The sequence below is a fragment of the Occallatibacter sp. genome (assembly GCF_035317045.1).
Lineage (GTDB): Bacteria > Acidobacteriota > Terriglobia > Terriglobales > Acidobacteriaceae > Telmatobacter.
In genome coordinates, this window is record NZ_DATHHT010000024.1 from 57,672 (window position 1) to 115,342 (window position 57,671).

At 58.9% G+C, this 57,671-nt stretch carries 53 protein-coding genes (2 of these 53 cut by a window edge); 17 read left to right on the forward strand and 36 right to left on the reverse strand.

All coding sequences use genetic code 11. The features are described from left to right. Window positions 1-420 carry the final stretch of a serine hydrolase domain-containing protein gene (locus VK574_RS11110; protein ID WP_472799920.1) on the forward strand. The gene continues 720 nt to the left of window position 1, outside the view, so 420 of the gene's 1,140 nt are visible here — the last part of the coding sequence; its start codon lies beyond the left edge, outside the window; the stop codon is at window positions 418-420. A 6-nt stretch (window positions 421-426) separates the two neighbouring features. Here VK574_RS11110 and VK574_RS11115 read toward each other — a convergent pair whose 3' ends face one another. Then, window positions 427-1,089 carry a KdsC family phosphatase gene (locus VK574_RS11115; RefSeq protein WP_472799921.1) on the reverse strand — a complete coding sequence of 221 codons (663 nt, stop codon included), beginning with the start codon at window positions 1,087-1,089 and terminating at the stop codon, window positions 427-429. A gap of 78 nt (window positions 1,090-1,167) precedes the next feature. Between VK574_RS11115 and VK574_RS11120 the strand changes: the two genes are divergently transcribed. After that, the gene (locus VK574_RS11120; RefSeq protein ID WP_472799922.1) at window positions 1,168-1,356 is read left to right on the forward strand and encodes a DUF5522 domain-containing protein; all 189 of its coding nucleotides are present in this window, start codon (window positions 1,168-1,170) and stop codon (window positions 1,354-1,356) included. Window positions 1,357-1,362: 6 nt separating this feature from the next. On the opposite strand, the gene VK574_RS11125 is transcribed toward VK574_RS11120, so the two are convergent. From VK574_RS11125 to VK574_RS11135, 3 genes are read right to left on the reverse strand one after another with little or no spacing between them, the layout of a single operon-like run. Continuing rightward, on the reverse strand, window positions 1,363-2,244 hold the full coding sequence (locus VK574_RS11125; protein WP_472799923.1) for an SDR family oxidoreductase: 882 nt from the start codon (window positions 2,242-2,244) through the stop codon (window positions 1,363-1,365). Window positions 2,245-2,267: 23 nt separating this feature from the next. After that, a complete protein-coding gene (locus tag VK574_RS11130; protein WP_472799924.1) occupies window positions 2,268-4,427 on the reverse strand; it encodes a VWA domain-containing protein in 2,160 nt (719 codons plus the stop codon). Next, window positions 4,427-7,903 (reverse strand): outer membrane beta-barrel protein, encoded by a 3,477-nt coding sequence (locus VK574_RS11135; protein WP_472799925.1) that lies wholly within the window; start codon window positions 7,901-7,903, stop codon window positions 4,427-4,429. The genes VK574_RS11130 and VK574_RS11135 overlap by 1 nt, the downstream gene beginning before the upstream one ends. Window positions 7,904-8,269: 366 nt before the next feature. Between VK574_RS11135 and VK574_RS11140 the strand changes: the two genes are divergently transcribed. Further along, window positions 8,270-8,614 (forward strand): helix-turn-helix domain-containing protein, encoded by a 345-nt coding sequence (locus tag VK574_RS11140; RefSeq protein ID WP_472799926.1) that lies wholly within the window; start codon window positions 8,270-8,272, stop codon window positions 8,612-8,614. 79 nt (window positions 8,615-8,693) lie between these two features. On the opposite strand, the gene VK574_RS11145 is transcribed toward VK574_RS11140, so the two are convergent. Then, window positions 8,694-9,584: a rhomboid family intramembrane serine protease gene (locus VK574_RS11145; RefSeq protein ID WP_472799927.1), complete on the reverse strand. Its 891-nt coding sequence runs from the start codon at window positions 9,582-9,584 to the stop codon at window positions 8,694-8,696. A 178-nt stretch (window positions 9,585-9,762) separates the two neighbouring features. On the opposite strand from VK574_RS11145, the gene purH reads away from it, so the two are divergent. Both purH and VK574_RS11155 read left to right on the forward strand, forming a co-directional pair. Further along, a complete protein-coding gene (purH, locus tag VK574_RS11150; RefSeq protein WP_472799928.1) occupies window positions 9,763-11,376 on the forward strand; it encodes a bifunctional phosphoribosylaminoimidazolecarboxamide formyltransferase/IMP cyclohydrolase in 1,614 nt (537 codons plus the stop codon). Window positions 11,377-11,657: 281 nt separating this feature from the next. After that, complete coding sequence (locus tag VK574_RS11155) at window positions 11,658-13,841, forward strand: tetratricopeptide repeat protein (RefSeq protein WP_472799929.1); 2,184 nt, start codon at window positions 11,658-11,660, stop codon at window positions 13,839-13,841. Between the two features lie 95 nt (window positions 13,842-13,936). On the opposite strand, the gene VK574_RS11160 is transcribed toward VK574_RS11155, so the two are convergent. The 3 genes from VK574_RS11160 to VK574_RS11170 all read right to left on the reverse strand — a co-directional run bounded on the left by VK574_RS11160 (window position 13,937) and on the right by VK574_RS11170 (window position 16,199). Continuing rightward, window positions 13,937-14,392 (reverse strand): hypothetical protein, encoded by a 456-nt coding sequence (locus tag VK574_RS11160; RefSeq protein ID WP_472799930.1) that lies wholly within the window; start codon window positions 14,390-14,392, stop codon window positions 13,937-13,939. 142 nt (window positions 14,393-14,534) lie between these two features. After that, window positions 14,535-14,876 carry a hypothetical protein gene (locus VK574_RS11165; protein ID WP_472799931.1) on the reverse strand — a complete coding sequence of 114 codons (342 nt, stop codon included), beginning with the start codon at window positions 14,874-14,876 and terminating at the stop codon, window positions 14,535-14,537. A 336-nt stretch (window positions 14,877-15,212) separates the two neighbouring features. Beyond that, the gene (locus VK574_RS11170; protein WP_472799932.1) at window positions 15,213-16,199 is read right to left on the reverse strand and encodes a substrate-binding domain-containing protein; all 987 of its coding nucleotides are present in this window, start codon (window positions 16,197-16,199) and stop codon (window positions 15,213-15,215) included. Between the two features lie 283 nt (window positions 16,200-16,482). Here VK574_RS11170 and VK574_RS11175 point away from each other — a divergent pair, with 283 nt between their 5' ends. Further along, a complete protein-coding gene (locus VK574_RS11175; RefSeq protein WP_472799933.1) occupies window positions 16,483-17,640 on the forward strand; it encodes a deoxyguanosinetriphosphate triphosphohydrolase family protein in 1,158 nt (385 codons plus the stop codon). A gap of 173 nt (window positions 17,641-17,813) precedes the next feature. Here VK574_RS11175 and VK574_RS11180 read toward each other — a convergent pair whose 3' ends face one another. The 6 genes from VK574_RS11180 to tsaB all read right to left on the reverse strand — a co-directional run bounded on the left by VK574_RS11180 (window position 17,814) and on the right by tsaB (window position 22,274). Further along, window positions 17,814-18,839 (reverse strand): Asd/ArgC dimerization domain-containing protein, encoded by a 1,026-nt coding sequence (locus VK574_RS11180; RefSeq protein ID WP_472799934.1) that lies wholly within the window; start codon window positions 18,837-18,839, stop codon window positions 17,814-17,816. 24 nt (window positions 18,840-18,863) lie between these two features. Further along, window positions 18,864-19,793: a CDP-alcohol phosphatidyltransferase family protein gene (locus VK574_RS11185; protein WP_472799935.1), complete on the reverse strand. Its 930-nt coding sequence runs from the start codon at window positions 19,791-19,793 to the stop codon at window positions 18,864-18,866. Further along, window positions 19,790-20,491, reverse strand: coding sequence for a phosphatidylserine decarboxylase family protein (locus tag VK574_RS11190; RefSeq protein WP_472799936.1), 702 nt, complete (start codon window positions 20,489-20,491; stop codon window positions 19,790-19,792). Before VK574_RS11190 ends, VK574_RS11185 begins: the two co-directional genes overlap by 4 nt. A gap of 139 nt (window positions 20,492-20,630) precedes the next feature. Continuing rightward, window positions 20,631-20,840: a DUF465 domain-containing protein gene (locus VK574_RS11195; RefSeq protein ID WP_472799937.1), complete on the reverse strand. Its 210-nt coding sequence runs from the start codon at window positions 20,838-20,840 to the stop codon at window positions 20,631-20,633. A gap of 187 nt (window positions 20,841-21,027) precedes the next feature. Then, entirely contained in the window at window positions 21,028-21,495 is a 468-nt protein-coding gene (rimI, locus tag VK574_RS11200) for a ribosomal protein S18-alanine N-acetyltransferase (protein WP_472799938.1), read from the reverse strand. Beyond that, the gene (gene tsaB / locus VK574_RS11205) at window positions 21,492-22,274 is read right to left on the reverse strand and encodes a tRNA (adenosine(37)-N6)-threonylcarbamoyltransferase complex dimerization subunit type 1 TsaB (protein WP_472799939.1); all 783 of its coding nucleotides are present in this window, start codon (window positions 22,272-22,274) and stop codon (window positions 21,492-21,494) included. Before tsaB ends, rimI begins: the two co-directional genes overlap by 4 nt. Before the next feature lie 137 nt (window positions 22,275-22,411). Here tsaB and VK574_RS11210 point away from each other — a divergent pair, with 137 nt between their 5' ends. Further along, complete coding sequence (locus VK574_RS11210; RefSeq protein ID WP_472799940.1) at window positions 22,412-24,001, forward strand: DHA2 family efflux MFS transporter permease subunit; 1,590 nt, start codon at window positions 22,412-22,414, stop codon at window positions 23,999-24,001. Window positions 24,002-24,178: 177 nt separating this feature from the next. On the opposite strand, the gene VK574_RS11215 is transcribed toward VK574_RS11210, so the two are convergent. Both VK574_RS11215 and VK574_RS11220 read right to left on the reverse strand, forming a co-directional pair. Next, window positions 24,179-24,802, reverse strand: a complete 624-nt coding sequence (locus VK574_RS11215; protein WP_472799941.1) for an ankyrin repeat domain-containing protein — start codon at window positions 24,800-24,802, stop codon at window positions 24,179-24,181. A gap of 410 nt (window positions 24,803-25,212) precedes the next feature. Then, on the reverse strand, window positions 25,213-25,461 hold the full coding sequence (locus tag VK574_RS11220; RefSeq protein WP_472799942.1) for a hypothetical protein: 249 nt from the start codon (window positions 25,459-25,461) through the stop codon (window positions 25,213-25,215). Window positions 25,462-25,800: 339 nt separating this feature from the next. On the opposite strand from VK574_RS11220, the gene VK574_RS11225 reads away from it, so the two are divergent. Continuing rightward, window positions 25,801-26,265 (forward strand): hypothetical protein, encoded by a 465-nt coding sequence (locus tag VK574_RS11225; protein WP_472799943.1) that lies wholly within the window; start codon window positions 25,801-25,803, stop codon window positions 26,263-26,265. A 582-nt stretch (window positions 26,266-26,847) separates the two neighbouring features. Here the strand turns inward: VK574_RS11225 and VK574_RS11230 are convergent. The 5 genes from VK574_RS11230 to VK574_RS11250 form a co-directional block, all read right to left on the reverse strand. After that, window positions 26,848-27,324: a hypothetical protein gene (locus VK574_RS11230; protein ID WP_472799944.1), complete on the reverse strand. Its 477-nt coding sequence runs from the start codon at window positions 27,322-27,324 to the stop codon at window positions 26,848-26,850. A 584-nt stretch (window positions 27,325-27,908) separates the two neighbouring features. Then, on the reverse strand, window positions 27,909-29,057 hold the full coding sequence (locus tag VK574_RS11235; RefSeq protein WP_472799945.1) for a trans-sulfuration enzyme family protein: 1,149 nt from the start codon (window positions 29,055-29,057) through the stop codon (window positions 27,909-27,911). Window positions 29,058-29,143: 86 nt separating this feature from the next. Continuing rightward, window positions 29,144-30,097, reverse strand: a complete 954-nt coding sequence (gene cysK / locus VK574_RS11240) for a cysteine synthase A (protein WP_472799946.1) — start codon at window positions 30,095-30,097, stop codon at window positions 29,144-29,146. Window positions 30,098-30,126: 29 nt separating this feature from the next. Continuing rightward, entirely contained in the window at window positions 30,127-31,203 is a 1,077-nt protein-coding gene (locus tag VK574_RS11245; RefSeq protein ID WP_472799947.1) for a VWA domain-containing protein, read from the reverse strand. After that, the gene (locus VK574_RS11250; RefSeq protein ID WP_472799948.1) at window positions 31,187-32,254 is read right to left on the reverse strand and encodes a VWA domain-containing protein; all 1,068 of its coding nucleotides are present in this window, start codon (window positions 32,252-32,254) and stop codon (window positions 31,187-31,189) included. Before VK574_RS11250 ends, VK574_RS11245 begins: the two co-directional genes overlap by 17 nt. A 234-nt stretch (window positions 32,255-32,488) precedes the next feature. Between VK574_RS11250 and VK574_RS11255 the strand changes: the two genes are divergently transcribed. The 6 genes from VK574_RS11255 (at window position 32,489) to VK574_RS11280 (ending at window position 37,822) form a co-directional block, all read left to right on the forward strand. Next, window positions 32,489-33,811: a DUF1015 domain-containing protein gene (locus tag VK574_RS11255; protein WP_472799949.1), complete on the forward strand. Its 1,323-nt coding sequence runs from the start codon at window positions 32,489-32,491 to the stop codon at window positions 33,809-33,811. Beyond that, window positions 33,798-34,544 carry an N-acetylmuramoyl-L-alanine amidase family protein gene (locus VK574_RS11260; RefSeq protein WP_472799950.1) on the forward strand — a complete coding sequence of 249 codons (747 nt, stop codon included), beginning with the start codon at window positions 33,798-33,800 and terminating at the stop codon, window positions 34,542-34,544. Before VK574_RS11255 ends, VK574_RS11260 begins: the two co-directional genes overlap by 14 nt. Continuing rightward, window positions 34,541-35,164, forward strand: a complete 624-nt coding sequence (locus tag VK574_RS11265; RefSeq protein WP_472799951.1) for a GerMN domain-containing protein — start codon at window positions 34,541-34,543, stop codon at window positions 35,162-35,164. The genes VK574_RS11260 and VK574_RS11265 overlap by 4 nt, the downstream gene beginning before the upstream one ends. Next, the gene (locus VK574_RS11270) at window positions 35,161-36,057 is read left to right on the forward strand and encodes a glutamate racemase (RefSeq protein WP_472799952.1); all 897 of its coding nucleotides are present in this window, start codon (window positions 35,161-35,163) and stop codon (window positions 36,055-36,057) included. Before VK574_RS11265 ends, VK574_RS11270 begins: the two co-directional genes overlap by 4 nt. 199 nt (window positions 36,058-36,256) lie before the next feature. Beyond that, window positions 36,257-37,024, forward strand: coding sequence for an enoyl-ACP reductase FabI (locus VK574_RS11275; RefSeq protein WP_472799953.1), 768 nt, complete (start codon window positions 36,257-36,259; stop codon window positions 37,022-37,024). 327 nt (window positions 37,025-37,351) lie between these two features. Then, a complete protein-coding gene (locus VK574_RS11280) occupies window positions 37,352-37,822 on the forward strand; it encodes a hypothetical protein (protein ID WP_472799954.1) in 471 nt (156 codons plus the stop codon). A gap of 93 nt (window positions 37,823-37,915) precedes the next feature. Here the strand turns inward: VK574_RS11280 and VK574_RS11285 are convergent, their stop codons facing one another. From VK574_RS11285 to VK574_RS11325, 9 genes are all read right to left on the reverse strand, one after another. Beyond that, window positions 37,916-38,563, reverse strand: a complete 648-nt coding sequence (locus tag VK574_RS11285; protein ID WP_472799955.1) for a hypothetical protein — start codon at window positions 38,561-38,563, stop codon at window positions 37,916-37,918. A 109-nt stretch (window positions 38,564-38,672) separates the two neighbouring features. Next, window positions 38,673-39,767 carry a 3-dehydro-L-gulonate 2-dehydrogenase gene (gene yiaK / locus VK574_RS11290; RefSeq protein ID WP_472799956.1) on the reverse strand — a complete coding sequence of 365 codons (1,095 nt, stop codon included), beginning with the start codon at window positions 39,765-39,767 and terminating at the stop codon, window positions 38,673-38,675. A 53-nt stretch (window positions 39,768-39,820) separates the two neighbouring features. Continuing rightward, complete coding sequence (locus VK574_RS11295; protein ID WP_472799957.1) at window positions 39,821-43,216, reverse strand: S41 family peptidase; 3,396 nt, start codon at window positions 43,214-43,216, stop codon at window positions 39,821-39,823. A gap of 88 nt (window positions 43,217-43,304) precedes the next feature. After that, window positions 43,305-43,931, reverse strand: a complete 627-nt coding sequence (locus tag VK574_RS11300; protein ID WP_472799958.1) for a cation transporter — start codon at window positions 43,929-43,931, stop codon at window positions 43,305-43,307. Between the two features lie 16 nt (window positions 43,932-43,947). Next, window positions 43,948-44,580, reverse strand: coding sequence for a hypothetical protein (locus tag VK574_RS11305; protein WP_472799959.1), 633 nt, complete (start codon window positions 44,578-44,580; stop codon window positions 43,948-43,950). Window positions 44,581-44,616: 36 nt separating this feature from the next. Beyond that, window positions 44,617-45,090 carry a tRNA (adenosine(37)-N6)-threonylcarbamoyltransferase complex ATPase subunit type 1 TsaE gene (tsaE, locus tag VK574_RS11310; protein ID WP_472799960.1) on the reverse strand — a complete coding sequence of 158 codons (474 nt, stop codon included), beginning with the start codon at window positions 45,088-45,090 and terminating at the stop codon, window positions 44,617-44,619. Beyond that, complete coding sequence (locus tag VK574_RS11315) at window positions 45,087-46,754, reverse strand: NAD(P)H-hydrate dehydratase (RefSeq protein ID WP_472799961.1); 1,668 nt, start codon at window positions 46,752-46,754, stop codon at window positions 45,087-45,089. Before VK574_RS11315 ends, tsaE begins: the two co-directional genes overlap by 4 nt. Before the next feature lie 219 nt (window positions 46,755-46,973). Then, entirely contained in the window at window positions 46,974-47,924 is a 951-nt protein-coding gene (locus VK574_RS11320; protein WP_472799962.1) for an OmpA family protein, read from the reverse strand. 255 nt (window positions 47,925-48,179) lie between these two features. Next, a complete protein-coding gene (locus VK574_RS11325) occupies window positions 48,180-48,701 on the reverse strand; it encodes a DUF2393 family protein (RefSeq protein ID WP_472799963.1) in 522 nt (173 codons plus the stop codon). 117 nt (window positions 48,702-48,818) lie between these two features. Here VK574_RS11325 and VK574_RS11330 point away from each other — a divergent pair, with 117 nt between their 5' ends. Then, a complete protein-coding gene (locus tag VK574_RS11330) occupies window positions 48,819-49,094 on the forward strand; it encodes a DUF4242 domain-containing protein (RefSeq protein WP_472799964.1) in 276 nt (91 codons plus the stop codon). Between the two features lie 371 nt (window positions 49,095-49,465). Here the strand turns inward: VK574_RS11330 and VK574_RS11335 are convergent, their stop codons facing one another. The 3 genes from VK574_RS11335 to VK574_RS11345 all read right to left on the reverse strand — a co-directional run bounded on the left by VK574_RS11335 (window position 49,466) and on the right by VK574_RS11345 (window position 52,234). After that, window positions 49,466-49,987, reverse strand: coding sequence for a DUF1648 domain-containing protein (locus VK574_RS11335; RefSeq protein WP_472799965.1), 522 nt, complete (start codon window positions 49,985-49,987; stop codon window positions 49,466-49,468). A 157-nt stretch (window positions 49,988-50,144) separates the two neighbouring features. Beyond that, the gene (locus VK574_RS11340; RefSeq protein WP_472799966.1) at window positions 50,145-51,503 is read right to left on the reverse strand and encodes an Nramp family divalent metal transporter; all 1,359 of its coding nucleotides are present in this window, start codon (window positions 51,501-51,503) and stop codon (window positions 50,145-50,147) included. 62 nt (window positions 51,504-51,565) lie between these two features. After that, window positions 51,566-52,234, reverse strand: coding sequence for a metal-dependent transcriptional regulator (locus VK574_RS11345; RefSeq protein ID WP_472799967.1), 669 nt, complete (start codon window positions 52,232-52,234; stop codon window positions 51,566-51,568). A gap of 232 nt (window positions 52,235-52,466) precedes the next feature. Between VK574_RS11345 and VK574_RS11350 the strand changes: the two genes are divergently transcribed. Further along, window positions 52,467-53,351, forward strand: a complete 885-nt coding sequence (locus VK574_RS11350) for a hypothetical protein (RefSeq protein ID WP_472799968.1) — start codon at window positions 52,467-52,469, stop codon at window positions 53,349-53,351. Between the two features lie 87 nt (window positions 53,352-53,438). Here VK574_RS11350 and VK574_RS11355 read toward each other — a convergent pair whose 3' ends face one another. The 3 genes from VK574_RS11355 to VK574_RS11365 all read right to left on the reverse strand — a co-directional run bounded on the left by VK574_RS11355 (window position 53,439) and on the right by VK574_RS11365 (window position 57,083). Next, window positions 53,439-54,671: an HlyD family secretion protein gene (locus VK574_RS11355; RefSeq protein WP_472799969.1), complete on the reverse strand. Its 1,233-nt coding sequence runs from the start codon at window positions 54,669-54,671 to the stop codon at window positions 53,439-53,441. 1 nt (window position 54,672) lies between these two features. After that, window positions 54,673-56,055 (reverse strand): TolC family protein, encoded by a 1,383-nt coding sequence (locus tag VK574_RS11360; protein WP_472800102.1) that lies wholly within the window; start codon window positions 56,053-56,055, stop codon window positions 54,673-54,675. A gap of 350 nt (window positions 56,056-56,405) precedes the next feature. After that, a complete protein-coding gene (locus VK574_RS11365) occupies window positions 56,406-57,083 on the reverse strand; it encodes a hypothetical protein (protein WP_472799970.1) in 678 nt (225 codons plus the stop codon). 248 nt (window positions 57,084-57,331) lie between these two features. Between VK574_RS11365 and ppk1 the strand changes: the two genes are divergently transcribed. Continuing rightward, a protein-coding gene (ppk1, locus tag VK574_RS11370) for a polyphosphate kinase 1 (RefSeq protein WP_472799971.1) crosses the window boundary here: on the forward strand, window positions 57,332-57,671 show its 5' portion. It continues 1,820 nt past the right edge of the window; only the first 340 of its 2,160 coding nucleotides appear in the window; it begins with the start codon at window positions 57,332-57,334; the stop codon falls past the right edge of the window.

The following is a 57,671-nucleotide window of genomic DNA, read 5'->3' on the forward strand; positions in this document are numbered from 1 at the left end:
CGCTTCCTCGTCGGAGATCCCGGCAATCCGCTCTACGAAATTGTGCTGAAACGCGGTTCACTTGAAGAGGCATGGACCGGAGTACTGCCCGCGATCGAACCCGGACAGGCCGCAACCGCATACACCGCGGGCCCGCACGGCAGCCAGCCAAAAATGGGACTTGGTTTCTTTGTTGTCGAAGTCAGCGGACACCGCTACATCTATCACGATGGCGACCAGGGCGGCTTTTCATCGGAGTTGCTGATCGACCCGGCCGATCACTGCGCGAGCATTCTCGCCGTCAACACCACGGACACAGGTGCGCCTCCACCAACGCCCGAGCTGCACCCGCAATCCAACACCGAGCCGGATGCCAAAACCGACCTGCGCCAGACCTTGCGCGCCATCCTGATCGAACAGATCTTCCAAACGAAGGACTAGGCGCGCCTAATCTAGGCCCTTCCCGATATCCATCGAAGGCGAGATAGGATTCCGCTCGTCGATATACTCGTCAATGCACTTTTGCAGAATGCCCTTGGCCTCGAGGATAAACTCAACTGCGTCGCGCCCCGCGCCGTATCCGCCCGCGTTCGGCGTCACATAATGTGCCTTCGCCTTCACCTGCTGCCGCGCGTTGGCCACGGCAACCGCAAAGCCGCATTCGCGCATCACCGGTAGGTCGATTACATCATCCCCGACGTAGGCAATCTCTTCCAGCGTCGCACCCTCTTTCGCCATGATCTCGCGAACCGCCTGCATTTTGAAAGCCTGCCCCATGTAGACGAATTCAAGCTTAAGATCGCGCGCGCGCGTCGCCACGGTCTCGCTCACGCGCTTGGTAATCACACCGCATTTCATGCCGCCCAGCCGTGCCAGCGAAATCGCCGTACCATCATGCGCGCTATAGCCCTTTGCCTCCATCATCGTCGCCGAGTGAACTCCGAAACCAACCTGCCCCTCGTGCTTCGAAAGATGGGACTGCGTATCTGCACTGCTCGAAGCCGGGTTCGGAGCAGGTACCAGCCAGATTGTGCCATCGGTCAACACGCCGTCCACGTCAAAAAGAATGATCTTGATGCGGCGGGCGCGATCTTGCGCGGTCAATGTCATGATTCAATTCTAATGTGGGCTGCTGCAAAGGGTCGAAGGCTACACGCATCAACCAATGCCATCTGAGAAAATGCTGGAATGGATGGCAACGCTCCCCCGAAGCCGACTTCCCCGGCCTCACAACTCGACCCCGAGGATTTCTACTTCGACGGCCCCTACATCGTCTTTACCGCCGCGTACCTGCTGAAGCGCGGAACATGCTGCGGATCGGGCTGCCGCCATTGCCCCTATCGCGGCACGGAAAAGGATAGAAATCCACCTGCTTGACTGCACTCATATCTCGTCCTGGACAAACCCCTTTTCGCCAGCATCGGAGGTTTCTTCCTCCGTGGATTCCGAATCGCGATACCCAGCCACTTCTTCTTTCACTTCGGTCGAAAGCCCGCCCTCGGCCTGTTCTTGGCTCGCAGCAGTCTCAGCGCCGATTGATTGGTCTTCCTCATGTTTCAACCCAGGCTGCTCCAGGATGAACAGCACCATCCGCGCAAAATCTTCCGGCTCCAACGGATATCCGGTTCCTTGAGCCCCCTCCCGTGCGATCTCCCAGCGATGATGCAAACCGGTCTTCACCAGCCCCGGCTGAATACAAGAAACCAGAACTTCGCCGTCATCCAATTCCGCCGCCAACGCATCTGAGAGCGCCTCAATCGCCCTCTGCGTAGCCGCATAGGGAGTCGGCCGGACGCTGCTGCCAAGCACGCTCGACACATTCACCAGGTGTCCCGATCCTTCGGAAACAAAGTGCTTCACAAACACATAAGCAACCCGGAACGAGCCTTCGACATTCACGCGCACCATGCAGCTGAGCCGTTCGATATCCACTGTTTCAATGATTCCCGCCTCGAAAAGCGCCCCGTTGTTGAAGCAGATATCGCAACGACCGAATCGGTCCAGCGCAGCGTATAGTAACGTCTCCGGCAGGGATTCGTCGCTCAGATTGCCCTCGATCACCGTGCAGGGGCCTTTGAGTTGCGCAGCCAGGGCACTCAACTTTTCCATCGAAGGCGCCGTCAGGACAAGCGAGTAGCCCGACCGGGAAAGAGTACGCGCAACCGCCGCGCCCACGCCTCCCGTAGCTCCCGTGATCACCGCAACCCGCCCTTGTGTGCCGCCTTCCATTACGCCCCTCCGCTCCAGAATACGCGGAATGGCCATCCAGACTGTTGCGGAATTTGAGTCTACTTGGTACCCGCCGCGCCGGAACCCGAGGACGCTGCGGCAGGCACCGTGGGAGTCGCATTTGCGGCGGGCTCGCGCACCAGCACCGCAAAACGTGGGAACGCAAAGCTGCCCCCGGCGTCGTCAATCACATTCAGTTGGCACACGTATGACCCCGGTTTCAGCCCATCAAGCGGCACATCCAGTTCGACGGCCACCGCGTCCCGGCCCTCCACATTCACGGCTTTCGCTTGCACTAGCGGCGTCTCGTACACCTTTGTCGAGCCCTGGATCAACTCGAGGCTGCTCAGCAAATCGATTCCGGCTTTGGTTCCCTTGGGCTGACCCTCTGCCAATTTTTCCTTCGCTGGACCATACACCTCGTAAAGCAGATATAGATGCTGATTCTGGCGGAAGACGTGGCTGATGTTCGGGATGTATTCTTCTCCTGCGCGCACCAGCGGCGACGTCTTCTTGCTCGCCTGCCGCGCCGAAGCCAGCACAATCGAACTCATCTTGAGCGGCTGCTTCTTCATATCCGGCAGCGTAATGTCGGCTTCAAATGAGCCCATGCGGCCTGTCTGATTCTCGCGTACCACAAACTTCAGGTGATATTTCCCGGGCGGCAGGTTGAAGCTCGTGGTGTACTCGATATTCTTCTGTCGCGCCTGCAAGGTCGGATCGAGATTGAGCTTCACCGTCTCTCGCGCGCTGCCGATGGGCCGCTTCACCTCGTCAATCACTTCGCCAATAATGTCGAGCGTGGCCTTGTCTTTGTCTCCACCCTTCACAAAGGGAATCTGCGAGCCCGGCACAATCAGCGAAACCGGCACGAAGAATCGATTCTCATCCAGGCGGAAGTACATCGCATCGAGATACACGGCCACATCGGTTGCCGGCAGATCACTCGCCAGCTGTTCATCCAGCTCACGCTCTCGATCTTCCCGGCCTGAATGCTTGAAGTCGGCTGGCGCATAGTATCCGGGCCGATACTCAACCTTCATGCCCGGCCGATTGATCTTGATGGTCAGCTTGCGATATTTGCCATCGCGCGCAGGATTGGACGAGTGAAACCCGATCGCATAGTAAGCCGAAGTATCCCGCTGCACCTGCGCAAATGCCGGCGCAAAATCGTTCGAGTCAAAGAACGCCTTGCCGCCGGTATCGGAACTCAGCGTCGCCATCACTTCCTGCGTGGCGAAATTGGCATTCATATTATTCGTAAGGGCCGCGCCATTGAATGCGCCGGAACCGCGAGTACTTCCTGTCGAAGCATCCCCGAGCGGCGAAATCGCCTGCAAACCGCGCGTATCCACGCTATAGATTGAAAGATTTGCGCGCACTGCTGAATTGATGGCTGCACGCAAAGACGCCTGGTTCTCAATTCCGTCCCGCGAAATGCCGCCGGAGAAGTACAGCAGCGACTTCTTCTCCGTAATCTTCTCCAGCGCTTTTGAGATCGCCCGTAGCGCGTACAATTCGCGATCGGTATTCAGATCGTTGTACTCGCTCTCATCAGGCGTATAACCCGTCGTGTCCTCCGCCTGGTTCGAATTCGCCGTCGCCCCTCCGGCGAAGCCCTGCCCCTCTGTGCCGTTGTAAACGCCCACCTCGTTGGCGAGCACCGCCTTGTCTGCGGTAAAGTCCTGGTCCACCTTGAGCGTGTCGTCCAGCGAAACCAGGGCAACCAGATCTGCGGGCTGCATCTTGTTGGTTAGAAAATCACGCGCCGCCTTCACGCAGCGATCCAGGTCCTCCGGTTGCATTGACGTGAGATCGAAAAACATCACGATCAACCGATGGTTGCGCAGATCTTCAGGTTTCGCGACGACGGCAGCCTTGGTTCCAGCGGGTCCGTTGACACCGGCCGCCAACCCACTGATGGTCGCCTCATTCAGCGGCGTTGCCATGTCGACAGTCTGAAAATCGAACGTCGAAATCTGCTGCGACTTCCCGTTTTCGAGAACCGTGAAGTCACTCTGCTTGAGCCCGCGCACAAACTCGCCTGTCTTCGAATCGCGCACCACAACGTTCGTCAGAACAAGTTCCGCATTGGCCTTGAAAACATAATTGTCCGGCTGGGAAGCGCTGGGGTCCTGCGCCGGCGCAATTTGTGCTGCCGGCAACATCAACGCACATGTCGCCACAAGCGCAACCGTCTTTTGGGTCCAGGTCGCCATCAGAACCTGAACCTCGATGTAAATTGGAACGACCGCATCGATCCCGCCGAAGTAACCTGGCCGAACGTGGGTGACGCAACATTGGTATCGACGCCCGTGTACTGCACTGTATTGAAGGCGTTGTTGATCGTAGCGCGAATCTCTAGGCTGCGCGTCTCGCCCAGTTGCATCGTCTTCGAGAGCGCCATATTGTTCTGCACCGTTCCTGTTCCTGGCCCCATGAAGAAGTTGCGCGGAGCGTTCCCAAACACGCCGCATGGGAATTGCGCGTTCGCCGCCGGCTCGCTGAATGCTGCAGGGTTGAACCATTGCCTGCCCGTACTCAAATTCAAGGGCGTTCCCGTGAGATTCGGCCGAAACGTGCCACCGGTACCGCAGGCCACGCTGGTCTCACCCGCATCGAAAACCGGCGTGAGCGGTGTTCCGCTTGCAAACGTAAAGCTCCCCGAAACCGAAAATCCCTCCATAATGTGCGAACCCGTGCCCGTCGTCACCCAGCGCTTATCCTTTCCGAAGGGCAATTCATATAGATAGGTCCCGCTCACTTTGTGGCGTTGATCAATCGTCGAGTTACCTTCTTCGGCGGGCAGATTGGTCCAGTTCTGCGCGCCCACGCCGCCAACGCCTCCTAACGCGCCTGCATCATCGATCGAATGCGAATACTGGTAATTTGCTCCCACCGCGATTCCGTTCGACAGCCGCTTGTTCAGGCGCAGAGTACCTGCATTGAATTTCGAGAATGCCGCTGCCTGTTCGTATCGAAAAATCAAATTCGTTGGATCTGTATTTGGGCTGAACGCAAGTGCGCGCGGCGCTGTAACGATATCCAGATGGTTCCCTTTCGATCCGTTGTAACCGAGGTTCATCACGATGCCCCACGGCAGCGTCTTCTGGATGTCGAGATTCCACACTTGCACATACGGCAATCGGAAATGCGGATCGAGCGCATAATTCCCCACTGTTGCGGGAGCCGGAAATCCCTGCGCCAGGGTGAGGCATGTGCCGGTCTGCGCGCATGCCGAGGTCGGCGCCCCGTTCGCGTCGATCTCCTGGTTCGTTTGCTCATTCGCAAATGGCGGCTGATGTGCCATGGTCGTTGCAAACGTGCCGTACGAACCAACCGTGTAGTTCATCCCGAACCCGGCGCGAACCACCGTCTGCTTCAACTTTGGCACTCTCCATGCGATCCCAACGCGAGGCGCGAACGCCTTGCGGTAGGGATCCACGAGCGACGCCGGCAGTCCATTCTGGCCCGACTGCACTTCCGCCTGCGACGTAAATCCCTGCGTGGGATTCGTTGCAACTTCGGCGAGCCGTCCAAACTTCTCGGTATATGGCGCAAAAAACTCATACCGCAAACCGAAATTCAGCGTAAGACTTGGCTTCCAGCGCCAATCGTCCTGCGCAAAACCGTCCAGCACGTTATCGCGCAGATAGCTCTTGTTGATCGCGGCATTGAGCGCGGTCTGCTGCGGAAGACCCAGAAGAAAATCGGCGAACGAGGATCCCGTGTTTGTGTCGGTTGGGGTGTCCTGCGTAAACAGTCCGGTAAAGGTAAAACTCCCCGTCGCGTTCGAACTCGAAAGAAAATCGTTGTGCACGCGCCGATAATCGCCGCCGAAACGCATGTTGTGTTTGCCGTGAATCCAGCTGAATGTCTCAGAAAGTGAAATCGTCTGTTGAACAGCGGTCCTTGGCTGCTGCTCATTCAATCCCGAAATATCGCTCAGCACCACGCTTGGCAATCCGTAATTCAGCGGCGTCGAACTCAGTGGATCCCCGTCCGGCCCAAGGATCCCAAGCTGCGTCTCAATGTCCGGCCCATTCGTGAAGAAATTGATTACATTACTGTCCGAGCGATTCCAGCTCACATTGAAGATATTCGTAAACTTCTTGTACCCCAGCGTGTAACCCGTCTGCAGCGAGTAAGAGTTGGATGCCGTCTTTCCCCCCAGTTGCGGAAACAGATTCACGTTATCTGAAGCTGAGTGGCTCCAGTTGAAGTTGGCACTTACGGTCTGCCGCAGACCCTGGTTCTGTTGAGCACGCCGTCCGCCACCGCCACCCCCGCCTCCGCGCCCGCCTCTGCCGAACGACGCCGCGTTCGAGCCGATGCCCCGCATATAACGGACTCCCGCCTGCGTCGAATTCGATTGCGCAGTCGAAAGCAGATGGTAATTCTGAATCGAATTTGGAATATTCGGTTCCGGAAAATACTTGAGCAATGCTATGGCCTGCTGTGAAATGCGATTGGCTGGAATGGCATTCACCACACCGTTCGACGAGAACTGCTGAAGTGTGGTTGGATCAAAAATTGCCGGCAGCCCCGCGGCCGAAAAATCTCCAGCGCGCTCGGCATCCGTCGGCACCGTCGCATACTCATCCAGCGGGTTCGAACTCCGCGACCCCGACAGCGTCAGAAACACCGTGTCCTTGCCACTCGGTTTCGTCAGCCCAGGAATATACGGCGCACTCATGAAGGTAAGACCGAACCGATTCGTTCCCGAAGCAGGTTGCTCCTGCGACTGGCCGCGCAGGCTGAACGGCTCGGCATTCAACGCCGAGTTGCTGCCCATCCAGAAAATTGCGCCGTGCGGTTGGCCCGGATTGAATCCGCGGAAGTTGCCTCGGCCGCCGCCGCCACCCCCACGCCCGCCGCCAAAGCCGCCTCCAAATCCACCCGGCCCAAACCCGCCTCCCCCTCCACCACCGCCGAACAATCCCCCACCCGGCACGCCGTCAACATTCATGCCGCCCTGCGCGCGCATTGTCTCCATTGCATCGCGCACCCGATCCATGTCGACGCCTGCCAGCGGACTCACCGAGCCCGACTGACCGCTGATGGCCACCGATTCATCGCTGAAGTCGGAGTTCCCTGCAATCGATGGCAGTGCTGCACCGCTCGCGCCCGCGCCTCCGCCCTGTGTCTCGGTATCTCCAGCCAGCGCGCTTACGAGATTCAGGGCCTGCGCACCGCTTCCAGCCATCTGGCGAATCGCCTGCGACACCTGCCCCGACTGCGCATCCTCGCGCTGTTGCTGCTGGGCCGCTCGCGAAGCCAGCATCAGTTGAAAATCAACAGCCTGGTCGTGGCCCGACGCATTCAGCAATGCCTCCTGCGACCCCTGCGCAAACGCCGCAAATTGCGTGCGAATCACGTACCGCCCGTTCTGTGGAATCGTCAGCGACCATGCGCCGGTCACGTCTGTCGTCGTCGAATACCGTTTGCCTGTGAGGGTGTTCTGCGCCGTGACCGTGACGCCCGGCAGCGGAATCGTGCCGCTCTTCACATATCCGTGAAGCTTGCCGCCGGTTACCGGCGATGGAGCATCAGGAGCGCCCGTGGAGGTCGAGCCCGTCACATCGAGGGCCGCGCCGGGAACCGGCGCCGAAGGCGTCGACTGTGCCCGCGCGCCCATCCCTGCGACCACACACATTGCCGCAGCAATAGCACTGCGTATTGCCCCTCGCCTCATCCATGCTCCCGAACTCGAACCTGTACTCAGACAGACGAGCAGCGCACCACGAAGGTTTACGCCAGTAGAAATCTATGAGCGTCAACTTGAGTATGACCGCACCGGTATCAAGATCAACAGAAATCGCCGGGATCATGACCGCGCCTCCCCCACGACAGCTTCTTCGCCACCACGTTGGAAAAAACGATCCGGCCGCACTCCGAACTGCTGTTCCCTACTTGGTTTATACCCTGGTTACTCCCGTCATTTCATCTTCCGATTTCCGCTTGCGTTCCCTGTGATGCCATGTTTACTCTTACGCCAATAACTCAGTGGTAGCTACCGTGAGCTCATCCTACGCACGGAAGCGGGAAAGGCAATGGCGTGATGAAGATCGGCACCACCATCCGTGCGCACCGGCTGCAAAAGGGGCTATCCCAGGGGGACATCGAAAAGAAAACCGGCCTGTTGCGCTGCTATTTGTCGCGCGTTGAAAACGGGCATACCGTTCCCTCCCTCGACACGCTCTCCAAGATTGCGCTCGCGCTCGATCTGCCTATTGCCCAGTTCTTCGCGGAGGACTCACTCGGCGCGGTTAACACGCAACACCTGAGCGACGACGAGCTCCGATTTCTCACCCAGATTCGCCGCTACTCCACAAATCTCAATGAGAGCGACCGCAAGCTGCTGCTAGCCATGGTCAAAAAGTTCGCCTCAACCGCAGTTCGATAGTTCAGATTTCAGGCCACGCGGGTCTTTGGGCATCATGGCCAGTGACGCACCAGGATTCAGAGTTTGGCCAAAAATCAAATCACCCCGGCAGCTGCGCCAGATAAAAACTGAACAGCACAAGCAGTCCAGCAATCAGTGCAAGCGCGATCCGCATGCGCGTTTCGAAGAGGCTCTTCGTCGATCCCAGGCGAGGCACGAGCGGAACCGCGAACAGCAACCCGCAGCTGAATCCGCCCAGATGCGCCATGTTGTCGACGCGCAGGCCCGACCCCATATACCGTGTGCCGACATTGACTGAAAATCCAATCACCAGGTTGATTGCCGCAAAGTAGATAACCGACTTCCGCAGTCTCTTCAACTCATCCAGCGGCACCGGCAGTCGCTTCGACTTCAGCAGAACAATCAGCGCACCTGCGATTCCAAATACCGCGCCGGAAGCTCCGACCCCCGGCGGAAATCCGATTCCGCCAGGCGAAAATCTTCCGTCTGGAAAGCTATACCAGCTAAAGAAGGTTGATAGCAGGTTGCCCGCTGCGCCCGTCAAAACATACGCGCTTGTTACGCCGAGCCATCCGATGAGCGGCTCGGCCAGCAACCCCAGGTTCCAAAGGCACCACATGTTCGTTGCCAGGTGAAGGAGACCTCCGTGTACGAACATCGCGGTCACAATGCGCCACCACTGGCCGCCATTCAAGACAGCGCCTGCATTATTCGCTCCCCAGAACATCAACTGTTCCGGTGTGGGGCTCAGCGCGCTTACCCCGTGCATCACCATCGCCAGAAACACGGCGCAGTTAATCCCCACCAATACGTATGTCGCCGGAGCCGTAGCCCAGAACGACCGACGCCTTCGCACCATCGGTTGCGGAGTCGGAATGTATCCCTCGGCCGGCCGAAGAATCTCCGGCACAACATCGGACTGACCGTTGAGGGGCCCTGTCCCCGGGCGGTGCGGAGGAACACTGCTCATATCATCACTCTACTGCATTTACGTACATCAGGTTACGCACCACAACGCCTTCCCGGCCGGTGCAAATCGCCGCACAAATTCCACCCGGCCTTTCGATGTAGTCTGTTCTTTGGTCTTCGCACTCTGCGCCCTCGCGGCGCGCCAATCCTTTCAACGAAGATCGCCAGGGAGCTGAACTTTGACTGCATCGACAAATGCAACAAAACCGATCCGCCGGGCACTGCTCAGCGTTACAGACAAAACCGGCCTCGTCGAGCTTGCCAGGGCACTCGCCGGCTTCGGCGTCGAGCTGATCTCCACCGGCGGCACGGCGCGCGCCCTGCGTGATGCCGGATTGACAGTCAGAGACATCAGCGACCTCACGGGCTTCCCTGAGATGCTCGATGGCCGCGTCAAGACCCTGCACCCACGCGTGCATGGCGGCCTGCTCTACATTCGCGGCAATACCGAACATGAAGCCGCCGTCGCCGCTCACGAAATCCAGCCCATCGACATGGTGGTTGTGAACCTCTACGCATTTGAGAAGACCGCCGCGCAGCCCGGCGTCAGCTTCGGTCATTTGATTGAGAACATCGACATCGGCGGTCCTTCCATGGTCCGCTCCGCCGCCAAAAATTTCGAAGATGTCGCTATCGTCACCCGCGTTTCCGACTATCCCTCTCTCATCGAAGAACTGGCGAGCAACCACGGCGCCGTCACGCGCGAAACGCGCTGGCGCCTGGCAAAGCAGGCCTTCGCCACCACCGCCGCTTACGACTCCGCCATTGCCAACACCCTTGACCGAATCGCCGACCAGATCGCCGCCGCGCCTGAGCCCCTTCAACCCATCGCGCCTGAGGCGAAATCAGCCGCACCGCAGGTGCTCCCGTCAACGCTGCGTATCAACATGCCCCTCGCCCAGTCGTTGCGCTATGGCGAAAACCCCCATCAGCGCGCGGCGCTCTACAGTGATGGCTCCGGCCTCGGCATCGCCGGTGCCACCCAGCTTCAGGGCAAGGAGCTCAGCTTTAACAACCTCGTCGATCTTGAAGCATGCTGGGAACTTGCGCAGGAATTCGACCAGCCTGCCGTCATCATCGTCAAGCACACCAACCCCTGCGGAGCCGCAACCGGCCACTCCGTTCTTGAGGCCTGGCAGAAAGCCCTGGCTAGCGATCCCGTCTCCGCCTTCGGCGGCGTCATCGGCATCAATCGCCCCGTCGACGCAGAAGCCGCGGGCGAGATTGCCAAACTCTTCGTCGAAGCCATCGCCGCTCCGGCATTTACCCCGGAAGCCCGCGACCGTTTCGCCGCCAGGAAAAACCTCCGCCTCGTCGAGGTCCGCAACGCGCCGCCGCGACCGGTCCTCAAGCACGTCTCCGGCGGCTTGCTCCTGCAGGACGCCGATACCGGCCGCGTCACGGAGGACGAGCTCAAAGTCGTCACCTGGCGTCCACCCACGGCCGAAGAACTCCGCAGCCTGATTTTTGCCTGGCGTGTTTGCAAGCACGTCAAATCCAACGCCATCGTCTACGCGCGCGACGGCCAGACCGTCGGCGTCGGCGCCGGCCAGATGAGCCGGGTTGATGCCGCCCGTTTCGGCGCGCAAAAAGCCGTCCTTCCTCTCAAGGGCACGGTTGCCGCTTCCGACGCATTCTTCCCGTTCCCGGACGGGCTCGAGACCGTAGCTGCCGCGGGTGCCACAGCCGTCATTCAACCCGGCGGATCCGTCAAGGATGACGACGTGATCGCTGCCGCCGACCGCCTCGGCCTCGCCATGGTCTTCACCGGAATTCGGCACTTCCGCCACTGATCCCGAGCTCCCTTCATGGCTTAAGCGCCCCGCATGCAAGCCGACTTCGAGATTCAATGGTTTCCGGCTCTCGGCGGAGCGGCCTTCCTGAGCAAAATAATCCCGTTACCAGGTGGGCGAAAACCCGTGAATCGGTTAGATCCCTGCGACTATTCACAGGTAAAATCGTCTTTAACAACAGGCGGGCTGGCTGGTACGCGGTCGGCATCAAAGGTTTTGACCGGCTAGACAGTTTGGTTATCTGCCTAACTTGGAACTGACACATTGGATCCCCGAGGATCATGAAAATAAAAACATTATCGCCATTCCTGTGGCTGCCGCTTGTCGCTTCTCTGGTCGCCGCGACGGCTGTCTCGGCACAATCCCAGAGCACTCCGCCCCACAGCACTCCGCCCCAAAACACTGGGTCACAGCCGGTTCCGCCGCCAACGGCCAGCGCTCCTGGTGCAACAGCCGACCCGAAGCCGGCCTCTGCTTCAACTGGGGCAGCCGACCGCGGCCAGTCCTATTATCACTCCGCCCTCGCGCATATCTATGAAGAGGAAGCCATTGCCTCCGGCCGGCCCGAATACATGCGCCACGCCGTTGAGGAATACAAGACCGCGCTGAGTGCCGATCCCAATTCTGCCGAACTGAATGACGAACTGGCAGACTTGTACTTCCGTACCGGCCAGGTGCGCGACGCCGAGTCGACCGCCCGCAGTTTGCTCAAGAGTTCTCCGAACGACATTGATGCGCATCGTCTACTCGGCCGCATCTATTTGCGCCAGTTGAGCGAAGCACAAAACGCGGTGTCCTCCTCATCCCCCAATGGCAACACGCTCGATCAGGCCATCGCGGAGTTTGAGAAGATCGTCTCGCTCGATTCCCGGAGCGTGGAAGATCGCATGGTGCTTGGTCAGCTCTACACGGTCAAACATCAAAACGAAAAGGCCGAAGCGCAGTTCAAGGCCGCCCGGGACATCGATCCGGATTCGGAAGAGGTCGTCCTCAATCTCTCCCGCCTCTATGCCGAAAACGGCGACCTCGCCCACTCCGCAAAAGTCATCGAGTCGGTCGCTGTATCCGAACGCACTCCCAAGATGGAGTTCGCGCTCGGTGCGGTCTATGACCAGTTGAAGCGACCCAAAGACGCGATTGACGCCTACAAGCGCGCGGCCGATCTCGACCCTGAAGACGCGCATACCATGGGAGCCCTTGCCCAGGCGCTGCTCAACGACAATCAGCTTGACGCGGCTCTTAAGGCATTTCAGCAGGTCGCTCAAGCGGACCCTGAAGACGCAGGCGCCGTTATTCATATCAGCGAAATCCTCCGCCGGCAGGGCAAATACGAAGAAGCTCTTACGACCGTAAAGCAAGCCGTGAAGAAGGACCCGGATTCACCCGAGGCCGGCTACAACGAAGGTCTGCTCCTCGACGTTCTTGGCCGCTACGACGAGTCCGCGCAGGTCTACGAACACATGGTCGATCTGACCTCCCATGCCAACGGTGCTTATACCGCGGACGAAAAGAACAATCGCTCCATCTTCCTCGAGCGCCTGGGTTCGGTTTACCACGAGCAAAACAAGGTCGACGAAGCCGTTGCGACGTACCAGAAGATGATCGACCTTGGCGGCGATTATTCGTTGCACGGATATCAGGGCCAGGTCGACGTCTATCGCGATGCAAAGATGTTCGCCAAGGCGATCGATGTTTCCCGCAAAGCTGTCGAAGCCAATCCGAAGAACCGCGATCTCAAGCTCATGCTCGCCAGCGAACTGGTTGACCAGGGCAAAGAGGACGAGGGCGTTGCCATGGCCAAGGGCATGCTCAACAACAACTCCGACGACCGCGAAGTCTGGTTGACCCTGGGACAGATCTATACCCGCGTCCACAAGTGGAAGGAAGCAGAGGATGCCCTGAGCAAGGCGACCCCCCTCACCACCAAAAAGGATGACAACATCTACCTGTTGTTCCTGAAGGGCGGTCTGGCCGAGCGACAGAAGCACTCCGAACAAGCCGAGCAGTACTTCCACCAGGCGCTTGAGCTTGACCCCAATAACGCGGCTGTCCTCAACTACCTTGGCTACATGCTTGCGGACAAAGGCACTCGGCTGCCTGAAGCGCTCAAGATGATCCGCAAGGCCGTTGAGATCGAACCGCTCAACGGCGCATACCTGGACTCACTCGGATGGGCCTATTTCAAGCTTGGCCAGTATGAGTTGGCCGAGGAGAACCTGCGCCGGGCCGTTGAGCGCGATCAGACTGACCCCACGGTCCACGACCACCTTGGCGATCTCTACGAAAAGACCGGCCGCATTCGCCTCGCCGCGGCACAGTGGGAGCTTTCCCTGTCGCAGTACTCGAAATCCGCGCCTCCCGATGTGGAACCAACCGATGTCGCAAAGGTTCAGAAGAAACTGGAAACTGCTCGCGTCAGGCTCGCCAGGCAGGACAATACAAACAACCAGAACAAGCCGGAGTAGCGACAACACGCTGAATGCTTGAGAACAGGAAGGGCGGCCAATCATCTGGCCGCCCTTCCTGTTTACCGCCGTTGGCTGAGGAAGCCCGGCACGCGCTATGCAATTCCTGCAAAGCGGGCCGTTTCGCTGGTGGGCAAGGTTTCAGCCGGGGGCGGGAGCGTTTTGTGATGGGTTAATGAACGCTTCACGATAAAAACTTCATCCAGATAAATCCGCGCATTCCCTTCCAGATCCAGAAATCCTGTATTACTGTCCCTGCAAAGAGTCTGCGCTTCCTCGGTAAGAACGGGAGCAATCAGAACCGGCGTCGTCTCGCCTGGAAAATGCGCGTGCAGCTTTCTCAATTCCAGAAAAGTGTGCTGCAGTTCAAGTGGGTCGCAGTTAAGCGCCAGCTTGCAGACCAGCCTGTGTGCATGTCCATAAATCTCGACATGGGCGATGATGGTTTTGTCGCCGTGATGGCGGTGCGATTCGACCTTGATTTCCTTGGTCTTCACCACAGAAATCTGACCCAGAGTCTGCCGCAAAGCCTCGATCGCTTCGTTCTCCAATTGCCTTTTCATAGAAACCACGCTTTCGTTGCGGAAAAATCCACACTGCCTGATCAATCTGACTTGTAAACGGCAACAAAGGCGGATGAACCGCAAAAATCATGCTGCCGCAGCGTTATTCGGCAGCGTAAATCAGTAGCGTTCAGGCTGCCGAAACTGGCTCCATGCTGAACATGCTGTCTTCCATCACGTTGGAAGGCAGCAGCCTGAATGCATTGTTTCCAACTGGCGTCATAGCCAGCCTCAGATCGTTATGCGCGCCCACTCGATGGGAGACCTTGGAGTTAAGCCACACACAAAGACGCGGATCAATGATCTCCGGCTCTCCTCGCCAGAATTCCGGAGAAAGGCCACATTGAATCTGTAAATGATCCAATCGCAGCTCGATGACACGAATGCTCTTAGGAAAATACCGGCGCACGTTTCTGAAGCCGACTCGTAATCCGGTGACTTCGGTGCCTCGCAATTGTGTCTTGACCACCATCGCTCGCCTCGCATCCTTTCTCAGAATTGAGCGTATCGAGCCCGGTCAATCACCACATTGGCTGATTGCACAATCCCGGCGGAAAGCCGAAGGACCCCGCAGTTGCAGCCCATTTGCTGCCTATGTTGGACCCATTTCCATGCCACGTCAAGGGGCCGCGCACAGAGCTTTGAGAAATATTCCATGAATCGATTTAGCACAGTGTTTACGCTGCGCCAAGCCAGCCCCTGCAATTTTGCTTCCACAAAAAGATGCGGCAGCTTCCAATTCTGTGAAGCTGCCGCGACTCCGATATTCAGTTGGCCAAAAAGATTTCGATCGTTGCCTGCGTACTCGCTATTCGTGCGCCGCTGCCGATGCAATGTACGCATCGACATTGCGCTTGTCCACCAGCGATGTACCCGTATCGATAAACACTGGGAATGGAGAAAACGCATCCTGGCTATAATCCGTCGTCAGCGACGTCGGCGGTGCATGGAAAATCTCATCCAGCGACCGCAGTCCGATATAGCCCATGGTGAACGGCTTCTGCGCCACGGTTGCGTTGATTGTGCCGCCCTTGATTCCGTCCAGCGTGTCCTGGTTCACGTCCCACGCTACCACCAGCCTGTCGGTTGCATTCGTCCGCTTGATCGCGTCCGACACCATCTTTCCCGATGCGGATTCGAGACAGATAAACCCATTGATCTTTTTAGGACCTGTCAGCGCCATCAATTGCTGCGTCTTATCAAACGCCGTCCGCGCATCGCTCTTGATGTCGATCACGTCAACAACGTGGATATTCGGCCGAGTGTCCAACACATCCTTGAATCCCTTGAGCCGCTCTTCCATATTCGGCTGCCCTGAAATCGTGAAGAAGACCACGTTGCCAGAACCGCCCAATTGCTCAACCACGCGGTGGCCACCCATTTTTCCAGCTTCCAGATTGTTCGTGCCAATAAAGAACAGCCTCTTGCTGCCCACAGCATCGGAGTCGATCGTAATCACCGGAACTCCGGCGCCGATCGCCGAGTCAATCGCCGGCCCCAGCACTGAAACATCCGCCACAGAAATCAGGATGCCGGCAGGCTTTGCCGCAACCGCCTTTTGCAATTCAGCCAGTTCTGCCTGCGGATCATAGTTCTCAGGACCCACAACCTTCGCTGTCACCTTGTATTCAGCTGCGGCCTTGTTGAACCCCTTCGCAGCCGTTTGCCAGTAGGGCAATGCCATATTCGACGAAACCAGGTAAAAAACTTCCTTGTTCGTATGCCTGTCGCAGCCTGTCGTGAATGCAACTCCAAGGGCCACGAGGGCCAATCCAACACATTTGATCGTCTTCATTCTTGCCTCCTGTCCGAATGTGAAGAATTTCGGAATGCGCGATATTACGACGCCTGCCCGCGCAGTTTGAAAAACCGGCAGGATCGTACTCCCGGACCCGGGCGATTGTCCAATCCGCCGCAGCAAGGATTCTATAGCACCGCGCATGGCGCAGCATCGTGACTCTCAACACGTTCGTTGCAAATTCTTCGCTGGGAACCTGTCTCGATTGGTACGCCGCGCCCCGTGTCGCCGTGCACGCCCCCACTCCGCTGCGATATAACCAGACCAAGACCAATTCCGGATGAATTCTCGAGCCAAACAAAATGACGCATTGCCGCCCGACATTGCAGTCGACGAAAATGGCGATCTCTCCGCCCGTGTTCACGCCGAGCCGGCGCATCCTTATCGGTCTGCCTTCGCGCGCGACGCCGCCCGCATTCTTCACGCACGCGCATTCCGCCGGCTGGCCGGAAAAACCCAGGTCTTCTCACGCCTCGCCCGCGATCTGCCCGGCGACCACTTTCGCACGCGGCTGACCCACACGCTTGAAGTAGCCCAGATCTCCGGCACCCTCGCAACCGCTTTGGGCCTGAATCGCGAACTCGCTGAAGCCCTTGCCCTCGCCCACGATATCGGCCACCCTCCCTTCGGCCATGCCGGCGAGAAAGCCCTCGATACCGCGTTGCGGCAGCATGGCCTCGGCTTCGACCACAACCTGCATGCCCTGCGCATCGTCACTTGGTTTGAAGAGCGCTATCCGGCCTGGCGCGGCCTCAACCTCACCCTCGCGGTGCGCGAAGGCATCGTCAAGCACTCGCGCGACTACTCCAGCGCCACCCATCCCGAACTCGCCGCATATTTCTTGGATCTTCGTCCACCGCTCGAGGCACAACTGATCGACCTCGCCGACGAAATCGCCTACCTCACTGCCGACTTCGACGACGGACTCGACTCCGGCATCCTCACCGTCGCAGGCGTCTGCAATCACGTGCCGCTTTTCCGCAGCTTCCACGACGAGATCAAAACGCAATATCCCGCTGCGCCTATCAAGCAGGCAGTCTACGAAACCCTCAACCGCATGCTCAATGCGTTGGTCACCGACCTCATCGAAGAAGTCCGGACTCACGTGGCCGCATTGGGCGCCACCACTCTCGACGACATCCGCCGCGCGCCCGGTAGAATCGCGGCACTCAGTCCCGCCATGGAAGCGGACCGCGCCGCCGCCAAGAGCTATCTCTATACCCACTTCTATAACTCGCCAGGAATGGAAGAAGAACACGAACGCGCCGCCCAGGTCGTTCGCGAATTGTTTGCATTGCTCATGGCCGAGCCGGGACTGCTGCCCGCCGACCATCAGGCACAGATTCCCACCGAGGGCCTGGCGCGCACCGTCGCAGACTACATAGCCGGCATGACCGACAGCTATATTGAGCAGTTGTGGTCCAGGTATGCGAAGTAAATTGGTGCGAATTCGGCCTGATCCCTAATGGCTAATCCCTATTCTTTGTTCTTTGTTCACTGCTTCACTGCTTCGCTGATTCACTGTTCACTGTTCACTGATTCACTGATTCACTGATTCACTGCTTCACTGATTCACTGTTCACTGTTCACTGTTCACTGTTCACTGAAAACCTACTGCACCGTCCCCTGCGGCCTCAGCCTGCGCAGGTCCAGCGCACACTCCACCGCATTCTGCGCATACATCCGCAGATTGTCTGAAGCCGCCCACAGCCACACGCGCGAAGACTCATTCGCATTCCTCGGCCCGGGCTCAAGCCTTAGCCGCACCAGCACATCATTCTGCCCCGTCGCCGCCAGATTTGAAGGCGAATCCGTGTCCTCGAGCACCAGGTCTACATGATCTCCGCTCAACGCATCTTCCAGCGCCGACAGATCGAGTGGCCGCTCCAATTCCGCAAAAATGGAAAACGCGTGACCGTGAAACACCGGCGCACTGATCGTCTGCACAGCCAGCGCCGGCAGACGCCTTCCCGCCAGGGCCGCATACTGCCGGCGAATTCTGCCGTCAATCGCAACCATGCTCGCCTTGGCGTTCTCGCCAAACCCCGAGAGCAGGTTGTACGTCAGCTGCGCGTCGAATGTATCCCGCGGAATCGACTGGAAACTCAGCAGGTTCACCGTCTGCTGATGCAGTTCATCCATCCCGGCCCGCCCGAATTCGCTGGCTGGAAGCAGTACCGTCGCCGCAGCCTGCCGCACCGGCGCCGCCTGCTGCAGCCGCTCCATCAAGAGCGCTAAAGCCAGCGCAGCCGGGTGCGCCGGCACCACCGCTGGCGTAAACAGATCGGCCTCAACCTCCTGTGCCCCCACCCAGGGCGAACGCACCAGCACCCCCGTCTCCTGGTCCAGCGCGCCAGAAAGATCCAGCACCGTCGATCCCGCCCGCAGCGCCTCGCGCCAATGTTTCCGCGTCAGGCTCTCAGTGCCGCAAAAGAACGTGAAGTCCAGATGCTCGAATGAGTCCGCTCTGATCGCCTGCACAAACGTGACTTCATCGCCAAGTTGATCGAGTTGACCGAGTCCCTCGTCTTCATCAAAAAGCGCGATGTCGTCCGCGGCGAGTGACGACTCCGTGAGTGCGTCCTTCAGCTCCTTACCCAGTAGCGTCGCAGCTCCTACAATGGCAATCTTGTACACAGGCTTCCTTCTTGTCGTTTGAACTTATAAGTGATGCGGGTCCGGGTCGGCGTTTGGGCTATCCGACAGACTCGGCACTTCCACTTTCTGCCCGTGCCGCCGCCGTCGCGACCATCCATACGCCGCCCGCGCCCAGATCCCAGAGAACATGTAGATGAGCGCGATCGAAAACAGTACTACCTCTGAGAACCTGATCATCACATAGAGCACCACTGTCATCACCAGGATCAATCGGAAGGGATGGCTGCGGCTGAGATCAATCTCCTTGCCCGACCAGAAGCGCCACGTGCTCACCATCAGAAAACCAGCCAGCCCCACAAGACCGAGCCACAGGCAAGACACCCACCACGCCTGTACGGGAATTCCCCCGCAGAAATGCACCGTTGCCGCCAGCAATCCTGCTGCTGCCGGAATCGGCATTCCTACAAAATACTTCCTGTCTGGCCTCCCCGGATTTCTCGGCTTGGGATCGTGACTGATGTTGAAGCGCGCCAGTCGCGATGCCCCACCGATCAAAAACAAGAAACAGATGAATGGCCCGGCTTGCGTCAGGTGCAGGCGCAACTGCGGATTGATGGTGTCTGGCAGAAAATAGAATCCCCACACATACGCCAGCAAGCTCGGCGCCACGCCAAACGTGATCACATCCGCAAGAGAATCGAGTTCCCTGCCAAAATCGCTCGCCGTATTGGTCATGCGCGCGATCCGGCCATCCAGCGAATCAAATGGAATCGCCACAAGAATCGCGATCGCTGCCAGATCCAGATGCGTCAGCGATCGGTTCGCCATCGCGTTGCCGCTGATGGCTGCAATGGTCTGCGTGATCGCAAAATAGCCCGCGCCAATATTTAGCGCCGTGAAGAACGAAGGCAGAATGAACATACCGCGACGCAGCCGCGCCTGGTTCCTCGCCTTGGCGAGCGCTGCGTCCCCGGTGTTCAAACTTGCGTTCAAGCTTCGTCTCCTTCTTCAAACTCGGGCTCCACGCTCGCGCTGGCTGTCTTCCGCTGGGTGGTCACTCCCACCGCCAGTTCAGAATCCGGCAATTCAGCGATGATCGATGACCCGCCCTTGACGCGCTCACCGGTCTTCACGCGAATCTCCGCCTCTGCCGGAAGGATTATGTCCGTGCGCGAGCCGAACTTGATCAGCCCCACCCTCTGCCCTCGCTCCACCCGGTCGCCCTCGCGATGGTTGAAGACAATACGCCGCGCAATCAGACCCGCAATCTGTTTGAAAACGATCTCCATGCCCTCGCCCTGAACAGTCACAATATTCTGTTCGTTGCGCTCGGCGCACTCCTGGTTCATCGCATTCAGAAATTTTCCCTTCTGATAGCGAACAGAAGTCACCTCGCCCGCGATTGGCGAGCGATTCACATGCACATCGAAAACATTCAGAAAGATACTCACGCGCTGGCGCGGTCCCCGGGGAGTATCGATGCGAACCGTTTCGGTGACAACTCCATCAGCAGGGGAAACAATAAGTCCAGCGCCCCTGGGAACGTCCCGTTGCGGATCACGGAAAAACCAGAGAAAGAACGCGGCCAGCAGAATTGGAACGATGCTCCAAACCCACGTTCCCGTGGCCCACATCAGCACGCCGGCCACTGCAAGCAGGCTCAAACCGTAGATGTAACCGTCACGAACCATTGTCCCTAACGATTATACGGTTGAATGCAAAACAGGGATATCGGGGGGAGACTTCTCGGGTATACACGGCCCGACGTCGCGCAGGCGCGCAACCAAGCCGCTAAAAATCATCGTCACTGGCCCAAATCGCCCGGAAACTTTATGCGAGTGCCGGGGCCCGATGCTCGAGAGCGAAGATCAGGTCCTTGGCATGGAGTTTCAATTTCTTCAGGCGTACTTCCTCGAGTTGCTCATCCGTAGACAGATAAGGCTTTTGAAGCAATTCTTCCAACCGCTGAGCGTAGCGACGATGTTCGGCGTGGAGACGACCTATTTCTTCGCTCAGCGTGGAGTCATTTATCTCGTCCATCAAAGCACCTCCTTGTGTTCTTAATCCAATTTTTATAGTCCTCCCCCCACGCAATCGGCAAGCGGGAAGACTCAAGAAAATGACGAAGGCTGTGGAATTCTTAACAGTGTCTCAACTGGAGTGATCAGAATCACCCGACGCCTCGCCGACCAGAAGCCCGAACTCGGCCTGAACTCGAAATAGCAGCCTACTTGAGCCCCAGACGCATCAGTACAGCATCCTCAACCGGGTCAGCATAGTAGCCCCGCCGCCGGCCTTCCTCAACGAATCCCAAAGACCGATAAAACCCAAGCGCCGCCCCATTCCCGACCCGCACTTCCAGCATGATTTCCGCAACGCCACGTCGACCGAGCACCCCCGCAAGTGCCAAAAACAGCTCCCGCGCAATTCCCCGGCGCTGAAATTCGCCTGTGACAGCAATCGATTCCAATTCCGCTTCCGGCAAGACAAGCCGCGCAACCACAAAGCCGGCAACAGACCCGCTTCCCGCGTCCTCCGCGACCAGCGTGATGCGGCTACCAGCGTTGTCTGACAGCAAAGCATAAGAAGAGCGCCGCCAATGCGGAGCCTGATCCAGCCCCGCCGCAATCTCCGTCAGCCGGTCCACATCCGGCGCCTCGAGCGGGCGAATCCGAAAGCCACGCTCCGTCCTCATGCGCGCTTTCCCGTATCCCCAAAAATCTCCGCATCCGACCGCCTCAAATAGTGCCCATCCAGCAGCGCCACATCGTCAAAATCTTCGTTCAGGATTCTCGGCAGACATACCTGAATCGCATCTCCCGCCGTAGGCGCCTCGATCCTCGCCAACTCGGCACCTCCAAACGCCGCGCTCACCATCTCTGCCGCCGTCTCCTCGCAAACCGCAACGACGTTGGGTGCCCCCGAGCCTGCCCTGAGTCTGTCGAAGGGTCCCTCGCTTTTGGGGACTGGGGACCTACCCAGGCCGTCGGTCCTCCGCCCTTCTCGAGCCAACTCCTCCGGTCCCGCCAGCAGTTCCCTCACCTCGCCACCTTCCTCCAGGCGGAGAAACACCTCGTGCCGATGTGCATCCAGCGCCGCCGCCCCCACCCCCGCCTTTGCCGCCAACACCGCCAACCGTGACACTGCGACCACAGGAATCTTCCCCGGCTCCGCGAGCCCCTTCACCGCGCTCAGCCCCACGCGCACGCCCGTGAAGCTTCCCGGCCCATTCACTACGACAATGGCCCTCAGGTCCCCCAGCCTCACATTGCTTGCCGTCACCAGTTCTTTGATAGCCGCCACCAGGGTCGCCGAATAGCTCCGCCCCGCCAGTTCCGTCTGTCCGAGAATGCGCGCCGTACCGCCTTCAACCCGCGCCAGCGCCACAGACCCCGTCGATCCACACGTGTCCACCCCCAGCACCAGCAGCCCTGTCCTGTCCGTGCCCTCCGCAACTGATTGACTTTCAGGCATCTCCCCCACAGGATTACATACGCCCGTCCTCCCTCAGCCCGCCCCGATTCCGGTAGTCTGTTGTCAGCACTCCCCTGTTCTACACGGCTGCCTACGGCGGCAAAACGAAGCCTCTTCAACCCCGAAAGGACCAGGCGTTGGCCGCCGCGGCGACACCCACATTCCACGACACGTGGCGACCCCGCGCCAACCCCTGGGCCATCGCCATCACCGTCACCCTCGCCACCTTCATGGAGGCGCTCGACACCTCCATCGCCAACGTTGCCATGCCCCACATCGGCGGCTCCCTAGGCGCCAGTCCCGAAGAAGCCACCTGGGTCCTCACCAGCTACCTCGTCGCCAACGCCATGGTTCTGCCCATCAGTGGCTGGATCGCCAACCGCATCGGCCGCAAGCGCTTCTACATGTCTTGCGTCTTCCTCTTCACCGTCGCGTCGTTGCTCTGCGGACTCGCCCCCACGCTTGGCATGCTCGTCTTCTTTCGCGTCCTGCAGGGCGCAGCCGGAGGCGGCCTCCAGCCAAGCGAGCAATCCATCCTCGCTGACACCTTCCCGCCTCAAAAACGCAGCATGGCTTTCGCCGTCTACGGGGTCGCAGTCGTCACCGCCCCCGTCCTTGGCCCCACCGTCGGCGGCTGGATCGTCGACAACTACACCTGGCGATGGATCTTCTTCCTCAACATCCCCGTCGGGATCATCTCGCTCTATCTTTCAAACCGCCTCGTCGAAGACCCGCCGTATCTTGCCGAAGTCCGCAAGCGCCGCGAGGGTATCGACTATTGGGGACTAGGCCTCCTCATCATCGCCATCGGCTCCATCCAGATCATGCTCGACAAGGGTCAGGAAGACGACTGGCTCAGTTCCCGCTTCATCGTCACTCTCCTCGTCACCGCCATCATCGGCCTCACGCTCTTCTTCTGGCGCGAACTTTCCATCCCCCATCCTGTACTCGACCTGCGCCTCTTCGCGCGCCGCAATGTCGGCATGACCCAACTCGTCATGTTCATGGTGGGCGTGGCCCTCTATTCGTCGACAGTTCTGATTCCGCAATTTCTGCAGGAGATCATGGGCTACTCTGCCCGACAGGCCGGCATGGCCGTCTCCTCTGGCGGACTTGTGCTCATGTTCCTCTTCCCCGTCGCCGGAGCCCTTGCGCCTAAATTTGATGCCCGCAAACTCGTCGCCATGGGCTTCGTCATCACCACTTTCGGCCTGTGGCGCATGACCACGATCAATCCGAACGTAAGCTTCGGCCAGGCCGTCAGCTGGCGCGTCTTCATCGCGCTCGGCCTGCCTTTCCTCTTCATTCCCATCAACACGCTCTGCTATGCAGGAATCCCGCAGGAAAAATACAACGAAGTCAGCGGACTCACCGCCCTCATGCGCAATCTCGGCGGCAGCGTCGGCATCAGCTTCATCACCACGCTGCTGGCGCGCCTAAGCCAGAAACATCTCGCCATGCTCGTGCCAAAGGCCGCATCGGGCAATCCACCGTATGACCGGATGCGTGCCGGCCTCACTGGTGCCTGGATGCAGCGCGGATCAGCGATGCCCGACGCCATGTACCACGCAGGCGCCCAAATCTACGGCATGGCCCAGATCCAGGCCCGCCTCCTCGCATACGTCGATGTCATCTGGGTCATGGTCGCCGTCACCACGATCCTCATCCCGCTCCCATTCCTGATGCAGCGCCCCAAGAAACTCCCCGCCGCCCCCATGGGCCACTAGAAGCTTCCAGGCCCGCGCCCCCCTCAAAATTCGCGCGCTCCCCACTCAAATTTGTCATCCTGAGCGGCCAACGGGAGTCGAAGGACCTGCAGTTGCTCTTTCCCCGCCGAGCACAATCTGGGTGCCCCAGGTCTGGATTTTCAGACCTGGGAAAGCTTCGAACCCAACATCGACACTTCACCTCGCACGTTCTTCCAGCAGCCGCAATATCTCCTGTTGCTGCAATTTCGCTTCCGGTAACCCTGTGCCACCTCGCCCAGTGTTCTGTTTAGCGAGGAGCACTGGCGTAGACCCGTTCTTGTTCGGCCCCGCAGGATCGGCGCCAAGATCGAGAAGAGTCCGCACCGCGGCCGCACAACGCGTCCTGACCGCCTTGTGAAGCGGCGATACCCCGCTCTTATCAAATACATTCGGATCGGCTCCTGCCTCAACGAGCCGGGTGATGGTTGCACTCTGCGCCGACGGATTCCAAATTAGCGAACCAGGAGACCCACACGAAGCCGCATGCAAAGCTTCTTGACCCCGTCGATTGCGCGCATGAACTTCCGCACCCGCCGCAAGAAGTTCGCTCACGATCTTTGTCTGATACGCTGCCGCTGCGATGTGCAAAGCAGTATCGCCCGCGTAGATATATCGCGCTATTTGGTCGAGGAATGGCTCTGACGACTGTCGCGTCGCCCCTGCCTGAAAGCTTGCTCGCGCCAACTGCGGCGTTGCCGCAAGAAGCCGCGCAGCACCTTCGGCATCCCCGGCGATGATGGCTTCGACCAACTGACGAAGTGCGAAATCGGATTTGACCATTCCAAAATGGCCTCTTCAAGAAAGTAAGCTTACACCGCTGGGTGCCCAGGTCTCGAAACTCCATGTCTGTGGCGATCATGCTGCCGCCCAGCAAAGCGTTATGCTGCCACCTGGGCTGGTCCTGGCAATTCGGGAACGGATCAATCCTGAGCGTGAGCTCTCAGCTACGCTTTTGTTGACTCCGAGTAACGTCCGAGTTGGCCACGACTCGGGAACGGTTCCGCGAGTCGATTCCCGATATAATTGCTTCGTCCGGACTCGAAGTCAAACGAAACGATGAGTATTCACGGATGAAGCTTCGCGACTTACCTTTCTGCGCTCTGCTGGTCCTCGTTGCATTGTTGATGCCCGTCCTCAACGCGCAAGACGGATTGCCTGGACTCGTGTCCCGAAGCACACAAGTGGGGCGCTCAACACCGGATTTCGGTCTCCCGATTGCCGCCGCTGACTTTGATAGCGATCAGAAAGCAGATGGGGCCATCCTCCTTGAGACCGGACGGCTGAACGGGATGCGATCGTTCCGGATCGAACTTCACTTGACGGCGGACCAGAACAAAGACATCACATTCTCCTCTGCCCAGGGCGGCCTCGCGATTTGGGCTCTCGACATCAATCATGACGGCGCGCCCGACATCGTTGTCGAGAATATTCTCACGCATCAATGTCTGCGGGTATACCTCAATGATGGGCACGGAACGTTTCACAAGGCGAGAATTGAAGACTACCCATCTTCGGATCCGGCACCCACAAGTTGGAAAACTCGGCTGACAGAGAACCTGCCCGCGTTTTGCTTCCCAAGCACGCGGGAGTTCGAGACTGCCATTCTGCAGCTGGTTCGTATGCTGGGTCAGGATGCTTGCGGGCGGCTGAGGATATGGCCCACATCGTATCTGGCCCCATCTGGAGCTCGAGATTCCAGCAGCTCCCGAGCGCCGCCGACCTTCCTTTTTCTATAAGCCCCATACGATTTAGCAGGCTCCAGAACGATCGGTGTCCATTTGATAACCCGTCACTGCAGCCGGATTGCCCACCTCTCCGTCAGAAACGGATTACGTGACGACCTGCATATGCATCCAGACATGAATGGTTTTTCCCTTGGCGACTTGACCCGCTCGCTCCTAGGCTTCGTACGCAGGAAGAACCGCGCACACGAAGCAAAACAATGGCCAGTTGTCGACGCAATCGTCTCGAGTTTCACTCTGGAACCGGATTTGCGCGGCATCCGTCCCGTTGTTCTCTATTCGTATGCATTGAATAATGCAACCTGGCACGGCTCTTGTATTGGATTCGCGATCAAAGAGCCGCTTCTCAAGAAACTGCATGCACATCTTAATGCTCAGCCGGCCATACGCGCCCGATACGATCCGACTGACTTGGGATTCAGTCTTGTGCTCAATCGAGACAACCCAGGGCTTCCCTTCAAGGTCGATCCCGATCCCCATTTGATGGTTATGATCGACTGACCGCCAAACAGGTAGTAACCCCAAAACAGGGTATGTCCGGGTTGGCCACCACCCACTCGGAACGAAATCCCAGCGTGAGTTTTCGATTCAAATTGGGGCTACACTAGTCGTAACATCACCGAGTTGCCCTTATGAATCCTCACTATCTGTGGCTGACAGAAGGACTGGAACTCTTGACGTTCTTCGTTATCGGGCCAGCATTCGCGATTGTCATCGCGTATAGAGCGTGGCGTGAAAAAGAACATACTTCCAACCCCAAGCGGTATGGAATGCAGTGCGTTGTGTCTGGCGGGGCTGCCCTTTTGTTGTTCGCGTTGGCGAAGTGGATAGATGCCGACGTAAGAACCCCTCAGTATTTTCTGCAACTGACATGCGTGTTGTTGAGCTTGCTCTCGTTTGGCGTGTGCATGGGGTGTTTCTTTTCCGTGTTGCTAAATCTGCGACGGTGGCACAACACCACACGACTGAACTAGTCAGGAAAGTCGAAGTGGGCATATCGCCGCCAAAGAGGAGAAAGTTGCACCATTTTTGGTTACGTCCGGTTGGCCCACAATCCGCTCATGACTCCAAAACAAACGGGGTTCAGCGTCGAAACCAACTCAGCGGATTCCACCAGTAGCGGGCATTTAGCCTCTCCACATGCCACCACCCGCTAAAGCAAGCTGAATAGCTCTTTCCTCGGATATCAAGAATGGAGACTTCACAGGTGTAGGGACTTTGAGTGGTTTCCTGAAGCGGACCGGGCCTGCTAGATTGCAGGTCATATTTCAATGTCAGCGTAGCGGACTGCACCAGCGAACGGTCCGATCCTGAACGTGCTACGAGGTCCCAGAACATCTTCGAGTACCGGCGCGGCAATTCGGAAATCGGATCGCAGAGTAAAGCGGCTGGTTGGCCCTTCTCTGTGATGAAGTCGATGGTGAGAGTATCTAACTCGGTTTGCCGTGCAAGCCTCAGAATGTGTCCCATCGAGTAATCATCGATAGAGTAGTTCATCAGACTGGTGAAGGAATCGCCGACATTGTGCGCGACACCCTTTAGGACTTTGAATCGTGGCATGTGATCAATGTGATCCTATCAGCCGAGGAATTAGGGGCGAGTCACCGTCTATGCGGAAGGTACTCGTTGATCAACAATCCCTCGGGTAGCCCCGGTCTCGCCTTCGAGACCTGGGAGACCAGGAACTCAATCGGCAAAAAAGGTAAATAGCAAGATGCTGCGCGCACCTGTCAAGCCCCGACTCTCGTCGAATCCCCTAAGTTCCTGATTCTCCATCGAAAATTCCTGCTCTTCTTTTGCAGGTAATTTCCGCCTAATTCGTTATGCTTGAACAAGCGAATCCGTGATGGCATTTTCTTCGGGGCCATTCTTCAATTACACGAGCTGCCAGTCGGCCCTAAGTCACTTGGTATCAAACCTCTACAGCCAAGCCCATTCGTTGGACCTCTTTACCGACACCCCCCGCTGTAACCCACCGAAAACAGAACACTTCTCGAGAGAGACGGGATAATAGGGGGTATGCCGCAACCGAAACGTTGCATATCGTGGGTCTCGCCGCTCAGCATGGACGACCCAGCCGGGTACCCCAGGTCTGGATTTTCAGACCTGGGAAAGCACGAATCTAATCAGGAAAGAGGTGGAACTCACACCGCCCCCAGCGCCTGCTCCAGATCCGCGATCAAATCATCCTTATCCTCAATGCCGATCGACAGCCGCACCAGCCCCTCGGTGATCCCTACCTTCGCGCGTTCCGCATCCGTGAGTGCGAAGTGTGTCGTCGTCGCCGAGTGCGAAGCCAGCGACTCCACTCCGCCCAGCGATTCCGCATTCAGAAACAGCTTCAGTGCACCGAGAAATCTCCCCGCCGCATCTCGCGACCCAAGATCGAAGCTCAGCATCGACCCGAACCCCCGTTGCTGCTTCTTTGCCAGCTCATGTTGCGGATGGCTCTTCAATCCGGGATACGCCAGTCTCTTCAGCTTCGGCTGCGTCGACAAGAACTCAGCCACCGCGCGGCCGTTCTCCTCGTGCTGCTTCATCCGCAACGGCAGCGTCTTGATGCCTCGCAGCACCAGGAAGCACTCAAACGGCGACATGATTCCGCCCGCAGCCTTCTGCACCAGCAGGAATTTATCCTTATGCTCCGGCTTCGATCCAATCAGCGCTCCGCCCAATCCATCCGAGTGACCATTCAGGAACTTCGTTGTCGAATGCATCACCACATCCGCGCCCAGTGCCAGCGGACTCTGCAGCGCCGGCGACATGAACGTGTTGTCCACGCTCACTTCCACGCCCTTGGCATGCGCAATCTCGCAAATTGCCGCAATATCCGTCAGCACCATCAGCGGATTGGTCGGCGTCTCGATGTGCATCAGCTTCGTATTCGCCTTGATCGCCGCCTTCACCGCATCCAGATCCGCCGTATCCACATATTGAATTTCAATTCCATAGTGCTGCACGATCAGGTTGAACAACCGCGCCGTTCCGCCATATACATTCGCTGAGACGATCACGTGATCGCCCGTACGCAATGTCGCCACAAGCGCGTAGATAGCTGCCATCCCGCTGGCAAATGCGTGCCCGCTTATTCCGCCCTCAAGCGCAGCCAGGGCAGTCTCCAGCCTTGCCCGCGTCGGGTTCCCGGCACGCGAATAGTCATACCCCCTGTCGCTGCCGATACCGGTCAGCTCAAACGTTGAAGAAAGATAAACCGGAACGTTGACGGCGCCGGTCAGGGGATCAGGATGCTGCCCCGCGTGCACGGCGAGAGTTGCGTATTTTTGTTCTGACATGATGTGCGCTTAGCTACTTGGCTCCTGCCTTCTAGCTTATCGCGACTGGCTCCGACCGTTCATTCCACGTCCCGGCGAAATCACTCTTAGATCCCGCCCTCAAATATCTTCTTCGACAAATACCTTTCCGCCGAGTCCGGAATGATCGTCGCCACGCTCTTCCCTGCACCCAGTTCCTTCGCCAGCGCCGCAGCAGCAAACACCGCAGCCCCGGAACTCGACCCGCCCACCAATCCCTCTTCCGCCGCGAGCCGTTTCACCATCGCGAACGCATCCTCATCGCTCACCATCACAACCCGATCGCACACATCGCGATGAAACGTCTCCGGAACGAAGTGAACACCGATGCCTTCCACGCGATGCTTGCCCGGCGCGCCACCCTGCAGAATCGAACCCTGCGTCTCCACCGCAATCGTTACCACCGCCGGATTCTTCTCCTTAAGGAACCGCGCAACGCCCGAGAATGTTCCCCCCGTCCCAACGCCGGCCACAAATCCATCCACGCGGCCTTCCATCTGCTCCCAGATCTCGGCGCCCGTCGTATCGTGGTGAAACTGCGGATTCGACTGGTTCGTAAACTGCCCTGCCATGAACGCACCTGGGATCGCATCCGCCGTCTTGTTCGCCTCGGCGATAGCTCCCGCCATGCCGTCAGCCTCCGGCGTACGCGTCACCTCCGCGCCAAATCCCCGCATCAGGATGCACTTCTCCTCCGCGAATCCCTCGGGCACAAACAGCTTCACCTTGTAGCCGCGATTCACGCCGATCAGCGCCAGTCCCACACCGGTATTTCCCGCCGTTGCCTCCACGATCGTGGATCCCTCGCGCAGCAGACCCTTTGCTTCGGCATCCAGAATCATTCCCAGCGCTGCACGGTCTTTGATGCTGCCCCCAGGATTCAGAAATTCAAGCTTCGCAAACACCGCGGCTGACTCGCTCGGCACAACTCTGCTGAGCTGAAGCATGGGCGTATGGCCAACCAGTTGGGTGATATCGGATGCAACGCGGACGGGCGAGGAGGTAGGGCTTTCGACTGCCATGGCAATTCAGTTTAGCCTACCGGCCTTAGCTATTTCTTCTGCGTCGCAGGCCGCTTGGCGACCCGCGTAGCCGGAAAATATCCCGTACGCGTGCGCACGGTCAGCTTGCCCATGCCCGAGGCTTCCGCCGACACTGACACGCGGCGGAATCCCGGCTCGGTCGACGCCTTCGAGGAGTGATAGCCGATCGTATACTGGCTCCGGATGTCGCGCGCCACTTCCGCGGCAATCTCATCCACTTGCTCCATCGATTTTGGAAAGAACGCAATTCCGCCCGTCTCGTTCGACAGCAGTTCCAGGGCGCGCCGCGCATGCCTTACCTCGGCGTGGCTCATCTCATCGCCAAACAACAACCCGATCGTATAGATAACCGGTCCTGAAAGCTCCTGGACGCGGCGGATGGTCTGATCCAGCGTCAACGTTGATGCGTTGTCCTCGCCGTCAGTGATCAGCACCAGCACCTGCTTCGGCCGCTTGGCATCCGCTACCAGCTTGTCCGCCGATGCAACCACGGCATCATAGAGCGCCGTGCCACCCCGCGATTCAATGTGGCTCAATCCATCGCGAAGCTTGTTCACCGTCGAGGTAAAGTCCTGGTCGATGTAGGCCTCGTCTGAGAAATTCACCACAAACGCTTCATCTTCCGGATTCGAGGCTTCCACCAGGTCCAATGCAGCCTTGTTCACCGCTGGGCGCTTCTTTGACATCGAGCCCGAATTGTCGACCACCAGGCCAATCGACACCGGGAGATCGGTATGCTGAAAGCTGATGATGTTCTGCTTTACTCCGTCTTCAAGAACCTGAAAGTTCTCTTGTTTCAGTGTCTGCACCAGTTGGGTGCCTTCCAGCACCGTGGCGTTCAGAACCACTTCCTCCACGTTGGTGTGCAGGACGTATCCTTCGCCGCCCTCCTTATGCAGAGGTGCGCCGTTCACATTCGGCGCCGGCTCGGCGTCCGGTGAACGTACCGGGTCCGTATCGACCGTCAGCGGAGGAGCTTGGGTCGGCGAAGAAGGGGCAGCCGGTTTTGGTGCCTGTTGGGCGCCCAGCGTGAGAGTCGAAATCAGGAAGAGTACTGCCAGGATTGCTTTATTGCAAGGGCGCATAATATCCGGTTCGAGCATGGACCGTGAGTGGAGGCAAACCCGAAGGCGGGCTTAGCTTCACCTTCACTTTACGCCACTTGCCGTCGCGAGAAATGTTCTTGGGCGTGTAGCCGATCACATATTGATTGCGCAGTTCCGTCGAAATCTTCTCCGCGATATCTCCCATTTCAGAAACGTCATCGACCCTGAAGAGTCGCCCGCCTGTTTCTTCGCAAAGATCGTTCAGCAGGATCGGTCCCGTGCGTTCCTCAGGTGTAGCAGCGTACGGATCGAAGATTCCGATCGAATAAATCTCCACGTCCGACTCCCGAACCTGTGAGCGGACCTCGCCTTCGGTGTACCTCGACCGGTTATCGCCGCCGTCCGACACCACCAGCAGCGCCTTCCGTTCGTGCTTGGCCTCTTTCATCTTGGCCACACCGTAGTAGATCGCATCCAGCAGCGCCGTCCGGTGGCCGCTGCGCACCGTCGCCAGCCGGGCCTGGATATCTTCCACCGAACTCGTGAAATCCTCAATCAGTTCGGGACGATCGTTGAATCCGATTACAAAGAATTCGTCCTCGGGATTGGCCGTCTTGATGAATTGCACAATGGACTCACGCGCGCGGACCAACTTCGACGTCATCGAACCGGAAAGGTCGAAAACAATCCCAATTGAAACCGGCGCATCTTCGCTGGCGAAGCTCTTGATTTTTTGCTCGCCATTGTTCTCGTACACTTGAAAGTCTTCCCGCTCCAGCCCGGTTACCAGTCGGTTCATGGGGTCGGTCACCGTGATCGGCACCAGCACCATGTCCACATTCATCTTGATCAGCGATCCCGGCCTCGTCTTTCCGGCTCCTGTCCCGGCTGGCGCATCTACACCCGCCGGTGCACCTGTTGCCGGGGCGCCTGCGGCAGGCGGCGGCACGTGTACTTTGTCCAGGGGATTGTCCTGCGCCTTGATCGTCCGAGCGCCAAAAACGGCAAGCGCAACCATGCAAATGGCCGCCATCCGCTGTCTGCGGAGCTGTCCGTCTGGTACCTCGAGCCATTTGAGGATTGGGTTCATGCGCTACCTGGGCTCGTACGTGGGCTCGTACATGGGATTGTTGGCGAGTTTAGCACGCTCGCCTCTTGCCTTGCGTTTCCCCAGGGATGCCCTTGTTTTCTTTGACGTTCCGCGACTGAAATCGGTGATCCCCACTGGGATACAATCGAGTCCAAGCGACAGTTTTGACGGCACTTCGGTGTCAAATCCTGCCGCACATATCCTGCCTTTTCTATAGGGAGCAAGACCTTCCGCATGGCGAGTATCTTTCCGTTCCGCGCATGGCGCTACAATCCGTCGGCTGTCCGGCTTGAAGACGTGGTCACACAGCCTTACGACAAGATTTCACCGGCCATGCAAGAGGCTTACTACCAGCGCAGCCCCTACAACCTGGTCCGCATTATTCTCGGGCTGCCTGAACTGTTTGATGCCGAGCGTGGTGAGAATGTCTATAGCCGCGCCGCCCGCGACTTCAAGGCATGGCGCGAGCAGTCGATCCTCGTTCAGGAGCGCGACCCTTGCATCTTCGCCTATGCCCAGCGCTTCCGCGTCCCCGGTTCCGACGAGATTAGGGAACGCCGCGGATTCATCGCCCTCGGCAAGCTCCACGAATATGCCGACCAGGTCGTTTTCCGCCACGAGCAGACCCTCTCCAAGCCCAAGAGCGACCGCCTCAACCTCCTCAAAGCGACCCACGCCCATTTCGGCCAGATCTTCATGCTCTACTCCGATCCCGCCGGCAGCGTCGAAAAGATTCTCTACGAGGGTGCCGGCCCCGCCGACGCCGAAGTCACCGATGAATACGGCGTACTCCATCGCGTCTGGCGCGTCAGCGATCCCGCCGTCATTCGCCTTCTCACCAGCACCATGGCCGACAAGAAGCTGATCATCGCTGACGGCCACCATCGCTACGAAACAGCACTGAATTACTCCAAAGACCACGCCGCCGCTGCGACGCGAACTGAGTACAACACCAACGAACTCCCGCAGCCTGCGTACCCTGAAGCCGCCGTCATGATGACCTTTGTCAACATGGACTCCGAAGGCCTCGTCATCCTTCCCACCCACCGCGTCGTCCATAGCCTGGCCGGCTTCGATCCCGCCGCCTTCGCGCGCTCTGCGGAGCAATTCTTCTCCGTCGAAAAACTTCCCGACGCGCCGGCTTCCGACCATATCGCCAACCTGCGTCAACAATCAGGAACCGCCTTCGTTGCCGTCACCCGCGCCGGCACATTCCTGCTGCGCTCCAAGCCCGCCGCCGCCTCGACCGCGCTCGCCGCACTGCCTGAGAATCAGCGTCAGCTCGACCTCAGCCACCTCCACACCATCATTCTCGACAAACTCCTCGGCCTCGACGCCGAGAAGGTCCGCGAGCAGACCAATCTCCGCTACCTCCGCGACGCCGCTGAAGCCGTAGAGCAGGTGTACCGCGGCGATGCCGACGTCACGTTCCTCACCAACCCGGTCACCATGGAGCAGCTCCGCGAAGTCGCCTTCGCCGGCTCCGTCATGCCCCAGAAATCCACCGACTTCTACCCCAAACTCCTGAGCGGCTTAACCATCTATGCGCTGGAGTAGACAGCTCCGACACTGGGTGCCCCCGGTCTGGATTCTCAGACCGGGGTGGGATTTCTCACTCACCGCCAGCCTCCTTTTCGCCCTCGCATTCGCTGTGCCCTGTGCTGGCCAAACGCCTCCCGCCCCCCGCTTCGTAGTCCTCCTCGATGCCGCCCATGGCGGCGACGACACCGGCGCCCATCTCGACAGCGGCCAACTCGAAAAATCCGTCAACCTCGCCCTCAATGTCCGCCTGCGCTCCCTGCTCGCCGCTCGCGGCATTCAGGTCGTCACCACGCGGGAGTCCGACGCATCGCTCGCCCTCGACCAGCGCGCGGCCTTTGCCAACCATGCCAACGCCGCCGTCTGCCTCAGCCTCCACGCCAGTGAAAGCGGTGCCGGCGTGCATCTCTTCACGTCTTCCCTCGCGCCCGCGCCACAGACACGCTTTCTCGCATGGAAGACCGCCCAGTCCCCGTGGATCACGCGCAGCCTCGCCCTTGCCGGCGCGCTCAATTCGGCGCTCACCCACGCCGGCGTCAACGTCACCCTCGGTCGCATTCCTCTGTCCGGCATTGAGAGCATGACCTGCCCCGCCCTTGCCGTTGAGGTCGCCCCTGAACGCAACTCAGACAAGAACATCACCACCGAGCCCGACAACCCCGATTACCAGGCCCGCGTTGCCGCCGCTCTCGCCGCCGCAATTCTCGAATGGCGCTCCGACCCCAACCGCACGGAGGCCCGCCAGCCGTGATCCCGCGCTATCAGAAGATCATCTTCGCCGTCCTCCTCCTCGCCTCGCTTGGCATGGGCGTCAAGCTCTGGCAACTCCGCGAGCGCGCCCACAAGCGCCTGCTCGCCGGCGAAACCACCGCCCCCACGCAGGCCCCCGAAGTCGCTCCCGCCGAACAGGCCACACTCGTCGCTGCCAACGACATGGACAACTCCTTGATCCCGCAGGTGCATTCCCTGCCGCTTCCCGCCGACCCTGGAGCCCGTGCCCGTGCCGTCCTGGGCAAACTGCTCGACCTTTACGCCTCGCCTAACTCCACCCACCCTGTCCCCGGCGGAGCAGCCTCCATCGCCCAGGTCTTTCTGTTGCCCATTCCCGGCGCCAAAGCCTCCAACACCGGCAATCAACTCGCCGTCGTCAACCTGACCGCCACCTTCGCCGCCAGCCATCCCTCCGGCCTCGAAACCGAATCCCTGACTGTCCTCTCCATCTGCGCCACCCTGCGCGCCAATCTCCCCAACGTCACTGAGGTCCGCTTTCTCGTAGACGGCCAACTCCGCCCCACCCTCGCCGGCCACGCCGACCTCACCCGCACCTACCTGACCGCCGACGCCTTACCGACGCAAGGAAACGCACCGTGACCGAATCCTCCTCCGTCCCCACCATCGGCGTCTTCGACTCCGGCTTCGGCGGACTCACCGTCCTGCGCGCCCTCATCGCCCTCGCCCCCCAGGCACACTACTCGTTCATCGGTGACACCGCGCGGCTCCCCTACGGCTCCAAGTCCCGCCGCACTATCGCCCGCTACGCCGCCCAAAGCGCGCGTTTCCTCGTCGAGGAAGAAGGCGCCGACTACCTCGTCATCGCCTGCAACACCGCCAGCGCCCTCGCCCTCGAAGACATTAGGGCAGCCGTCCCATCCTCCGTCTCGGTCATCGGCGTGATCGAACCCGGCGCTCAGGCCGCTCGCAGAGCTTCGAAAACGGGCGACGTCCTGGTTATCGCCACGGACGCCACTGTGCACAGCCATGCCTACGCCGCCGCTTGCCGAACCCAGGGCCTTCGCACCCTCGAAAAAGCCTGCCCGCTCCTTGTCCCCCTCGTCGAAGAAGGCTGGGTTACCCCCTCCACCCTCAACGAACCCCTCGCACCGCAAACCGCGTCCGCCCCTCCGCAGTTGGCCGTGACAGCCGAAGTCGTACGCATCTACCTCGAAGAACTCAGCACCGAAGCAGCGGCCGAGGGCTTGAATCCCGACACCCTCGTCCTCGGCTGCACCCACTACCCTCTCCTCAAGCCCATCATCGAGCGCGTCCTTCCTGCCGGGACCAAAATCATCGATTCCGCCCAATCCACCGCCAGCGAACTCGTCATGTATCTCTGTCGCGACCTCGGCGCCCCGCCCAAACCGGCTCCCACCGATCCGATCCTCCGCTTCTTCGCAACCGACTCCGTCGAGAAATTCGAGCGCCTGGGTTCTCGCTTCCTCGGCCGCCCCGTCGGAAACGTCCAACTCGTAGACCTCGGCGGCTGAGCAAGTCCCATCCAGTGCATTTTCAGCCGCACCGCCTTGATATCCTGAATCGGGCCTGGATTCACCGTTCCCCACGACGTGTCATCCTGAGCGGAACTGGGGCCGCGTCGCACCATGCGATGGGGTAAGTGAAGCGAAGGATCTGCTCTTCGCGCAACCAGCACCAGAAAATCGCATGTAACGGAGGACGAACACAAGCATGATCAATCTGGCAGGCAAAACGGCCGTGGTCTTCGGGCTGGCCAACAAGCGTTCGATCGCCTGGGGCATCGCCCAGAAACTCCACGCAGCCGGCGCCACCCTGGCCATCTGCTACCAGAATGAGCGCATGAAGCTCGAAGCCGAAGACCTCATCAAGGAACTTCCCGGCGCCTCCGGCTTCCAGTGCGACGTCTCCTCCGACAGCGAGATCGATACCCTATTCGCCACTCTCAAAGAAAAGTACTCCAAGCTCGACATCCTCGTGCACGCAGTGGCTTTTGCCCCCGCTGCCGATATGCACGCCGAATTCATCAACACCAGCCGCGACGGCTTCCGCATAGCCATGGACGTCAGCGTCTACTCGCTCATCGCCGTCAGCCGCGGCGCCACGCCTCTCATGACCGACGGCGGCAGCATCATGACCCTCAGTTATTACGCCGCCGAAAAAGTCGTTCCCAACTACAACGTGATGGCCATCGCCAAGGCCGGACTCGAATCCACCGTCCGCTACCTCGCCTGGAATCTGGGATCAAAGAACATCCGCGTCAACGGCATCTCCGCCGGGCCCATCAAGACACTTGCTGCCCGTGGCGTCGGTGACCTCAGCGTAATGATGAAAGCCCACGCCGACCGCGCCCCGCTCCATCGTAACGTCGATCAGCTCGAAGTCGGCGGCCTTGCTCTGTTCCTCGCCAGCGACCTCTCCAGCGCCATCACCGGCGAAATCACCTACGTAGACTGCGGCTACAACATCATGGGCTTCTGAATCATTTCCCGGCGATTCGTTTCGTATCAAAAAACTCAAAGCGCAGTTGCCATCAACTCCGGGCGTAGCCGTCATCAACTCCAAGCGCGACTGTTACCCCGAACTCCAGGCTCGGTTGTCATCCCGACCGAAGTGGAGGGACCTGCAGTTGTTTCTGGGCACTTCCTCCGCCCCGAGACCGAAACTCCAAAATTCCTCCGCTGGACCCGTCTGCCGCTGCCATCTCAATCGAGCGAAGATCGTGTATTTGCACTTCTGAAGAATAGAATCCCCTGCATGAGACAGTGCGCAGCAAACCTTAGGCGTCCAGGTGTTTTTATCGTATTGATGCTGCTGGTTCGGATTGGAGCCCAGCCACAGCAAGCCGCTCCGCGCGTGGAACAGCAGCCGGCGGTCAAGAGTTCCGAAGGGCCGCTGTTCACCGTCAAGATGTCATTCTCCGACAAGGCCAAAACGAAGCTCACTGAAAAGTCAGAGACAGTTATCGTAGCCGCATACTTCACTGGAAGCCCAAGAAAGGGCGCTCCAAAACGGTTTGTGGACAACACGGGACAGGTTGGGCTGGGTCAAGCCAAACGCGAAGTCGCTCCAGGCGAGGACGCGACCTTCGCTGAGTTCAAGCTGCAGCAGGATGCTCTCAAACAAATCGATGAACAGGGTCCATCACTGTTGATCAACGTTTATTCAGGACGCAAATCCTCTAAGGACAACCTGCTCGATTGCGGCATTTACGAGGGGACTCTGAAAGCAGTTCAGGGGAAAAGCATTCCCATCGCATGCAAGCTCATCGGAGAGTGACCCGAAGCGGACAGGCACACCTACTGCGAGGTATGCAACGTCAGTTGAACCGTTGCGATCGGGTAGTAACTGAAGCACCGCGCATCACGAGTTCTATGCCTTCAACTTCGGCGATGCCATCGTCGCCACTTGGCTCGCTAATGAAAATGCTAACGGCCGCAGCAGGTAGAGAAGAGCCACAAGGAACATCACCTCGTTCCCCTCGGCAAACGCCCACATTCCACCCGAAGCGTTCTGCAGATCAATGATCTGCGCTGTCGAAACCCCCGTTGTGGCGGACTCATACCGGATCATCAGGTTGCGCTGAAGCACCATCGCCTCGTACGCCAGCACCCACACGATCACGAACGTACAAACTTCGTATCCGACGCGCACATAGCCATTCATACCGTGCACAAACCGCGCGTACCGGTCTGTCACTAACGGGGCCCTGTCGCTCAGCATCGCCAGCACGGCGAACCCGAACGGCCCCAGCACCGCCATCAACAGCCACAGGAGCGATCGCTTCTTTGAACGGATCACCACAAGACATGCCAGTATCCACAACACCGCCGCACCCGCAGCGGATCCCAGAAAAATCAGAATCTTCAGCGTACTGAGGATCTGGAAGTTACGTGCGTAATTCGAATGGCCTGCCGCAATCTCGGGGTCAATCAGATTCGACAGCATTCCCCCCAGCACCAAAGCCAGGGGAATCAGCAGGAGAAAAGCGAATGCCAGGACCGATTGTTTCTTCATCATCCCCACCGTTCGGGAACCTCGGTTGATTTACTCTACACTTGTTTCTCAGCCTGCCGGCTGCCCATCCTTGACTAAGTCAAGGGGGGAAAGCAAGGACTCCACATCTGCGTTACATTCTCAGAATCTCGTCCCATACCCCCTCCTCCACCGGCAATCCAAGCCGCCGATTCTCCTCGCGCAGCCGCACCGTATTCTCGCCCGGATACCGCACCGTCTTCCCTTCCACAACAGGCCGCGAGTGTTGCACCGACTCCACCACCTCGTCTGCAATCTGAGCCATCCGCGCCGCATCGCCAAATCCCCGCGGATCGATTGCCACAAACATCTGCGACAATCCCGTCTCCCTGAGCGGATCGTTCGCAATCGCATGCGTCGCATTCCCTAGCGACGTCATCGCCGCCACCATATCCAGCACCATCGCGAGTCCCGATCCCTTCCAGAAACCAACGGGCAGCAGCCGCTGCGACTTCTCAATCGCTCCCGGATCGCGCGTCAGCTTTCCCTCGGCGTCAAATCCACCATCTACCGGCAGCAACTCCCCGCGCTTGCGATAACCCTCCAGCGCTCCATACGAAAACTGCGACATCGCCATATCCAGCACGACGTGCCCCTTCGCGCGCGGCACCGCCACCACCAGCGGATTGTTCCCGATGGCCGGCTCAACTCCGCCCCACGGCGGCACATTCGGCAGCGTGTTCGTCCAGCACATCCCAATTACGCCTGCCTGCGCCGCCTGCCATCCGTATGTCCCGCCGCGCATCCAGTGGTTCGTGTTGGCCATCGCTACGCAGCCGATCCCATGCTCGCTGCTCAGCGCAATCGCCCGCGCCATCGCCGCCCATGCATTCAAATTTCCCGGCCCGCGCTGTCCATCCCACTGCTCCATCGCGCCGAAACGCGCGACCACACGCGGCTCTGCATTTCGATCGACGCTTCCATTCCGAATCGTCGCGACAAATCGCCCGAACCGGTTCACGCCGTGTGAATACACCCCGTCACGCGTAGTCTCCGCAAACAGCCGCGCACACTTCAGCGCGCGCTCCTCGCTGAACCCCAGCCCGCGCAACACCTCCGCAAGCCGCATCTGAACTTCATCAAATGGAATTCTTAACATGGCGACAATCTGGGTGCCCCAGGTCTCGCGTTTGAGACCTGGGTTTTTTTCGCTTTGTTCAGCGTGGATCACGATCTTTGGGTGCCCCATCCATGGGACGTTCTTCAGTCCCATGGGTGGGAAAGCACGAACCCCAATTCGGCTCACTTGTGATAATTCGGATACGCCGGCTTCCGCACTTCCAGCTGTGGCGTCTTCCCCAACTCCTCCATCGCCAGCGAAACCGCCTTCTCCAACTGCGGATCGTGCCCTTCACTCACGGCCTTTGGATCCTGCTCCACTGCGTAATCCGGCTCGACTCCATGATTCTCCACGTCCCACTCGCCCTTCGGCGAAAAGAACGCCACACTCGGCGACGTCACGTGTCCGCCATCCATCAGCACCGGGATGGCAGAGATGCCCACCAGGCCGCCCCACGTCCTCTTGCCCACAAGCGAACCGAGCTTCGCCTGCTTGAACAACCACGGCAGCGCATCGCCGCCCGATCCTGAGAATTCATTCGCGATCATTACCTTCGGCCCATAGATGCCCGCATTCGGCGTGTGCTCGACCTTGCCATACCGCGGCGCCCAGTACGACTCGATGTGCCGCCCCAGCACTTCAATAAAGTAATCGGCCACCTGCCCGCCGCCGTTGAACCGCTCGTCGATCACCGCTCCCTGCTTGTTCATCTGCGCAAAGTAGTAGCGATTGAAATTCGTAAACCCGCCCGCGCCCGTATCCGGCAGATACACATAAGCGAGTTTGCCGCCCGAGAGCTGATCCACTTTCTTCTGGTTGCCCTCAATCCAGTCGACATTCCGCAGTGCCGCTTCGCTAGCAATCGGAGTCACCGAAATATCGCGCGGCTTTCCATCTTCTCCCGCGATGCGAATGCTGATCACCTTACCAGCGGTTCCCTCAAGCGGCTGCTGGATATCCATATCCGCCGTCAGTTCCTGCCCATTGATATCGAGAATGCAGTCGCTCACCTTCACATTCAGCCCCGGCTGCGCCAGCGGCCCCTTCTCCCGCGGATTGAACTCACCGCCCGTGTAGATCTTTGCGATGCAGTAGCGATTGTTCTTGATCTCGTAGTCCGCTCCCAGCAAGCCGCCCGGCACATGCGCCGCGTCTGGAATGTGCCCACCATTCCCGCGCAGATGTCCCACCGAGAATGCACTCAGCATCTCCTGGAAGATGTAGTTCAAATCCGCGCGCGATGCGATCGACTCCACGTAAGGCTCGTACTTCTTCTCATCTGCCACTGTGTTCGTCCCATGGAAATTCGAATCGTAGAAAAACGCGCGCTCGATTCGCCAAACCTCGTGATACATCTGCGCCCATTCGGCATGAGGCTCCACGCGCATCTTTACATCCGCAAACGACAACGCGCCCTCCCCCGCTTTCACCGGGGCATTGGCCGGCACAATCACCCATGTGGGCTTCGGTCCGCCTCCCGGAGGCGGCTCACCACCATCCGGCCGCGAATGCCCAAGCGACAGCAGCATCTTCTCGCCATTCGCCGAAAGTTCGAACTTCTCAACATGCTCCGCAAGCTTCTCAGTCTTGCGATCTTCCGCCGTCCAGCGGCTCAGCGTCGCGCCACGATCTCCAAACCTGCCCGACTCCGGCCTCTCGGTGAAGTAGATACTTCCCTTGAGCCCGCCCGTCACGCTCTCGTAGACACTCGTGGGCAGCGGCAATGCCACAATCCGCTGTTCGATGCCATCCAGATCCACCTTCACCGGCTTGGCTGGAGGCTTGGCATGCGCCTTCTCGTCGCCGCTGCTTTCCTTCGCATCAGCGCCCTTGTCGTCGCTCTTCTTGCCCTCTGCCTTTTCTTCTGCAGGAGTCTTCTCGTCATCCATCTCAGGCGCAATCGGCGACGCCGTATCCACCGCCAATGTCAGCGCATAGATGTTCGACGTCACCTGATAGAGATCGCTCGTCATGTCGAGCCCGTCCGACGTCGCGCCCTCATTCGTGCTCGTGATGAAGAAGAGATACTTCCCGTCGCGATCAAACGCCGGCTCGCGCGAGTCGCCCATCTCGCTCGTTACCTGAGTCGACTGCCCCGAATCCACCGAGTACAGGAAGATCGCATGCAAGTGGTTTTCCATCGACCGCGGATATGCAATCCACTTCGAGTCCGGCGACCACGCAAAGTCAAACGTGCTGCTCGAAAATCCTCCATACGCATCCTTGTCGTTGATCACTGTCAGCTTGCCTGTCGTCGTATCGAGTAGGTATGTCTTCAGCCGATTGTCATAAAACACAATCCTCTTAGAATCCGGCGACCACTTTGCGTCGAAGTAGTACGCCGGCTCAGTCGCAAGCGCAAATTTCTTCACCGCCGGAGCTCCCGCCACCGCATCGCCTGTCTGCGGCGCCACGTGCAACTGATACAGCCCAGACTCATCTGAGAAGTACGCAATCGACTGTCCATCCGGAGACCACGCCGGTTCCCTCTCCATCGCTCCCGGCGTGTGCGTGATATCCCGCGTGGGCCCATGCTTCGCTGCCACAGTGAAGATGTCACCATGCGCTTCAATCGCAGCGCGCACGCCAGTCGGCGAAATTGCGGCATTCTCCAGCTCATCGCCCACACCCTCGATCCGCGCTCGCACCTCCGGCAAATCCGCATCGATCTCGATCGGCACCAGCTTGCTCGTTCCCGCCTTGGTGTCGTAGAGATAAATCTCGCCCAACCGGTCGTACACCAGCGTGTCGCCCTCGCCGTGCATCGAACGAATATCCGGCCCGTCATTCACCAGAGCCTGCGTCACAGCCTTCGACGCCGAATCGTACTTGTAAATCGTCGCCTTGCCCTTGCGCGCCGAAAGAAAGAAAATCATCCCACCTGCATACACCGGCGAAAAGTCAGACGAAGTCTCGTGTGGAATCTCTACAGACTCCAACCCCGGCAGCGTCGTGATCCAAATCGTGCTCGCGCGCCCGCCGTGATAGTTTCCCCACGACACATACGACATGTAGTCGAATCCATAGGCAACCGGCAGCGGCGAATACGCAATCTCTTTCCCATCCGGCGAAAACTGACCCTGGTATGCCATGGGCAATGGCAGCGGTTTCGCAATTCCGCCCTTGACCGGCACTTCATAGAGCTGCGTATAGCGACTTTGCGAAATCCGCGTCGAGCGAAACACGATGTTCTTCCCATCCGCCGTCCACGCCACCGCAAAATCCGCCGCGGGATGATACGTCACGCGAAAAGGAATGCCGCCCTCTGCAGGAATCGTAAACACATCCGTGTTCCCGTCGTAGTCGCCGGTAAACGCAATCATGCTGCCGTCGGGTGAGAACACCGGATCGGTCTCGATGCCAACGCCCGTCGTAAGCCGCCGAGCGACACCACCCGCGCGCGGCACCGTCCACAGATCTCCTGCGTATCCAAACGCAATCAGATCCTTGCTCAACGCGGGATGCTGAAAGATATGTGGTTTCGTGGCCGCGCGTGTTCCGGCCGGTTCAACAACGACTCCAATTGCAATCAGGAAAACAGCAAGGCAAGCTGTCAAAGGCAGGCGCAACGCACGCATCAGGATCCTCCGGGAGGGCTACTGCAGGATAGCCAACATCTTACAACCCGTTCTACCCACATGCCTTCCGAAAAGTCCCGTAACGCAATCAAGCGCACCCGCAACCCTCGCCCCGCCACGCGCGCCGACCCTCAACGATCAGCAATGGCACCGCCACAAGCGCCGCCACGGTATCCACCCAGCGAATCTGCCACACTGCATAAATAGCCAATCCCGCGAGCGTCACGCCTGCCATATACGCGCACGTCGCGGATTGCAGAGCATCCGCGGCCAGCGCACGATTGTTCATGCGCCGCGCCTGCCTCCGCTTCATCCACGCCAGCACCGGCATTACGACCAGCGCCACAGCCGTAACGCCAATGCCGACGCAACTCGTCTCCATTGGCCTTGCGCGCCCCAGCCACGCAATGCACACCACCACCACCGCCAGTGCAAGCAATAGCGCCGCCGCCGCCCTGTCCGCATACATTTTCTTCAAAGGGAATCGCGGCAAAAACTGCAGCAACACCACTGTCGCCGACAGCATCTCCACCAGGCTGTCCGACCCAAAAGCCAGCAGTGCCACACTATGCGATTGCGCCGCGGCCCACAACGACGCTACGCACTCCAGCGCCATCCACGCCAGCGTGATCCACTGCAGCCACGCGACCTGACGCGGCAGCGCAACATCCGTCGCGCACGATCCGCAACATGTATCTGGAATATCCAATTGCATAAGGAAGGCTCGGAATCTAATGCGTCTCCGGCTGGTATTCCGGCCGCTTCGGCTGCGGAGCGACTCCGGTTGTTACCTTCTGTCCGCCGCTGTTCACGCTCTTCGCATCGCCCGGCTCCGCTGCAGTAATGCCGGTAACGACCGGATGCTTGCTTCCGCCGACAGCACGCGTATCGCTCGATTGAATACCAACCACAACCGGCCTCTTCGACACCGCTTCGTTCTGTTCACCTTGTCCATTGCCCGCGTAGAAATATTGCGTGTCCGATGAAGTGCCGTTCACGACTTCAACCTTCATCTGCGCGGACTCACCCTTATCGGCTCCAACGGGCTTCTTCTCTTCGTTGAACACAACTTGCTTTGTCGAGGTTCCGTTAATCACCTGTACAGAGTGCTCCGAATATTCAGGACGATACGGCGCCCGCTTCGCCCCATTGCGATGAGAAGCTTTAGCATTTCTCTTCCGCACCACTCGATGATGCACTTTCGTCTCATGGGCGGCCTTCGCTTGCACGCCTGCCGCAGAGGATTGCTTCGCCGCACTCTGCTGCGTGGGTTGCTGCGTCGACGCGGGTTTTCCCTGCTGACCTGACACCAGCGTCGCGACAACAACGAACGGAAGACCCAACTTCAAGAAAGTCAGCTGCATCCTTCCACCTCTCTGTCGATCGCGCACAGCGGTCTGCTATTCCTTCAGCGTCACCGAGATCTTGCGCGCGTCGCCACCCGCCGATGCAATCGATATTTCGCCCGTGGCTTTCTTGCGAATGCTCTTGAACTTCTCGCCCCACTCCACCAGCACCAACGCATCTGGCGTGAGCAATTCATCCAGCCCCAGTGTCTCCAGTTGCCGTTCGCCCTCCAGCCGGTACACATCTAGATGAAACAGCTTCACCGGCTTGCCCTCGCGCGAGCCATCATACTCATGCAGCAGTGTGAAAGTGGGACTCGTCACTTCGTCGGGCTCCGCGGCGTCAAGCGCCTGCGCAATTCCTTTCACCAGCGTCGTCTTGCCCGTACCCAAATCGCCCCGCAGAATCAGCAACTGGGGCGGCCGAAGTAGATTCACCAGCTTGCGCCCCACTTCCACCGTGTCGGCGCCGCTCTTTGTTACGAATTCGTGAATCCGCCCTTCGGCGACTGGGGATTCCTTGCTCATTCCGTTGCCTCGGCGGAGCGCACACCCGTACAGCCCGCGGCGTGCAGCCCCTGCAACCAAACATACCCTTTCTGGTGGCCTTTCGAAAAGCGCAAAGGACGAAACTGAAACGAACGAGAGAAATATTTCAAGCTGTCGGTGGCAAGCAAAGAACGCTCATCCGTATCGCAAACCGCAAGATCGGCAGCAAACCCATGCAAATAAACCGCCGCCTCCACTGCGCGCGCAACATCGTCTTTGAACTGCGCCAGCAGCCCGGCGATCACGCCGGTCAGCAGATCACCGCTGCCGCCCTTCGCCATTCCTGGATTGCCCGAAGTATTCACCGCTACGCGCCCGTCAGGATGAGTGACGAGCGTGCGTGATCCCTTCAACACCAGAGTCACACCGTGCGTGCGTACAAACTCCCGAGCCGTTTCGAGACGATCTACCTGAATTTCTTCAACACTCTTTCCGGATAGCCGTGCCATTTCTCCAGGGTGCGGCGTCAACACCACCGTTCGCCCTGCTCTCGCGACCTCGGTCAGCTTCTCCATCAAAAACGGATTGGCAGCCAGGGTGTTTAGTCCATCGGCATCAATAACGATCGGCATCTTTGTATCCGAGAGAACCGCCTCCAACAGAATCTCCACTCCCGGCCCCTGCCCCAGTCCCGGCCCAACTGCGATCACCGTCTTGCGCTCAATCAGCTTTTGAAATTGCTGCGCTGTGACACCCTTGCTCGCGATCTCTCCGGTCGGACTCGCCAACATCGGCTGTGTCATCAGCTCCGGCGCAAATCCCGACACCTGCCCCACAATCGAACTTGGCACGGCAGCCGTCACCAGCCCCGCCCCGGCCCGCAATGCAGACATCGAAGTCATCGCCGGCGCGCCCGACTTCCCCACCGACCCGCCAATCACCAGCACGTGACCATACTTTCCCTTGTTTGAATCCGTTGCACGCGGTTGCTCCACCAGCGCATGCGAAGCGCCCGCCCAACTCAATCCCAGCTCGGAAACAATCGCTTCTTCCGGAGACCCAATCGGCGCCACCACAACCGGCTGATCCCAACGCCTCGTCAACTCGCCAAAAACATGCGCAAGCTTCGGCGCCGTAAATGTAATCACTGCATCAGAAGGAAACGTAGCCTCTGCGACCCTGCTGCTTGTCGCGTCCGCAGGCCAGCCGGATGGCAGATCCACCGAGAGAAACGGCGCATCGCTCGCGCTTGCCCATTCCATCGCAGCCAGGGCCATCCCCTTCATGGGCGGTTTGAATCCCGTCCCTAGCACCGCATCAATGATGAGATCTGTATCAAGCGCCGCACGATGCGCCTTCAGCTCCGCCGCCGAGTTCACCTCGTACAAATACCGGTTCGCAGAAACACTCAGTTCGCGCCACGCTGTCGCCGCATCGCCCTTGAGCTCGTATTGCGAGCCAAGCAGCAGCGTCGTCACTTCCAGCCCGGCCTTGGAAAGGAGCCGCGCCGCCATCATCCCGTCTCCGCCGTTGTTTCCTCGGCCGCACAGCACCGTCACCCGTCGCGCTCGCGGAAACTGTTCCCGCGTAAAGGCGTCCACCGCTGCCGAAGCCGCGCGCATCAGCTCGATCGACGGCACGCCGTAGCGCTCCGTCGTCACACGATCGCACGTCTGCATCTCCTCCGCGCTAAGAACCTTCATCGCAACCATCCTATCGCGAGGACCAGCGACGCATTCGTTGCATGTCTCTTTGAGCTGCGACCTGGCTGGTTAGCAACTGAAAACACAAAAAAAACGGCCCCCGTCATTAACGGGGGCCAAGTTGCCTTGGTTCTCTCGTGTTGCGAGAGGTCTATTGGCGGCCAACGGCGGGGTAGCCGTCGGCGCGGAAGGGAGCCTCAGGGGGGTGGCTACTCAGCATTACTGCTGCACCGCACCGGTCGAGGACGCCATACCATGGGGGGATGTGGAGCCCTGGGCCGCCAAACTGTTTTCCATCAACTTGATGTGCACAGTGCTGGGTACCCGCTCACGATGATGGCTGGCGACAGGCTTCGGCGCTGTCTGGTCGGCCGGAGGATTGTTGCTTGCCACATCGGTGGTCGGTTCCGTGATCACGGCATTGCCGAGAGCCACTGAGTGCATACGGTAGACGGGAATTTCATGTTCCGTTACGAGGTAGCGCTGAACTGCTGCGGCCTCGCGCTGGGAGCTCGCGATACCGGCTGCCCCTGCACCCGGCGAACGAGCTTCGATTTCGATGATGTAGCCCTGATGACCTTCGAGGCTCTTCGCCATGTCATCAAGCTTTGCCTTCGCGTCCTTCGACAGCATCGGGCTGCCACCGCGGAACGGCACTTCAACGTCGCTGATCGGCTTGTAGGTGTCTAGGCCGCTGACGGTCGTATTCAGCGAGTCAACGTGACCCGAAGCCGTCATTGCTGTCTGGTTAGCCTTCTTCGCCTGATCGTCGGCTTGGGTAGCCACCTGGTTCGCCGAATCGGCCGAGTCCTGCGCCCTCTTGATGCCGGCCGTCGCACGAGCATCGACGTCCTTGATGTCCGAGGCGTTCTTCGCATTCACCTGGTCGAGCTCGGTGAGGCGATCGTTGATAGGATCGATCCGCTTCTTCACCCACTTCTTGCGAGCCATCGGATTGACGCGGCCCCAGAATCCTTCTTTGTCTTGCGGAATGGGCTGCGTCACCGTTGCCGGGGGAGTCGAGGTCGGCGCCTGCTGTGCGGCCGCCGGCGCACTCTGGGAATTGTCGGGCTGCGTCTGAGCCATCGCGGGGATCGCGATCGCCGAAGCCAATGCAAGAATTGCTACCTGACTCGGAAACAGTATTCGTGCTCTAATTTGGTTTTTCATTTTTTCTCTAACCCCTGATCTGCGGTTGCCGCGATCAAATCTGCGGTGAGCAGGTGGTCTGCTCGCTCTCACATATTGCATGGGGGATGCCAAAACGCTTCTCTATATTCAAAAAACAGGCAAATCATTCAATTTAATAACTTTACAAGTAAATCTTCCCATAAAGAACTTGGATATGATTTGCCTGTTTGGGGTAACAAGAAAGTAATTTTTACAACCAGCGGTAAGACTTACCGAGTAAATGGGGCGCGCTCATTACTTTGCGTCGACGTGAACGATCCGGATTTCCGGGTACGCGCCGTTCCAGTCCGGCGTCACCGTGTCGAAAATCAATCGGAAATCCTGTCCCTCGCCCGGACGCAATGGCGCAGCCGACACCGGTTCCAGGTCGACATAGGGTTCACGCGTCCTTATCAACTTCAGCGGATGCGTTTCGTTCTGCGCCACTTCATTCGCTGCGTTCCTGAAAAGCACCTGGGCCTGCACTCCCGAAACTGTCTTATTCCCGGTATTCGTCAGATGGGCGTCGAGATAGGTGACTTTTCCGCCCGCAAGGTTGCCCGATTCGCTCATTACAAGGTTGGTGACCGGCAGGTTCGCAGCATAGGGATCGGGAGCAGCAGAAATCGGCGTAACCGTCGCCGCACCTCTTCCGCGCTCCATCATGAAAACAATGATCGCCGCAACGACCAAAACCGCCACAGCGGAAATCGCCATCGGCAACCAGTTTCGCTCGCGCGGCTCCACGGGAGGAACGAGTTGGGGACCGGTACTCACGAGCGGATTCTACACCTTGCCCGCTCTCGCTTTCATCCTTTGCAAGGGATTCCATTCCTCCAGTTGGAACGGATACACTGGCGCGACCGGATCTTGCTGCTCTCCAACGGAGGTTCCATGCCCAAGTACGTCATCGAGCGCGAACTTCCCGGCGCCGGAAGCTTTACACCCGAACAGTTGCAAGCCATCTCCCAGACATCCTGCGGAGTCCTGCGCAGACTCGGTCCCGAGATTCAGTGGGTCCACAGCTACGTCACCGGCGACAAGATCTACTGCATCTACATCGCACCGAATGAGCAACTCGTTCGCGAGCACGCCATCCAGGGCGGATTTCCCGCCAATTCCGTCGCCGAAGTAAAGTCCATCATCGATCCCACAACTGCCGAAGCCTAGCAATTATCTGTTCCCGGTCCCTCGCCATGTTGCTGAACACGCTACCAATCGGCGGCCGCGGCTGCGCGCGTGGCTTAATGTGACGTGCGTAACCGAACCCCTAGCACTTTTGGTTGATTCACAACTCAATCGAATTGAATCTAAATAGGAGAACGTACTCCGGGCCCCCGCGACGTTTGATTGCGCCGCGGTTTGTGGAAAGGTAACACATATGCATTCCTCCCCCTCCGCAGTCTCAATCCGGCCCCGCCGCAAAGAGGACCTGGTTTACCAGGTCGTCACGGTCGCCGCGATGGTTACGATGCTGGCCAGCGTCTGGATCTTCTAGCTCCCCGGCGCCCCGCCCTATTCTGCCTCTGAGCGGACGCTTCCTATCGACTGTTCTCCATAGGACGACCGGTATCTGACGATTCCGCGCGCTGCTTTGCGCCGCGGATCAGCGCCGCGAGATTCCATCCAACGGTCGAGAAAATCACCACCAGGAATACGGGAATCAGCATCGGCGAAAGTCGAAATGTTCCATTGCGCGCAGACTGGATAATCGACCACTCCAGGTAAGCAAACAGGCACAGCATCTCGCACTTGATCCAGGCCACCATGATGATGGTTTGATCCTGGATAAACGGTAAATTCGCCTCCGTCACCCGCACTGGAAGGTTGTACCGCCGATAGCGGATGCTGCCCAGAACCGTCAGCAGCATATACAGCCCTGTCCCGACCAACGGCAAAAACCAGAGAAACCCCGGCGCCCCCCACGCATTCGGCTGCCCGGAAATATCGAAATGCGTCGGAATTCTGTCCGGCAAACGCTCCGGACCATTCAACGCTGAATATGACGTCCAGAACAAAACCGCCAGCAACCCAAGACAAATCGCTTCCAACATCTTGCGCATGCCAGACCTCTTTCACTCGCAACCACCGAAACGATACATCATTCCGCGACGAGTAGCCCGCACTCCGACTTCGATCCTGGGGCGCCGATCTCACCCCGCGCTGACCCGTCCGATACTACCCCCTGCTTTTTACTTCCTCTTCCTTGCCCGCAGCGCTTTACCCCTTGATCGTCTCCACCAGCAGCCACGCGTTCAGCCCTGCAATCACAACCGCCGTGCTCCAAGCCAGCGCTTTGAGCCACCGCGCATTCACAAACTCGCCCATCTTCGCGCGGTCTCCCGTGAAGATCACCAGCGGGACCACGGCAAAGCTTAATTGCAGCGACAAGATCACCTGGCTCAGGATCAGCAGCTTCTCCGTCCCGCGTTCGCCCGTGATCGCCACGACGATGATGGTCGGGATGATGGCCAGGCTACGCGTAATCAGCCTGCGCAACCAGGGCGATAGTTTGAGATGAACAAACCCCTCCATCACAATCTGCCCGGCAAGCGTCCCTGTGATCGAAGAGTTCTGCCCGGAGGCAAGGAGCGCCACCGCAAACAGCGTACTCGCAAATCCGGCACCCAACAGCGGGCTCAGCAGCTTGTAGGCATCCTGGATCGCCGCAACATCAAAGTGACCGCTGCGATAAAACACGGCTGCCGCCACAATCAAGATCGACGCGTTCACAAACAGGGCCAGCGTCAGCGCCAGCGCGGAATCCACATTCGCCATGTGGATCGCCTCGCGCTTTCCCTCTGGCGTGCGTTCATAGCGCCGGCTCTGCACAATCGAGGAGTGGAGGTAAAGATTGTGCGGCATCACCGTAGCGCCGAGAATTCCGATCGCGATATACAGCATGGAGGGATTGGTGAGAATCGAAGCCGACGGTATCAACAGATTGCGTATCACCGGCCAGTACTCCGGCTTCGACAGAAACATCTGCACGCCAAACATCGCAATGATCGTCCCGATCAGGGCGATCACCAGCGCCTCAACATAGCGGAAGCCCCAGCGCTGCAGCAACAGGATCACCAGCACGTCCAGTCCTGTAATCAGCACGCCATAAAACAGCGGAATGTGGAAGAGCAATTCCAGCGCGATCGCAGATCCGATCACCTCGGCCAGGTCGCACGCGGCAATCGCGATCTCCGCCCCAATCCAGAGCGAGAGGCTGACCCACCGCCGGTACTCCTCGTGGCACAACTGCGCCAGGTCGCGCTCTGTGGCTACTCCCAGCTTCAAAGCCAGACTTTGCAGCAGGATCGCCATCAGGTTCGACAGCATGATCACAAATAGCAGCGTGTACCCGAACCGTGATCCACCAGCGATATCGGTTGCCCAGTTTCCCGGGTCCATGTAGCCGACCGAAATCAGGAATCCCGGTCCCAGAAAGCCCAGCAGCCGTCGCCAGTAATGCGGCGATCGCGATATGCGAACGCTCGCATGCACCTCTGGCAACGAAGGCTCATGGAGCCCGATGGGATTGGGAGTCTCTGTGGCCATAGAGGCAAAAGGGGGAACAGCCCGCGGCACTACTGTCCTCCAGTATGCCACATGTTAATCATAGTTAATATGTTTTTCTTACTTCTGATTACTTAGGGTATTTCCGGGCGCAGCCAGACTGCCTCCGCCGCTGGTCTACCGAGAATTGAATTCCCCGTAGGCAACTCAATCGAAACAGTTTGATCGTAATTCTGGCTCAAAACACGCAAGCTCTTGTTCGGCCCAATACCCATACGATGCAGAAACAACAGCAATTGGGAATCTCGCTCCTGCAGGCTAATCACCTGGTATCGCTCCCCTGCTTGAGCTTCCGAGAGGGGAACCTCTCCCCGCTTCTTACGCTCCTCCGGCTTGACGGGCAACACCGAATTGCCATGCGGGCACGCCCCGCCCTCGCCCAGCTTTTCTTTCAGCTTTGCCTCAAACGCCGGCGACACGGCATGCTCCAGCCGCTCAGCCTCGTCGTGAATCTCGTACCATGCCATCCCGAAAACTTCGGTCAGCATCCGCTCGATCAGGTGATGCCGCAGCGCCGTCCGATAGGCGGTCTCCTGCCCGGCCTCGGTCAGCCGTACGATTCCGTCTTCGGTCATTTCGACATAACCATCCCGCCGCAGCCGCTTCAGTGCCATCGTGACCGCCGGCGCCGAAACCTCCAGCCAATGCGCCAGCGTCGCCGGGATCACCTGGTGTCCCTCGGCCTCAGCCTCCAGGATGGCCTTCAAATAATTCTCTTTCGATACCTGAATCGCGTCTTTCATCGTTGTCCCCATCCACAATACATGCTTTCCTCGTTCCGGCAGGCTGATTCATCCGGCGAGCGAGCCTGTATAGCAGATTCTGTTGCGCCACTTCTCCACCAGGTGCCACAATGCCTGCACCCCCGAGAGCACACCACCCGAACAAGCGAAAGGCGCGATGATCCGTCGAAACTGCAACACCCAACTTTCCGAACGCTGCACAATCCATGACACGAGGCACTGCGCGGTCTCCTTGCTGATCATTGCGGCCGCTGCCCTTTCCGGCGTCGCGCTATGCGCCCAGAGCAGCACTACCACCGCACCCTTTGACAACGAAGAACGCCTCGGACTCGAGGCCGTCGCCAACAACAGATACGAAGAAGCAACGGAACATTTTCAGCGCGCCGTACAAATGGAACCTTCCAAGGCCCAGGCTCTTCTCTACCTGGCCTTTGCGCAAAGTGAATCGGTCGTGCCCGGCGTCCAGTCTCCCGATAACCTGAAAGCCGCGCAGGCAGCCGTCGAAACGCTGAATGGCGTCCTTGCCCTCGAACCAAACGACGGCTTCGCGCTCTCTGCGCTTTCCAGTGTTTATCTCAATTTCGGTCAAAGCGAAAAGGCGAAAGAAATCGAGCTCCGCATTCTCGCGGCCGAGCCCCGCGACTTCGACGCTGATTATCAAGTCGGAGCAATCGACTGGTTCATCGCCTTCAGGAACGCCTCCGAACGCCTCAAGCAGGTTCACCTTTCCGTGGGAGGTGGCTATCCGCGCGCCGGCCTCGCCACGTGCAAATCGATCGCAACGGTAAACGACCCTCTGCTCAGTGAGGCCGTCGAGCATCTCGACCGCGCTCACGCAGCCGACCCCAAAGATAGTGATTCCCTCTCGTATTTGTCGTTGGTCTATCAATTGCGCGCGGGTACCCATTGCACCGACAGAAGCGCAAGGGCCGCGGACCTGGCCAAAGCAAGAGACACCATCGACAAAGCAATCGCGATCCGCCATTCGGAAGACACAATCACCCATCCGCACGCACCTGCACCTCCTTCGCGATTGAGCCTGCCCGATGAATTCAAGTCCATGGTCGGGGTAAGAATGCCGCCACCGCCTCCTCCGCCACCACCCCCCGCTGCATAGCTTCATTCCGACCAAAACAAACCAGCTCCCCGATTACTCGAAGAGCTGGCTCAACCAAAAACTGACAACTGAATACTGAAAACTGTTCTACTGCTTCACCCGCACCTTCGGCTCTACGCTCAACCCCGGGCGCAGCGCGTGGTTCGAATCTTCCTTGTTCAGATCGTCGAAGTCGATCCTGACTGGCAGCCGCTGCACTACCTTCACGTAGTTGCCCGTCGCATTCTCCGGCGGAAACAGAGAAAGTACTGAACCCGTCGCTCCGCCGATCTGCGAGATGTGTCCGTCGTAGCTCTTGCCTGTCGCGTCGACGCTGATCTCCACATGCTGGTCCTTCGACATGTGCTTCAACTGCGTCTCTTTGAAGTTCGCCGTGACCCACAAGTCTTCCAGCGAAACCAGCGTCAGCAGGTTCTGTCCCGTCGATACGTTCTGGTTGATCTCCACGCTCTTCCGCGTGATGATCCCCGCCGCCGGCGCCACAATCTTGCAGTAGCTCAGATTCAGATTCGCCTGGTCGAGCTGCGCCTGCGCTTGTGCCACCTGCGCCAGGGCCTGCTTGGCACGGGCCGACTGCGCCGCTACCTGCTGCGGCCCGGTCTCCGCATACTTGTATTGCGCCTGCGCCTGCGCGGCCTTGTCATTGGCCACCCGCACGGCATCCCCTGCGGCTCGCTCGGTGGCATGCGCATTGTCGACATTCGCCTTCGCCGCATCCGAAGCAGCCACGGCCGCATCGTACTGCTGCTTGCTGATCACGTCCTTCTCGACCAGCGGCTTGTAGCGGTCAAGATCCTGCTGCGCCTTCAAAGCGTTCGCTTCCGCCTGCACTACCTGCGCATGCGCCGCTGCCAGTTGCTGTTGTGCCTGCGAAATCGACGCAGTCGACGCGCTCACATCCGCTCCAGCCGAACTCAGGTTGCTGCCGGTGTTGATCGTTGTGATCGGCACATTCACATTCGCCGCCGCCGCCGCTGCCTTCGCGCTATCCAGTGCCGCCTGCGCATTCTCCACCGCGACTTGATAATCCCGCGGATCGAGCTCTGCGATAGCATCGCCCGCTTTGACCAGCTGGTTCTCATTCACATCGACGTGGACCACCTGTCCAGCGATGCGCGCGCTGATCTGGATCAGGTGCCCATTGATTTGCGCATCGTCCGTGTCTTCGTAGTAGGTGGAGTGCCACCAGAAGCCAAGCCCTACCAGCACCAGGATCACCACCACTACGATGATGATTCCCTTGCGCCGAGAAGGGGGCTGCGTCACTTCGGTGCTCTCGTCCCGAGGCGTCGGCGCTGTTGTTGTGGTTGTATCCGCCACGTTACTTCCCTCCAAGATATTTCGAGTAGTCCTGCCCCGCTCCCAGCGCTCGCACCAAACTCAGTTTGGCCACGTTATCGCGATAGAGGCTGGACACATATTGATCATTCGCCTGCGCCACCGACTGCTGTGCCTGACTCACTGCCAGGTTGTCGCTCACGCCGTTGACGTAGCGCTGTTGTGCCTCGCTCAATGCTTCCGTTGCAAGATCCACGCTCGAACGTGCAACCTCAACCTGCTTCTGCGCCGCCTCAATATCCAGCAGTGCATCGCGCACATCCGCGTCTACCTGGGCATTCAAATCGCTCAACTGCGCCTTCTGCGTGTCCAGTTGCGATTGTGCAACCTGTGCCTCGCCCCGCAGCCCATATTCCTTGAATACCGGCACACTCAATGTGCCCTGCGCATCGCCGGTTTCGTGCGAATGCCGAACATTCACGCCGATGTCGCCGAAATCTCCATCAAACTTGACCGTCGGATAGCGATCCGCCGTCGCTGCCTTGCGCTGCTCTTCATACGCCCTGGTCTGCTCCAGCATGGCGGCCAGGTCCTTGCGATTCGCATGAGCCTGCTTGATCGTCGCATCCACATCAAGCTTGTCGAATACTGCGTAAGGCGCCTTGTCCGACAGGTTGAACTTCTGCTCCAGCGGCAATCCGATTGCCCGCGCCAGCGCCAGCTTATCCTTCTCCAGGCTGTTCTGCGCCACGATTAACTGCTGCTCAAGCGATTGATAGTCCACCTGGGCTCGCAGCACATCCAACCGCGGTGCCGTTCCCGCGTCATGATTCGCACTGGCCTGGTCCAGTGAAACCTTCGCCGTCGCCACCTGCGCCTGGTAACTCTCCACGCGCCCCTGGTCGGCCAGCACCAGCATGTAGGCGTTGCCCACCGTCAGCACCACCAGGTCCCGTGCATCCTGGGCGGTAAGCTCCGCCGACTTGAATTGGTGTTTCGCAGCCATATACGTCCGTAGCGACTTCAAATCCACCAGCGACCAGCTCAGCGATGCCCGCAGATCCGTATAGCCGAACGGGCCGATGATCGTGGGAAAACCCGGAATCCGCAAACCTTCCGCCGCCAGGTCCACCTGCGACACGGCCTCGTGCGCATTAAATTCCACATCCGGCAACAACGACTGCAGCTGGCTCAACCGCTGCGCCCGCGCTGACGCCGTCTGCGTCCCGCTGAGAATTGCGCCCAGGTTATTTTTGAGGCCCCGCTGAATCGCCTCGTCCAGCGAAAGATCAATCGTCTGTCCCGTTGCCTGCCCTGTGGCCACACTTCCTTGAAAACTCTGTGCTGTTGGCCCTGTGCTCGTTCCCGGTATCTGTGTAGGCAATTGCTGCGCAAGCGCCTGCGAAGCCGCTGCGGCTCCCACCATCAGCGCCAATGTTGCATAACTACAAAAATTGTTTGGGTACTTCCTACAATGATCTGAGGACATCGACCGTCTTTTTGAAAATCCTGGCTCGAAAATCCGCCGGAAAGTTGTTTGCACTCCAATAGATGCCCGATTCGGGCAGGCAGGTTCTTTATCTAGTGTACCGAAACAAAAGCAGTGAACAGTGGTCCGTGGTCAATGATCAGTGGGCAGTGCACAATGGACAGTAGTCAGTGGTCAGAACCTGACGAGCGGGTGGTCGGGAAACGCTGCAGTCGAGAATCGGAAGTGTCAGCGTCTCCAGTTCACGATCCCGGCAATGTTCACTGTCCACTGTTCACTTCCTTGCTTTATCTCGTTGTTGCGTGAATCAGTTGCGAAGCCAGCGAGCATAAACCCTGCCGGAAGATCTCCCGCACAGCCTCCGCATTCCATCCCACGGCGCGCAGCCCCCCGTGTCCTGCGAGCAGCGCCGCTGTCTCGTCCGCGGTAAGCCCCGCCACGGCGCGCAGAACAAAAATCACGCGAGTTGGCGTCCCCAGGCTCTCAATCCACTTCTTCACGCTCTCCCGGTTCGGTCCCGCCAGCATGTGCTCCAGTTCTTCGCGCGAAATTCCGGCCGACTCCAGATCGTCGTCCTCAATACAGGTCGCAGCATGTTCCAGGCCCTCCGGCGCCGCCAGGCTTCCCGGCTTCCGCTCGGCAATCAGTTCTATCGCGGCCGTACAGAGTGCCTTCCTGCTGTTGCGCCGCGATTCCCCGGCGTCGCCGCGCGACGAGATATCCGTCCGCGCCACCGCAGTCTCTACCAGTCCGATGCTGTCTTCACCCTCGCCCACCAGCATCGACGCCATGCTGTAAAGCCCGGCCGCAATCGTGTCCAGCAGATCATCCATGCCTTCCAGAGTTCGATTGACCGTCTCTTCGTCCTTCGGCCTCCCGTCAAGCAGGCTGCTCACCTTTTTCGAAAACTCTTCGACTCCAGCCGGAATCGGCTGCTGGGGAATCAAGCCGTCTTTGCTATTCATCTTGAGAACTCCTCATTTTTGGGGGGGATAAAGCAGGGACCACCGAATCTCTATCCTCCACCCGACGCCTGTCTCGGGTCAATCCAATTGACATCCGCCTTCGACCCGCATCTCCTTCCTTTTTGCATCCCTTTAACATCCCGTGAAGCCCCTTCCTGTAACCATGATCGTCAGGACAAACCCGCACTGCCCATTCCAGTTTCCCTGCAAAACGCTGTAGACTTGCCAACACGGTTCGACTCACGCCCATGGCCAGAACAAAGCAAAAACAAAAACTTTTCACCGGACGCGATCACTCCTGGATGCAGTTCAACCGCCGCGTCCTTGAAGAAGCTGAAGACCCGTCCAATCCCCTCCTCGAACGGGTCAAATTTCTAGCCATCACTGGCTCCAATCTCGACGAATATGTGGAAATCCGCCAGGCCGGCCTCATGCAGCGCATTGAAGACGGCTACCGCGAACAGGGCTACGACGGCCTCCGCCCCGACGAGTCGCTCGCCTCCCTGACCTCCGAAATTCACACCTTCGTCGATGGGCAATACCATTGCTGGAACGATTCGCTGCTGCCCGAACTGCGCAAGCAGGGCA

What these genes read in the sequence shown, in the direction of transcription:
- VK574_RS11115 (WP_472799921.1), bottom strand. Translation starts at nt 1,089, where the DNA reads ATGACATTGACCGCGCAAGATCGCGCCCGCCGCATCAAGATCATTCTT.
- VK574_RS11120 (WP_472799922.1), top strand. Translation starts at nt 1,168, where the DNA reads ATGGATGGCAACGCTCCCCCGAAGCCGACTTCCCCGGCCTCACAACTC.
- VK574_RS11125 (WP_472799923.1), bottom strand. Translation starts at nt 2,244, where the DNA reads ATGGCCATTCCGCGTATTCTGGAGCGGAGGGGCGTAATGGAAGGCGGC.
- VK574_RS11130 (WP_472799924.1), bottom strand. Translation starts at nt 4,427, where the DNA reads ATGGCGACCTGGACCCAAAAGACGGTTGCGCTTGTGGCGACATGTGCG.
- VK574_RS11135 (WP_472799925.1), bottom strand. Translation starts at nt 7,903, where the DNA reads ATGAGGCGAGGGGCAATACGCAGTGCTATTGCTGCGGCAATGTGTGTG.
- VK574_RS11140 (WP_472799926.1), top strand. Translation starts at nt 8,270, where the DNA reads ATGAAGATCGGCACCACCATCCGTGCGCACCGGCTGCAAAAGGGGCTA.
- VK574_RS11145 (WP_472799927.1), bottom strand. Translation starts at nt 9,584, where the DNA reads ATGAGCAGTGTTCCTCCGCACCGCCCGGGGACAGGGCCCCTCAACGGT.
- VK574_RS11155 (WP_472799929.1), top strand. Translation starts at nt 11,658, where the DNA reads ATGAAAATAAAAACATTATCGCCATTCCTGTGGCTGCCGCTTGTCGCT.
- VK574_RS11165 (WP_472799931.1), bottom strand. Translation starts at nt 14,876, where the DNA reads ATGGTGGTCAAGACACAATTGCGAGGCACCGAAGTCACCGGATTACGA.
- VK574_RS11170 (WP_472799932.1), bottom strand. Translation starts at nt 16,199, where the DNA reads ATGAAGACGATCAAATGTGTTGGATTGGCCCTCGTGGCCCTTGGAGTT.
- VK574_RS11175 (WP_472799933.1), top strand. Translation starts at nt 16,483, where the DNA reads ATGAATTCTCGAGCCAAACAAAATGACGCATTGCCGCCCGACATTGCA.
- VK574_RS11190 (WP_472799936.1), bottom strand. Translation starts at nt 20,491, where the DNA reads ATGGTTCGTGACGGTTACATCTACGGTTTGAGCCTGCTTGCAGTGGCC.
- VK574_RS11195 (WP_472799937.1), bottom strand. Translation starts at nt 20,840, where the DNA reads ATGGACGAGATAAATGACTCCACGCTGAGCGAAGAAATAGGTCGTCTC.
- rimI (WP_472799938.1), bottom strand. Translation starts at nt 21,495, where the DNA reads ATGAGGACGGAGCGTGGCTTTCGGATTCGCCCGCTCGAGGCGCCGGAT.
- tsaB (WP_472799939.1), bottom strand. Translation starts at nt 22,274, where the DNA reads ATGCCTGAAAGTCAATCAGTTGCGGAGGGCACGGACAGGACAGGGCTG.
- VK574_RS11215 (WP_472799941.1), bottom strand. Translation starts at nt 24,802, where the DNA reads ATGGTCAAATCCGATTTCGCACTTCGTCAGTTGGTCGAAGCCATCATC.
- VK574_RS11220 (WP_472799942.1), bottom strand. Translation starts at nt 25,461, where the DNA reads ATGCGTGAGAATATTCTCGACAACGATGTCGGGCGCGCCGTCATGATT.
- VK574_RS11230 (WP_472799944.1), bottom strand. Translation starts at nt 27,324, where the DNA reads ATGCCACGATTCAAAGTCCTAAAGGGTGTCGCGCACAATGTCGGCGAT.
- VK574_RS11235 (WP_472799945.1), bottom strand. Translation starts at nt 29,057, where the DNA reads ATGTCAGAACAAAAATACGCAACTCTCGCCGTGCACGCGGGGCAGCAT.
- cysK (WP_472799946.1), bottom strand. Translation starts at nt 30,097, where the DNA reads ATGGCAGTCGAAAGCCCTACCTCCTCGCCCGTCCGCGTTGCATCCGAT.
- VK574_RS11245 (WP_472799947.1), bottom strand. Translation starts at nt 31,203, where the DNA reads ATGCGCCCTTGCAATAAAGCAATCCTGGCAGTACTCTTCCTGATTTCG.
- VK574_RS11250 (WP_472799948.1), bottom strand. Translation starts at nt 32,254, where the DNA reads ATGAACCCAATCCTCAAATGGCTCGAGGTACCAGACGGACAGCTCCGC.
- VK574_RS11255 (WP_472799949.1), top strand. Translation starts at nt 32,489, where the DNA reads ATGGCGAGTATCTTTCCGTTCCGCGCATGGCGCTACAATCCGTCGGCT.
- VK574_RS11260 (WP_472799950.1), top strand. Translation starts at nt 33,798, where the DNA reads ATGCGCTGGAGTAGACAGCTCCGACACTGGGTGCCCCCGGTCTGGATT.
- VK574_RS11275 (WP_472799953.1), top strand. Translation starts at nt 36,257, where the DNA reads ATGATCAATCTGGCAGGCAAAACGGCCGTGGTCTTCGGGCTGGCCAAC.
- VK574_RS11280 (WP_472799954.1), top strand. Translation starts at nt 37,352, where the DNA reads ATGCTGCTGGTTCGGATTGGAGCCCAGCCACAGCAAGCCGCTCCGCGC.
- VK574_RS11285 (WP_472799955.1), bottom strand. Translation starts at nt 38,563, where the DNA reads ATGATGAAGAAACAATCGGTCCTGGCATTCGCTTTTCTCCTGCTGATT.
- yiaK (WP_472799956.1), bottom strand. Translation starts at nt 39,767, where the DNA reads ATGGGGCACCCAAAGATCGTGATCCACGCTGAACAAAGCGAAAAAAAC.
- VK574_RS11295 (WP_472799957.1), bottom strand. Translation starts at nt 43,216, where the DNA reads ATGCGTGCGTTGCGCCTGCCTTTGACAGCTTGCCTTGCTGTTTTCCTG.
- VK574_RS11300 (WP_472799958.1), bottom strand. Translation starts at nt 43,931, where the DNA reads ATGCAATTGGATATTCCAGATACATGTTGCGGATCGTGCGCGACGGAT.
- VK574_RS11305 (WP_472799959.1), bottom strand. Translation starts at nt 44,580, where the DNA reads ATGCAGCTGACTTTCTTGAAGTTGGGTCTTCCGTTCGTTGTTGTCGCG.
- tsaE (WP_472799960.1), bottom strand. Translation starts at nt 45,090, where the DNA reads ATGAGCAAGGAATCCCCAGTCGCCGAAGGGCGGATTCACGAATTCGTA.
- VK574_RS11315 (WP_472799961.1), bottom strand. Translation starts at nt 46,754, where the DNA reads ATGAAGGTTCTTAGCGCGGAGGAGATGCAGACGTGCGATCGTGTGACG.
- VK574_RS11320 (WP_472799962.1), bottom strand. Translation starts at nt 47,924, where the DNA reads ATGAAAAACCAAATTAGAGCACGAATACTGTTTCCGAGTCAGGTAGCA.
- VK574_RS11330 (WP_472799964.1), top strand. Translation starts at nt 48,819, where the DNA reads ATGCCCAAGTACGTCATCGAGCGCGAACTTCCCGGCGCCGGAAGCTTT.
- VK574_RS11335 (WP_472799965.1), bottom strand. Translation starts at nt 49,987, where the DNA reads ATGCGCAAGATGTTGGAAGCGATTTGTCTTGGGTTGCTGGCGGTTTTG.
- VK574_RS11345 (WP_472799967.1), bottom strand. Translation starts at nt 52,234, where the DNA reads ATGAAAGACGCGATTCAGGTATCGAAAGAGAATTATTTGAAGGCCATC.
- VK574_RS11360 (WP_472800102.1), bottom strand. Translation starts at nt 56,055, where the DNA reads ATGGTGGGAGCCGCAGCGGCTTCGCAGGCGCTTGCGCAGCAATTGCCT.
- VK574_RS11365 (WP_472799970.1), bottom strand. Translation starts at nt 57,083, where the DNA reads ATGAATAGCAAAGACGGCTTGATTCCCCAGCAGCCGATTCCGGCTGGA.